A 56465-nucleotide genomic window follows, 5' to 3' on the forward strand; every position below is an offset into this window, starting at 1 on the left:
CCGGGGACGGCCCCAACTTCTATTAAGTTAAGGAGCCTGAAATGTCCTGGATCATTCTTTTTATTGCCGGTCTGCTCGAAGTGGTGTGGGCGATTGGTCTCAAGTACACCCATGGATTTACCCGTCTGACGCCCAGCGTTATTACCGTAACCGCGATGATCGTGAGTATTGTCCTGTTATCCTGGGCGATGCGCTCGCTGCCTGTGGGAACGGCTTATGCCGTCTGGACGGGCATTGGGGCGGTGGGGGCCGCCATCACCGGCATTCTGCTACTGGGAGAGTCAGCGAGTCTGGCGCGTATCGCCAGCCTCGCCTTGATTGTAGCGGGGATCATTGGGCTTAAGCTCAGCACCCATTAATGGGGTTGTTTTACCCAGATCAGTTTTGACACATCAAACCCTTGCCGGGTCGCGACGTCCAGCATCTGCTGTTTCATTTCTGACGAAATAGTTGGCGTGCGGGAAAGTATCCACAGATAGTCGCGATCCGGCCCGCAGACCAGCGCGTGACGGTACTCTCTGTCGAGCGCGATCACGTTATAGCCACCATAAAACGGGCCAAAGAAAGAGACTTTTAGCGCGGCCCGTCGCGGGTCGCCCGTGAAGTACGCTTTCCCAATCGACTGCTGCCACATCTCCCGATCGGGATTATAGCCCCGGTTGATCACCTGAATACCGCCATCATCCATCGGGCTGTAATTTGCAGTGACCTTCTCTAAGCCCTGCTCAAACCGATGGTCGAGGCGCGCGATTTCATACCATGTTCCAAGGAAGCGTTGTGCATCAAAAGGCGTGACGACGGTAACGCCAGGCGGTGGGGTAGGGGAACTGCAGGCAACCACTAAAAACGCGGCTGTCACCGCGGCGATAACAGGCAGAATGCGCATAGGAGTTTCCTTACTGTTTTTTGTTAAGTGTAGATGACGGCAAGGAAAATGTGGTTTTTGTGCGGTGTGTTTCGCCGGGTAAGCGCAGCGCCACCCGGCAATGTTTTACTGCAGCGCGTCGAGGATACGGTATGCCGCCTCAACGCGGGCAGGGTTCGGATAGCTTTTATTCGCCAGCATCACAATGCCGAGCTGTTTTTCAGGAATAAATGCCACGTAGCTGCCAAACCCGCCGGTTGAGCCTGTTTTATGGACCCAGGACGCGTTGACCAGCGGTGCCGGTGGATTCACTTCTCTCGCAGGCAGCGGTGCCAGCGCCACCTTATTGTCGCTGCCTTCAACCACGGTTTTGGCATCGACCGGCCAGTTAAGCATTTCCCAACCTAACCCTTGATACATGGCCCCCACGCGCCAGTAGCGAGACTGCGCCAGGGCAATGCCTTTCCTGAGTGAACTATCCTGAAGCGAGTCCGGCTTCATGTTGACCATCACCCAGCTTGCCATATCCTGCACGTTGGTTTTTACGCCATAGGCTTCTGCATCCAGCATTCCTGGCGAAACGTGGACCGCTTTACTGTCGCGGTATCCCCAGGCGTAATGCGCCTCTTCCGTTTTCGGAACGTTAATCCAGGTATGGTTCAGATTGAGCGGCTTAAAGATTCGCGTCGTCATGGCCTGCTCATAGCTCATGCCGGAAGGTTTAACCGCCAGCGCGCCAAAAAGACCGATGCTGGCATTGGCGTAAAGACGCGTGGTGCCCGGCTTCCACTGCGGCTGCCAGTTTTGATAAAAGCGCAGCAGAGAGGCGTTATCCGTGACCTCATCCGGTACCTGTAACGGCAGACCGCCTGCGGTATAGGTTGCCAGCTCCAGCATGTGAATGCCCTGCCACTGCTTGCCCGTCAGTTCAGGCCAGTATTTTGTCACCGGATCGCCGAGCGATATTTCACCGCGAGCAATGGCATCGCCACCCAGTACGCCGGTGAAGGTTTTACTTATAGAACCCAGTTCGAACAAGGTTTGTGGGGTGACGGGTTTGTTTGCCGCAACATCGGCTTTACCGAAGGTAAAGTAGTGCGGCTGACCCTGATAAATCACCGCCACCGCCATGCCCGGAATGGCCTGCGCTTTCATCAGCGGCGTAACGGTACGTTCCACCACCTCAGCCAGCTGTTTTTCGGACATCGGTGCGGCGAATGCAGAGCTGGCAACGCTGAGCAGCAGGGCACAGCTTAGGGATTTTGTCATCATCAGTTATCTTCCGTAATAGCAGTTCAAGGGAGTGTCCGGGCCCGTCAGACCGCTGTAGTCTGTTGGATTTGACTATGGCTGACAAACGGTTAAATTTAGCATTAGCTGTTAATTTTTCTAACGGACGAGACCATGACGCGCAGCTATCTTCCTCTGAACTCCCTGCGGGCGTTTGAAGCAGCCGCCAGGCACCTCAGTTTTACGCATGCCGCTATTGAGCTGAATGTCACCCATTCCGCGATTAGCCAGCACGTAAAGGCGCTGGAGCAGCACCTTAACTGCCAGCTTTTTGTTCGCGTTTCGCGAGGGCTGATGTTGACTACCGAAGGCGAGAATTTGCTGCCGGTGCTGAATGACTCGTTCGATCGTATCGCCGGAATGCTGGATCGCTTTGCCAGCCAGCGCGCGCAGGAGAAGCTCAAAATTGGCGTGGTCGGGACATTTGCGACGGGGGTGTTATTCTCGCAGCTCGCGGACTTCCGCCGCTGCTATCCGCATATTGATCTTCAGCTTTCCACCCATAACAACCGTGTCGATCCGGCGGCTGAAGGACTTGATTACGCCATTCGTTATGGCGGCGGGGCGTGGCACGGCACGGAAGCGACGTTTCTTTGCCCTGCACCGCTTGCGCCGCTTTGCACACCTGACATTGCTGCCGCGTTGCACACCCCTTCCGATATCCTGAAGTTTACCCTCCTGCGCTCTTACCGGCGCGACGAGTGGACCGCCTGGATGCAGGCCGCGGGAGAAAACCCGCCTTCACCGACGCACCGGGTAATGGTATTTGATTCGTCCATCACCATGCTGGAAGCCGCGCAGGCAGGTACGGGCATCGCGATTGCCCCTGTCGATATGTTCACCCATCTGCTGAACAGCGAGCGTATCGTGCAGCCATTTGCAACGCAGATTGACCTCGGCAGCTACTGGCTCACGAGGCTGCAGTCACGGGCGGAAACGCCCGCAATGCGCGAGTTTGCCCAGTGGCTAGTGGGGAAGATGCAAAAATAGAAGGCCCGCCTGATGGCGGGCCTGAAGCGTCAGATGGTGACCACGGCAATCAGCGTTACTACGGTCAGGATGGTTGCCAGACCGTAGAAAACCCATTTCCCGCTCGGGACATGGATTTTCAGGTCATGCATCGCATGGTGAATACGGTGCAGGCCACACCACAGCGGCAGGACGATCATCAGGAAGATGAACACGCGGCCGATAAAGCTGCTCGCGAACGCCAGTACGCGTTCGTAGCTCAGCGCATCGCCCGGGAAGAGCCCCAGCGGTAGCATAATGCCGACCAGCAGGATGATGACGGGGGCGATGATGGCACTCCACATGCCGCCTGCGCCAAACAGACCCCAGAAGACCGGCTCGTCAGAACGTTTTGGATTTGGATTGATCACAGTAGTCTCCTTACCAGAACAGTGCGACAAACAGAATGACCACAGTGACCAGAATCGTCACTGCCCAGAGCCCTTTAATCACCGGCTCTGGCCCCATTTTCTCGCCTTTTACGATAATGTTCGCCGCTTTTGGCGCCAGTTCAAACCAGGTTTTGGTATGAAGCAGCGCGGCCGCGAGCACGATCAGGTTCAGAACAACAATGATCGGGTTTTGCAGGAAACCGACGAAGCTGGCCCAGGCTTCCGGGCCATGCTTGAGGGCAAAAACGCCGTACATCAGCTCAAGGCTGAACCAGACCGCCGGTACCGCCGTGCCTTCACGCAGCATGTAGAAGCGATAAAACGGCAGATTTTTCCACCAGGTTGACGGCACAGGCCGCACGTAGGCTTTGCGTTTAGTCGTCATCATGCACTCCTTAGCGTGGTTTCAGGGTAGCGATAAGAAAGTCTTTCGAGCTTTCCACTTTACCCTGCTGAATTGCGGCGGCCGGGTCGACGTGCTTCGGACAAACTTCGGAGCAATAACCCACAAAGGTACAGCTCCAGACGCCGTTCTGGCTGTTAAGCTGCGCCATGCGTTCTTTTTTGCCGTGATCGCGGCTGTCCTCGTTATAGCGGTGCGCCAGGGTAATGGCGGCCGGGCCGATGAACTCCTTGTTCAGGCCAAACTGTGGACAGGCGGCGTAGCACAGGCCGCAGTTGATGCATCCGGAGAACTGATGGTATTTCGCCATCTGAGCTGGCGTCTGGGTGTTTGGCCCCTGATCCGGCGTGCGCGGGTTGCCAATGATGTATGGCTTAATGGCTTCCAGGCTTTCGATAAAGTGGGTCATATCGACCACCAGATCGCGTTCAATCGGGAAGTTGCCCAGCGCTTCGACCTTAATGCCTTTGGTGTACTCGCGCAGGAAGGTCTTACAGGCCAGCTTCGGCACCTTGTTGACCATCATGCCGCAGGATCCGCAGATTGCCATGCGGCAGGACCAGCGGTAGCTCAGATCCGGCGCCAGGTTGTCTTTGATATAGCCGAGCGCATCCAGCAGGGAGGTTTGCTCGTCATAAGGGACTTCATAGAAAGCGCTGTGCGGTGCGGCGTCCACTTCCGGATTGTAGCGCACCACTTCAACCTTCATTTTTTGCATCTCAGCCATTCGCCTTCTCCTTCTTCTCGGCGGCTTCTGCTTCTGCACCGTACACGCGCTTAGCCGGCGGCAGCGTGGTGATTTTCACGTCGCTGTAGTCCAGACGTGTGGTGCCATCCGCATCGCGCCAGGCGAGAGTGTGTTTCAGGAAATTGACGTCGTCACGTTCGGTGCAGCCTTCGTCCAGACGCTGGTGGGCTCCACGTGACTCTTTACGCGCCAACGCAGAGTGCGCCATACATTCCGCTACGTTCAGACCGTGGCCCAGCTCGATAGTGTAGAGCAGGTCAGTGTTGAATACGCTGGAGGTATCGGTGATGCGCACGCGCTTGAAGCGCTCCTGCAGTTCCGCCAGCTTGTCGACGGTTTTTTGCATCAGCTCTGGCGTACGGTAGATACCGCAGCCTTCTTCCATCGACAGGCCCATCTCGTCGCGGATCTTAGACCAGTTCTCGTTACCCTCCTGGTTCACCAGATCTTTCAGGCGTTTTTCAACGTCTGCAACCTGCGCATCCAGTGCGGCACCGTTGGCTTCGCCTGCGGTAGCCGCCCGCTCCATCGCGCGCTCGCCCGCCATGCGGCCAAAGACGACCAGCTCTGCCAGCGAGTTAGACCCAAGACGGTTGGCGCCGTGCAGGCCCACAGAGGAACACTCGCCGACGGCGAACAGGCCTTTAATTCGGGTTTCGCACTGCTGGTCGGTTTCGATCCCGCCCATGGTGTAGTGCGCCGTTGGACGTACCGGAATCGGCTCTTTCACCGGGTCGACGCCAACGTAGGCTTTTGCCAGCTCGCAGATGAACGGAAGACGTTCCAGCAGCTTCTTCTCGCCCAGATGACGCAGGTCGAGGTGAACGACGTCGCCTCGCGGCGTGGAGATAGTGTTGCCTTTGCGCCACTCGTGCCAGAAGGCCTGAGAGACTTTGTCGCGCGGGCCAAGTTCCATGTATTTGTTCTTCGGCTCGCCGAGCGGGGTTTCCGGGCCCATGCCGTAATCCTGCAGATAGCGGTAGCCGTTTTTGTTGACCAGAATACCGCCCTCACCGCGGCAGCCTTCCGTCATCAGAATGCCGGAGCCTGGCAGGCCGGTTGGGTGATACTGGACGAACTCCATATCGCGCAGGGGTACGCCATGGCTGAGCGCCATGCCCATGCCGTCACCGGTGACGATGCCGCCGTTGGTGTTATAACGATAAACGCGGCCCGCACCGCCCGTCGCCATCACTACCGCGTTGGCACGGATCTGGACAAGCGTGCCTTCCATCATATTCATCGCCACCAGGCCGCGCGCGTGTCCGTCATCAACCAGAATGTCGAGGACGAAATGTTCATCGAAGCGCTGAATTTGTGGGAACTGAAGGGAGGTCTGGAACAGGGTGTGCAGCATGTGGAAGCCGGTTTTATCAGCGGCGAACCAGGTGCGTTCAATCTTCATTCCGCCAAAGCGGCGAACGTTGACGCTGCCGTCCGGACGGCGGCTCCACGGACATCCCCACTGTTCAAGCTGGGTCATTTCCGTTGGACAATGATGCACAAAGTAGTCAACGACATCCTGTTCGCAAAGCCAGTCGCCCCCTGCAACCGTGTCGTGGAAATGGTATTCAAAGCTGTCATGATCCTGCGCAACGGCGGCGGATCCTCCTTCTGCTGCCACAGTGTGGCTACGCATTGGATAGACTTTTGAAATCAATGCGATTTTAGCGTTGGGATTAGCTTGTGCTGCAGCAATCGCAGCACGTAATCCAGCCCCGCCAGCGCCTATTACGGCAAGATCGGCTTGAAAAGTTTGCACGACATTCCTCCAGATTTTTGTTATTTCGCAACGCGACAAACTAAAGGTAGTTCACCCGTCCAAAAGGACGATTGCGAAAGCGTTTCCACTGCTCCTTTATGGGTAAAACAGTATAACCGTGTAGATGTCAGGGAAATTTGACGTGTTCGATTTTTTTGCTGTTCTGTACGGCGATTTATCATGAAGATTGATGAAATACGTCACGAAAAAGTTCACCTAAATGAAATGCGCTTTTTTACTGCGCAAAATTTGTCTCTGCCCCTGCTAACGAGTAGACTTCGTGCCCTTGTCTGAAATCGGAGAACAACTCATGAGCGAAACGGCCACCTGGCAGCCGAGCGCATCCATCCCTAATCTGTTAAAACGCGCTGCAATTATGGCGGAGATCCGCCGTTTCTTTGCCGACCGCGGAGTCCTTGAGGTGGAAACGCCGTGCATGAGTCAGGCAACGGTAACGGATATTCATCTGGTCCCGTTTGAAACCCGTTTTGTTGGCCCCGGCCACTCTCAGGGGATGAATTTGTACCTGATGACCAGCCCGGAATATCACATGAAACGCCTGCTGGCGGCGGGGTGTGGTCCGGTCTATCAGCTGTGCCGCAGTTTCCGTAATGAAGAGATGGGTCGTCACCACAACCCGGAATTCACCATGCTGGAGTGGTACCGCCCGCATTATGATATGTACCGCCTGATGAATGAGGTGGACGATCTGCTCCAGCAGGTGCTGGACTGTTCAGAAGCCGAAACGCTCTCCTATCAGCAGGCTTTCCAACGCCATCTGGAAATCGATCCGCTGTCGGCGGATAAAACCCAGCTGCGTGAAGTAGCGGCAAAGCTGGATCTGAGCAACGTGGCGGATAACGAAGATGATCGCGACACGCTGCTGCAGCTGCTGTTCACCTTCGGCGTAGAACCGCAGATTGGCAAAGACCGTCCGACGTTTGTCTATCACTTCCCGGCAAGCCAGGCTTCACTGGCGCAGATCAGTACCGAAGATCATCGTGTCGCAGAGCGTTTTGAGGTCTATTACAAAGGCATCGAACTGGCGAACGGCTTCCACGAACTGACTGATGCCCGCGAGCAGCAGCAGCGCTTCGAGCAGGATAACCGCAAGCGCGCCGCGCGCGGTCTGCCGCAGCAGCCTATTGATGTTAATTTGCTTGAAGCCTTAAAAGCGGGTCTGCCGGATTGCTCCGGCGTGGCGCTGGGTGTGGATCGTCTGGTGATGCTGGCCCTGGGCGCAGAGCAGCTTGGCGATGTGATTGCGTTTACCGTAGATCGCGCCTGACGGCAGTTAACCCTCTCCCGTGGGAGAGGGTCGCCCTGCTTATCTTACAAACTCCCCGCCGGGCGCGTACGCGCCGCTGACGTCAACGTTCTTCCCGTTTTACGCCCGTCCAGGCTTTCCAGACGCATCTGGAACGGTGGGAACGGCATATCAATACCGTGCTCGCGGAAGCCTGCCAGAATCAGCTGGTGGATCTCATGGCGCAGCGGCATACGGTGGCCCATTTCGGCGGCGTAGATACGCAGCTCGAAAATCTGGATCCCCTGCTGTAAATCCACCAGGAACACTTCCGGTGCCGGGTTATCGATCACCAGCGAGCAGCGCTCTGCGGCTGTGTAGAGGATCTGGGTGACCTCTTCGCTGTTGGCGTCCGACGGCGCCGGTACCGTCAGCACCACACGGGTAACGGAGTCTGACAGCGACCAGTTGATGAACTGCTCGGTAATAAACGCCTTATTCGGTACGATGATCTCTTTGCGATCCCAGTCGCTGATCGTTGTCGCACGTGTGTTGATCTTCGTGATGCTGCCGGTCAGATCGCGGATCGTGACGGTATCGCCAATACGGATCGGTTTTTCGAACAGAATGATCAGGCCAGAGATGAAGTTGGCGAAAATCTCCTGTAAACCAAAACCTAACCCTACACCAAGGGCCGCCACCAGCCACTGCAGCTTCGACCACTCAATACCGATCATCGAGAAGCCAACCAGTCCGCCAAACAGCATGATCAGATATTTGGTTATGGTCGTAATCGCATAACCCGTCCCCGGCGTTAAATCCAGATGCTGCAGCAGCGCCAGCTCCAGCAGCGCCGGGAAGTTGCGCACCAGCTGCGTGGTAATGATCAGCACCAGAATGGCAATCAGCACCGCCCCTAAGGTGATCGGCTCCAGGCTTTCAACACCCTGCACCGTGGACGTCACGTCCCAGAGAGAGATGTTCTCCAGGAAGCCGAATGCGGAGTGGATCTCTGACCACAGGAAGATCACCGACAGGAGGGCAATCAGCATCAGTATGGAACGAACCAGACGCAGGGACTGGGTGCTGATGGCATCCAGATCCAGTTCGACCTCGTCCGCTTCCGTCGTGCCTTCCGTACTGTTGACGTGGTTTGGCTCTTCCTCACCTCGCGCGCGCTGGGCGAGGATCTCTGCCCGGCGATGCTTGGCTCGGTCAAAGGCCAGACGGCGGCGCTGGATCAGCATCCAGCGGCGGATCACGTGGTACACCACCAGCAGCAGGAACCAGATGGCCACCGAGGTTTCCAGCCTTGCCAGCAGCGCCTGCGAGGTTGCCAGATAGCCCACCGCGGCCGCCAGCATCGCAAACAGCGGCGCGCTAAGCAGCAGGTTCCAGAGCAGCCGGTTGAACATGTTTTCGCCGCTGCCGGATTTATCGAGATAGAGCGGAATACCCGCGCGTTTCAGGCTGAGCGTGACGATGGCCAGCGCCCCGCATATCAGCATAAAGCAGAGACGGCCCAGCGAGCCTGAGAATTCCCGGTCGTTGAGATTGTCGAACATGATCAGCGCCATAATCAGCGGCACAATCAGCCCGATGCTCATCAGGTAGTAACGCATGGCGCGCGCAACGCGATTACGCGGCCAGCCAAAGTGGGTGATAAACAGGCCATTGGGGCGCGCGAAGGTGGCGCAAATCATGACTACCCACAGCAGCGGCACCGTGGCGGTGACGCCATCGCCAATCGCAACCGCGAGCGGATAGGGCCAGGCTTCACGCAGGCCATACCCCAGCGTCATCCACAGCACCGGCAGCGGGGAGGCGACAAGAATCGACCAGAATACGGTGCGCAACGTCAGCCAGAAGTGATCCTGGGTAACCTTCCCCACCCGGGAGCTGGAACGCTCCAGGAAGCGAGTGAAATGTCTGCGCGAGTAAATGCTGAAGCCCACCAGAATCAACGCCCCCAGCAGCGGGAAAATGGTCTCTTTGCTGGTGAACATCATCACGCTGGCCTGTCCCAGCTGGCTGAAGGTGTCCAGCGAAATCAGGCGGCGCAGGTCCTGGACAATTTCAATCGGCCACGAGAAGGTCATCGGACGCACGTCGGACGTCCAGAAGAGATAACGGTGCGTCGCCTCGTTCACCTCTTTCAGCGCATCTTCCAGCTGGCTGTTGGAGACTTTTAGCTTGGTCAGCTCCAGAATCAGCGTATCCCCGCCCTGGAGCAAAGAGTTCAGCAGTTCACGCTGGGTACGCAGCTGGGCTTCCAGAATACGGTTTTGCTCGCTGGTCAGGGGCTGTCCGTCAGCCTGACGGATCTGGCGGATTTGCGGCTGTTTATTAAGGAGATCTTCAAAGTGCAGTCGCTGAACGCGCAGCTGGGCCATCTCGGTATCCAGCTGTTGCGGCTTCGGCATTTCCGGCAGGCGCGCGACCTGGGCACGTAGCGCTTCGCCCAGCAGGTTTGATGACCCGAGCCACTGGGACTGCTCGCGCAGGGTGTTGAGCGCCTGGCGAACCTGAAGGGTTTGATTGGTGGCCTGACGCTGCTGCGAGGCAACCAGATCCATACGCTGCGCCTGCTGATTCAGCGCGGCAGAAAGCTCGCGGTTGACCTTAAACTGTTCGACGATTCCGGCAGGCAAGTTATCGCTGTTTTCTGCCAGCAGTTCGGTACTTTCCAGCGCGCGCTCCGCCTCGCGTTGACGCTGACTGTTGAGCTGATTGCGCAGGGCCTGGAGATACGCATCCAGTTGCTCGCTCTGCTTCTGAGCGAGTTCAGAGCGCATCCGCGACAGCTCCTGGCGGTTATTGGCGGAAAGCTGCGCCAGCTCAAGCTCATCGACAAGGGCCTTCAGGCGAGCCGATTCTGCCTGAAAGCCCAGATTTTGGGCCTGAGCCTGTGGCGTATTGCCGCTTTGCGTACCCACGCGGCGCTCAACTTCATTTAGCTGGCGACGGGCGTCGGTTTGCTGCTGCGGAAGCTGGCTGAGGGAGTCGGCAATTTCGCGCGCGCGCTCCTGCTCCTGCTGAGCAAGGCGGCTCTTTTCCAGAAGCTGGCTGCTGACCTGCAGGATCTCCTGGTTCAGCGCGTCGGAGGTCATCCCTGCGGGCACATCGCGCGGTTCGTCACGCAAATTATTGAGCTGCGAGCGTAGCGTCTGCGAGAGTTTGGGGAAGTTGTCGATAACCTGCTGATACTGCTGAGCGCGCTCAAGAGAGCCTTTCCGCTCCTCAAGCGCGTTCAGGGCAGCCTGGAGCGACTCGACGGTCTCTGGCTGAGCGGGTTTGGCCGCTTTTGCCTGCTCCAGTTCCTGGGTTATCTGTTTGGCGTCGGGGGCTGTCGCTGCGTACGCCCCCATGCTGAGGCACCAGGCCATCAGTAGAACGATAATCGGGCGCACGTCAGCGATCCTTCTGTTGTTAGCCTTCGTCTTTTTTGTCGTCAACCAGCGGGCTGGCGTCGTGCTCGGCGTTGATCTCTTCCTGTGACAGCGGAGCAGGTTCTGCTTCCGGCGTCACGAAGGTTTCGGTAGAGACCGCCAGCGGCTGGCCCAGCTTGGTGACCGACAGGCTTTCGAGCTGTTCAGCCAGCTTCACTTTGCCCGGCGCAAACAGGTTGATCACGGTGGAGCCAAGCTTGAAGCGACCCATCTCCTGACCTTTTAGCAGGGCCACAGAGCCTTCCGCTTCACCGGCAGGCCAGGTCCAGCGTTTGATCACGCCTTCGCGCGGTGGGGTGATGGTGCCGGCCCAGACGGTTTCAATGCTGCCTACGATGGTTGCACCCACCAGAATCTGTGCCATAGGACCAAATTCAGTATCGAACAGACAGATGACGCGCTCGTTACGGGCAAACAGGTTCGGCACGTTCTGCGCGGTCAGGTGGTTGACGGAGAACAGATCGCCCGGGACATAAATCATTTCACGCAGGATACCGTTACACGGCATGTGCACGCGGTGATAGTCGCGCGGTGACAGATAGGTAGTGGCAAACGTACCGTTGCGGAACAGATCCGCCATCAGGTAGTTACCTGCCAGCAGCGCTTCCAGACTGTAGTTATGGCCCTTCGCCTGCAGGATTTTGTCGTCTTCGATGTTACCCAACTGGCTGATCACGCCGTCTGCTGGCATCACCAGGACGTTAGGATCGGTGTTCAGCGGGCGCACTTCGTCACGCAGCGGGCGCACGAAGAACTCGTTGAAGGTGCGGTAGCTGGCGGTGTCCGGCTTTTGCGCCTCTTTCATATCGACCTTGTAATATTTTACGAAAAGATCGATGACCAGTTTGGTCAGCCAGCCTGCGCGTTTGCTCGCGCCCCAGCCCGCCAGGCGAGTGAGCCACAGTTTTGGCAGAATGTATTGAAGCGAAAGTTTAAATGCGTTTAACAAGGTAGCCTCCAGGCCATTGTTTTGTCGTTCCTGATCCGGCGTTAAGCCGCCGGAACCTGAAAAAAGGGGACGATTTTAGCGATGCTTAGCTTAGTTGTCAGTTATCAGAATCAGAAAAGTTTTTACGCGTTTTTACGTCTTCCATGCTCTCAAGAATACGGTGGTAATTCTCGAAGCGGGTTTCCGCGATCTCGCCTTTCTCAACCGCTTCACGGATAGCGCAGCCTGGATCGTTATCGTGTTTACAGTCGCGGTATTTACAAGCGCCTAAATAATCATGGAATTCGACAAATCCGTTAAAGATTTGTTCCGGCTCAAGGTGCCACAAACCGAACTCACGCACCCCTGGGGAGTCGATCACGTCGCCGCCGTGCGGGAAATGATACAGACGCGAGGCGGTGGTGGTGTGCTGGCCCAGACCCGAGACGTTGGACACATCGTTAGTCAGGATCTCTTGCTGGAGGCCAAGCAGGTTGTTCAGCAGGCTCGATTTACCCACGCCGGACTGGCCCGCAAAGATGCTGATACGGTCGGTCAGCGCCTCTTCTAACGGCTTAAGGCCATCTTTGGTATGGCTGGAGACCATCAGCACGCGATACCCGATCTCACGGTAGATATCCATCTGCTCATTCACGAAGGCCATGCCGTCGTCATCCAGCAGATCGATTTTATTCAACACGATAATCGGTTCAACCTGCAGCGTTTCGCAGGCGACAAGGTATCGGTCGATAATGTTGAGCGAAAGTTCGGGTAAAATCGCCGAAACAATGACGATCTGGTTAATGTTGGCGGCAATTGGTTTTACGCCATCGTAGAAATCCGGGCGGGTGAGCACCGACGTGCGTTCATGCACGGCTTCAACGATGCCCTTAACCGTGACACCTTCAGCTGCCTCTTTACCCGGACGCCAGACCACGCGATCGCCGGTCACCAGGGAACGAATGGTCCGGCGGATATTGCAACGGTGAATATCCCCGTCGGCGGATTCGACATCGGCATGCATACCGAAACGGCTGATGACTACGCCTTCTGTCGCTTCACCAAACAGGTTGTCGTCATAATCCGGCTTCTCCGAAGTGGTTTTAAGACGGCGCTGGTGGTTGGCGTTTACGCGGCGCTGCTGCCCTTTGGAGAGTTTATTTTTACTCAATCGCGCTGGCTCCTGGTCGCCCGTAAGGGGCAAAACCTCTATGATACACTCTAATTAATACTAGTTAACCTGCTACTGCCGGTTATGCGAGAAGGGTGGAAAATAACATGAGCGCGGATGAAAACAACCTGATTTGGATCGATCTCGAAATGACCGGGCTGGATCCCGAGCGCGATCGCATCATTGAAATTGCAACTCTGGTGACGGACGCCAACCTGAATATCCTGGCTGAAGGGCCAACGATTGCGGTGCATCAGTCCGACGACCAGCTGGCTTTGATGGATGAATGGAACGTGCGTACCCACACCGGCAGTGGCCTGGTGGAGCGCGTGAAGGCGAGCACGTTCGGCGACCGTGAGGCGGAGCTGGCGACGCTTGAGTTCCTGAAAGAGTGGGTTCCGGCAGGCAAATCCCCTATCTGCGGCAATAGCATCGGCCAGGATCGCCGTTTCCTGTTTAAGTACATGCCGGAGCTGGAATCTTACTTCCACTACCGTTATCTGGATGTCAGCACTTTGAAAGAGCTGGCGCGTCGCTGGAAGCCTGAAATCCTCGACGGCTTTAAAAAGCAGGGGACGCACCAGGCAATGGACGATATCCGAGAGTCCGTGGCGGAGCTTTCCTACTACCGCGAAAACTTTATTAAGCTGTGATTTTGCGATCCGGCGCCTTGCGTGGCCGGGTTTTTGTCGTTAAATTGTTCAGCTTGCCGATTTAATAAGCATTTGAACTTAATTTCGAAAAAATCACTTTAAGGGGGGTTGCAGCTAAAAGGATTTCTCGTATAATGCGCCTCCCGTAACGACAGAGAATTACACGTTACGACAGCAACAAAAGCAGTGCAGATTTGCGGGAATAGCTCAGTTGGTAGAGCACGACCTTGCCAAGGTCGGGGTCGCGAGTTCGAGTCTCGTTTCCCGCTCCAAAATTTGAAAGTGCTTTCACAGCACAGACTGCCCAAGCGGGAATAGCTCAGTTGGTAGAGCACGACCTTGCCAAGGTCGGGGTCGCGAGTTCGAGTCTCGTTTCCCGCTCCAAAATTTGAAAGTGCTTCTACAGCACGGACCACCCAAGCGGGAATAGCTCAGTTGGTAGAGCACGACCTTGCCAAGGTCGGGGTCGCGAGTTCGAGTCTCGTTTCCCGCTCCAAATTCTTCTTCATCTCTAAAATATCCACAGCGAAAAGCGTCGCTGGGGACGTTTTCTATTGTCTCTGAAATACTCTTGTGAACAGAGTTATCCACAGAAACTGCGCTTAACCGAAACAGGGTTAAAACTTAGCAGGGTGAATAATATCTCCATAACGCGCTGTATTTAAAACATAAAATTTGATTTCAAAATGTTATTGAGATCACTTGACCTCTTCTCCAGCCCAGATGGCGCTTGAGTTTGTAATTTTATTCACAGGCTGTGAATAGTTCAGGCATCCCGCGGAAGCCCTTTTTCAATCACCCTCACCAGACGCTGTTTCTTCGGCAGCTGCACCTCGACAACGCAGGCATTACGTTTCTCAATTTGCTGCGCAATCGCCCACTCGATGTGCTCATCAAGAAGTGGGTGCTCACCTCGACGGCTTTCAAGCGCCCGTATATTCGCTTCCTCCCACGGGGCATTCCCCAGCGCGACGGCAACATTACGCAGCCAGCGCAAATGACCAATACGGCGAATGGCCGAACCCTCCGTCACTTTCAGGAACCATGCTTCGCTCCAGGCGAACAGCTCAATGAGCTGCGGCGCATGCAGCGCCTTACGCGGGCTGAAATCCTCTTCGTCCGTGAGCTGTGAATAGCGGTTCCACGGGCAGATCAGCTGGCAGTCGTCGCAACCGTAGATGCGGTTGCCAATAAGTGGCCGGAATTCCTCTGGAATGGCCCCTTCCAGCTCGATAGTGAGGTAGGAGATGCAGCGGCGTGCATCAACAGTGTAAGGCTCGACGATAGCACCCGTCGGGCAGATGGTCATGCAGGCCACGCAGCGCCCGCAGCCTTCTTCGACCGGGCCGTCTACCGGCAGCGGTAAATCAATCAGCAGTTCGCCCAGGAAGAAGAACGATCCGGCGTCACGGCTGAGGATAAGTGAGTGCTTACCTGTCCATCCAAGCCCGGCTTTTTCGGCGATCGGGCGCTCAAGAATAGGCGCAGAATCGACAAAGGGTCTAAAATTCAGCGAAACACAGTGCTGCTGAATGGTTTCCCCGAGTTTTTTTAAGCGGTTACGCAAGAGCTTATGGTAATCACGACCCAAAGCGTACCGGCTGACGTAACCCAAAGAGGGATTTTTTAGCGTGCGCGCAAAGGCCGCGTTGGCGGGTAGATAGTTCATGCGCACGCTGATGACGCGTAATGTGCCCGGCAAAAGCTCGTGAGGACGGGCGCGCATCATGCCATGACGCGCCATCCATTCCATTTCGCCGTGGTATTGTTTGTCCAGCCAGGCCTGCAGTTTCGGCTCGCTGGCGGAAAGGTCGGTATCGGTAATGCCCACCTTCTGGAAGCCAAGCTCAGCACCCCACTGTTTTATTTTTTGCGCTAATTCATTGAAATCGAGGGGCTGTGACATGACGGACCATACGGTGAAGAAAAACCCCGCAAGTATACCACATTCCATCTGGCATGCGGATGACCTCCGGCGTGCCGAAAAAGAGGCCGCAGACAGCCTCGGGATTACCCTCTATGAACTGATGCTACGTGCGGGTGAGGCGGCGTTTAACGTTGCCCGCAGCGCGTACCCGCAGGCTGCTCACTGGCTGATTCTGTGCGGGCACGGCAATAACGGCGGTGACGGCTACGTCGTCGCCCGTTTGGCGGTTGTGGCCGGTATCCGCGTGACCTTGCTGGCTCTCGAAAGTGATAAACCGCTGCCGGAAGAGGCTGGCGCGGCGCGGGAGGCATGGCTTAACGCAGGCGGTGTAATTCATGCGCCTGATATCGTCTGGCCGGAAGAGGTGGATCTGATTGTTGATGGTCTTCTGGGCACCGGGCTGCACAGCGCGCCGCGCGAAAATATTGCCGCGCTTATTGAACACGCTAACAGACATTCCGCGCCGGTAGTCGCCCTGGATATTCCCTCTGGCCTGATTGCACAAACCGGCGCGACGCCGGGAGCGGTCATTGAGGCTGCACATACGGTGACCTTCATCGCCCTCAAGCCGGGGCTACTGACCGGTAAAGCACGAGACGTCGTTGGCGTTTTGCACCACCATGCGCTGGGGCTGGAGAGCTGGCTGTCCGGGCAGGAAACGCACCTGGCGCGTTTTGATGCGTCGCAGCTTGCAGCGTGGCTCCCGCCGCGCCGACCAACGTCCCATAAGGGCGATCACGGCAGGCTGGTGATTGTGGGAGGAGACCACGGTACGGCTGGTGCGATTCGTATGACGGGTGAAGCGGCTCTGCGCAGCGGTGCCGGATTAGTGCGAGTGCTCACTCGCATTGAGAATATTGCGCCCATAATCACCGCTCGGCCGGAACTGATGGTCCATGAGCTTACGCCCCAGGCGCTTGAAGAATGCCTGGAATGGGCGGATGTGGTGGTGATTGGCCCCGGGCTTGGGCAGCAGTCATGGGGTAAACAGGCCCTGCAAAAGGTCGAGAATTTTCGTAAACCGATGCTGTGGGATGCCGACGCGCTTAACCTTCTGGCAATAAACCCGGATAAGCGTCACAATCGCATTCTGACACCACACCCCGGCGAAGCCGCGCGCCTGCTTAACTGCAGCGTGGCAGAAATTGAAAACGATCGCTTACTTTCTGCTCAGCGTCTGGTAAAACGTTACGGAGGTGTTGCTGTTTTAAAAGGGGCAGGAACCATTGTTGCCAGTGATGAGATGCTGGGCATTATTGATGCCGGAAATGCGGGCATGGCGAGCGGCGGAATGGGCGATGTGCTTTCCGGCATCATTGGCGCATTGCTTGGACAGAAACTTCCCCTTTATGATGCAGCCTGTGCGGGCTGCGTGGCCCACGGTGTCGCGGCGGATAAACTGGCTGCGCGTTACGGTACACGCGGTATGCTGGCCACGGATCTTTTTTGCACGCTGCGGCGTGTTGTTAACCCGGATGTGATTGACGTAGAAAATGACTAATCGAGCGATTCCTTTACCTGATGAACAAGCCACTTTAGAACTCGGCAAGCGCGTGGCGCAGGCCTGTCAGGGGGCAACCGTCATTTATCTGTATGGTGATTTAGGTGCGGGTAAAACCACCTTCAGCCGGGGTTTTTTGCAGGCGTTAGGGCATAACGGGAATGTGAAAAGCCCAACCTACACGCTGGTAGAACCGTACACCCTTGAAAATCTCATGGTGTACCACTTCGATTTATACCGCCTTGCGGATCCTGAGGAGCTGGAATTTATGGGGATCCGTGATTATTTTGCCAACGACGCCATTTGCCTGGTGGAGTGGCCGCAACAAGGTGCGGGTGTGCTGCCTGACCCGGATGTCGAAATTCACTTAAATTACCAGGCTCAAGGGCGTGAGGCACGCATCAGTGCTGTTTCCTCATCAGGCAGTTCCTTACTGGCGCGTCTGGCCGGTTAAGCGTAGGGATGACGGGATGATAAATCGCGTTAAAGGTTGGGTGTTGGCTGCCACCGTGCTGCTGTGCGCGCAGGCCGGGGCGGCAAACCTCTCAGATATTCAGGTATCTAACGGCGAAAGCCAGGCTCGAATCACGTTCAGCTTTATGGGCGATCCTGAGTATGCGTTTTCACAGCCAGACAGCCACAGCGTGGCGCTGGATATCAAGCAGACAGGCGTGATCCAGGGATTACCGCTGCGGTTTAGCGGCAACAACCTGGTGAAAAGTATCCGTTCGGGTACGCCGCAGGATAGCCAGTCGTTACGCCTGGTGGTCGATCTGACCGAAAAGGGCAAAACGAAGGCGGTGAAGCAGCAAAACGGGGCGAACTATACGGTGGTCTTTACCATCAATGCCGACGCACCGCCGCCGCCGCCGCCGGTCGTAGCGAAGCGGGTGGAAGAACCGGTGTATACGCCGCGTCCTGCTGAACCTGCGCGTAATCCGTTTAAATCGCAGAACGATCGCATCACTGCGGCAACCAGCAGCGATACGGTGACGCGTCCGGCGGCCAGCGCGCGACGCGCGACGGTCAGCGGTGACAAAGTGATTATCGCCATTGATGCGGGTCACGGCGGGGAAGATCCCGGGGCGATTGGTCCTGGCGGCACGCGAGAGAAAAACGTAACTATCGCTATCGCGCGTAAACTGCGTTCGCTACTCAATGACGACCCTATGTTTAAAGGCGTGTTGACCCGCGATGGGGATTACTTTATCTCCGTAATGGGGCGCTCGGATGTGGCGCGTAAGCAAAACGCAAACTTCCTGGTCTCCATTCATGCGGACGCCGCACCGAATCGTAGCGCCACCGGTGCCTCGGTTTGGGTGCTGTCGAACCGTCGCGCTAACAGCGAAATGGCCAACTGGCTGGAAGAGCATGAGAAGCAGTCTGAACTGCTAGGCGGTGCGGGCGACGTGCTGGCGAACAGCCAGTCCGATCCGTACCTCAGCCAGGCGGTGCTGGATTTACAGTTCGGTCATTCTCAGCGCGTCGGGTATGATGTCGCCACTAACGTATTGAACCAGCTGCAAAGCGTTGGCGTGCTGCATAAGCGTCGTCCGGAACATGCCAGCCTCGGCGTTCTGCGCTCGCCAGATATTCCGTCCATCCTTGTAGAGACGGGCTTTATCAGTAACAACGGTGAAGAGCGTCTGTTGGGAAGCGACAGTTACCAGCAGCAAATTGCCGAAGCGATTTATAACGGTTTACGCAAATATTTTGAGGCGCATCCTCTGCAGTCTGCGCCGCAGAGCGGCGCTGCCCAGACGGCCAGCGCAGCGCTGCCGGGTGAGATGACCGCGACCAACTAAGGAGAATTCATGCCGATTCAGGTTCTACCGCCGCAGCTCGCGAACCAAATCGCCGCCGGTGAGGTGGTGGAACGCCCTGCGTCGGTGGTGAAGGAGCTGGTGGAAAACAGCCTCGATGCGGGCGCAACCCGCATCGATATTGATATCGAACGCGGTGGCGCGAAGCTTATCCGCATTCGGGACAACGGCTGTGGCATTAAAAAAGAGGAGCTGTCGCTGGCGCTGGCTCGTCACGCCACCAGTAAAATCGCCTCTCTGGACGATCTGGAAGCGATTATTAGCCTCGGTTTTCGCGGAGAAGCGCTGGCCAGTATCAGCTCGGTTTCGCGTTTAACGCTGACCTCCCGTACCGCTGAACAGCAGGAAGCCTGGCAGGCTTACGCCGAAGGGCGCGACATGGATGTGACGGTCAAACCGGCGGCGCATCCTGTCGGGACGACGCTTGAAGTATTAGATCTCTTCTACAACACTCCCGCCCGACGCAAGTTTATGCGTACCGAGAAGACCGAGTTCGGCCATATTGACGAGATCATTCGCCGTATCGCGCTGGCCCGCTTCGATGTCACCATCAACCTCAGCCACAACGGCAAGGTGATGCGCCAGTACCGCGCGGTGGCAGAAGGTGGACAGAAAGAGCGCCGCCTGGGCGCTATCTGCGGGACGCCGTTTCTGGAACAGGCGCTGGCTATAGAATGGCAGCACGGCGATCTGGCTTTACGCGGCTGGGTTGCCGATCCAAACGCGAGCAGTGCTGCGTTCTCGGAAATTCAGTATTGCTACGTGAACGGCCGCATGATGCGCGATCGTCTTATCAATCACGCGATTCGCCAGGCATGCGAAGACAAGCTCGGGGCCGATCAGCAGCCTGCTTTCGTCCTTTATCTGGACATCGACCCGCATCAGGTGGATGTGAACGTTCATCCTGCCAAGCATGAGGTGCGGTTCCACCAGTCGCGTCTGGTTCACGACTTCATTTATCAGGGCGTGGCCGCTGTGTTGCAGCAGCAGGCAGCACCAACGCTGCCGCTGGAAAACGACGCTCCAGCGCCGCGTCCGCTGCCGGAAAACCGAGTGGCGGCAGGGCGCAACCATTTTGCGGAGCCTGCCGCCGCGCGTGAACCGGAGACCCCGCGTTTCTCCCCAGCAGGGAGCGTACCGCGTCCAACGGGCGCGAACTATCCCAATGCCCAGCCTGGTTATCAGAAGCAGCAGGGAGCGTTGTACCGCAAATTGCTGGAAACACCAGCCGTGGAGCGTAAAGAGCACATTCCTGCCGCTCAGCCTTCTCTGGACGGGCATAGCCAAAGTTTTGGCCGGGTGCTGACGATTATCGCGTCCGACATGGCATTGCTTGAGCGTGACGGCAAACTGATGCTTATGGCACTGCCGGTTGCCGAACGCTGGCTTAAACAGGTTCAGCTCACGCCCGGCGAAAATGCAGCCTGTGCGCAGCCGCTCTTGATTCCGGTTCGCCTGAAGATATCCCCTGAAGAAACAAGGGTATTGCAGCGTGCAGAGCCGCAGCTGGCGAAAATGGGTATTGAAACTGTGCTCGAACCACAACATGTGACAATTCGTGCAGTGCCTTTACCCTTACGCCAACAAAATTTACAAAACTTGATTCCTGAACTGATAGGCTACCTGGCGCAGCAAACATCGTTTGATGCCGCCAACACCGCGCAGTGGATCGCCCGCCATCTGGCAAGCGAACACGCGCCGTGGAGCATGGCACAGGCCATCAGCGTGCTGGCTGAGGTTGAACGCCTCTGTCCGCATCTGGTGAAAGCGCCGCCGGGTGGGTTATTACAACCTGTTGATTTACAAACGGCGATGAACGCCCTGAAACATGATTGACGCAAGTAAGGCGAGCCTGCCTAAGGCAATTTTTTTAATGGGCCCAACGGCCTCCGGCAAAACGGCGCTAGCCATTGAGTTGCGTAAAGTTTTGCCTGTAGAGTTGATTAGCGTCGACTCTGCCCTCATCTACCGAGGGATGGATATCGGCACGGCGAAGCCTGACGCAGAAGAACTGCGCGCGGCACCGCACCGTTTGCTGGATATACTCGACCCGGCTCAGGCTTACTCCGCAGCGGATTTTCGCCGGGATGCCTTAGCCGAGATGGCAGAGATAACGGCGGCGGGGCGTATACCGCTGTTGGTTGGCGGAACCATGCTCTACTTCAAGGCGCTGCTGGAGGGGTTGTCACCTCTGCCATCCGCGGATCCGGAAATAAGAGCAAAAATTGAGCAGCAGGCGGCAGAGCAGGGTTGGGACGTTTTGCATCAGCAACTGGCGGAGATTGACCCGGTTGCTGCAGCGCGGATCCATCCAAATGATCCGCAAAGGCTTTCCCGGGCACTGGAAGTTTTTTTCATTTCGGGTAAAACTTTAACGGAACTGACGCAAACGTCAGGAGACGCTCTGCCGTATCAGGTGCATCAGTTCGCCATCGCCCCGGCGAGCCGTGAACTGCTCCATCAGCGGATTGAGCAGCGTTTTCATCAGATGTTAGCTTCAGATTTTGAAGCAGAAGTGCGGGCGCTTTTTGCCCGTGGAGATTTGCATACGGACATGCCTTCCATTCGTTGTGTGGGATACCGCCAGATGTGGTCGTATCTGGAAGGTGAGATTTCATACGATGAAATGGTTTATAGAGGTGTTTGCGCCACGAGACAGTTAGCGAAGCGCCAGATCACCTGGTTGCGCGGTTGGGAGGGTGTTCACTGGTTAGACAGTGAAAAACCGCAACAGGCGTTAAACGAAGTGATTGAGGTTGTTGGTGATATCGCTCACTGAATGTGTACAATTGAGGCGTATCGTGCGCAATTTTTCAGAATCGCAAGGTTCTAAGTACAAAACAAGCATATAAGGAAAAGATAGAATGGCTAAGGGGCAATCTTTACAAGATCCGTTCCTGAACGCATTGCGTCGGGAACGTGTTCCAGTTTCTATTTATTTGGTGAATGGTATTAAGCTGCAAGGTCAGATTGAGTCTTTCGATCAGTTTGTGATTCTGTTGAAAAACACGGTCAGTCAGATGGTCTACAAGCACGCTATTTCTACTGTTGTTCCGTCCCGTCCGGTATCTCATCACAGCAATAACGCTGGCGGCGGCACTGGTAGTAACTACCATCATGGCAGCAGCGCGCAGGGTTCTTCAACGCCGGCGCAGGACAGCGACGAGACCGAATAAGGTTTCGCACTGTTATCCACACGGGGAGCCAGGGATCCTGCGTTCCCCGCTGATCTTTTTAGAGAGGTTTACGCTTGTTTGACCGTTATGATGCCGGTGAGCAGGCGGTGCTGGTACACATCTATTTTTCGCAAGACAAAGATATGGAAGACCTCCAGGAGTTTGAATCTCTGGTCTCTTCCGCCGGTGTCGAAGCAATGCAGGTGATTACCGGTAGCCGTAAAGCGCCGCACCCAAAGTATTTTGTTGGTGAAGGTAAAGCAGTCGAAATTGCGGATGCCGTAAAAGCAACCGGCGCGTCAGTCGTGTTGTTTGATCATGCGCTGTCTCCAGCCCAGGAGCGCAACCTGGAAGCCCTTTGCGAATGCCGTGTTATCGATCGCACGGGTTTGATTTTAGATATTTTTGCTCAGCGTGCACGTACCCATGAAGGGAAACTGCAGGTTGAGCTGGCGCAGCTGCGCCATCTGGCAACGCGTCTGGTGCGTGGCTGGACACACCTTGAAAGACAAAAAGGCGGGATTGGTTTGCGCGGTCCGGGTGAAACCCAGCTCGAAACCGACCGTCGTTTACTGCGTGGCCGAATTACCCAGATCCTCTCACGTCTGGAACGTGTAGAGAAACAGCGTGAACAGGGGCGTCGGGCGCGCACCAAAGCCGACATCCCGACGGTGTCGCTGGTGGGCTATACCAACGCCGGTAAATCCACCCTGTTTAACCAGATAACTGAGGCCCAGGTGTATGCCGCAGACCAGCTGTTTGCGACCCTGGACCCTACGCTGCGCCGTATTGACGTTGCAGACGTCGGTGAAACGGTGCTGGCGGATACCGTAGGTTTTATTCGCCACCTGCCGCATGACCTGGTGGCGGCGTTTAAAGCCACCCTGCAGGAGACGCGACAGGCGACTCTGCTGCTGCACGTGATTGATGCAGCAGACGTGCGCGTGCAGGAGAACATTGACGCGGTGAATGTGGTGCTCGAAGAGATCGATGCTCACGAGATCCCAACGCTGTTGGTCATGAACAAGATCGATGTGCTGGACGATTTCGAACCGCGTATCGACAGAGATGAAGAAAACAAACCAATTCGGGTCTGGCTTTCTGCCCAGACCGGTATTGGTGTGCCACTGCTTTTCCAGGCTTTGACAGAACGTCTTTCCGGTGAGGTAGCTCAGCACACGCTGCGACTGCCGCCACAGGAAGGCAGGCTGCGCAGCCGGTTTTATCAGCTTCAGGCGATAGAAAAAGAGTGGATGGAGGATGACGGCAGCGTGGGGATGCAGGTGCGTATGCCGATCGTTGACTGGCGTCGCCTCTGTAAACAAGAACCTGCGCTGGTCGACTATATCGTCTGATCAGAAAGGGGATGCCTGAATAATTCGCCCTTGCATAACAAATATGGAGCATATACATGGCGTGGAATCAGCCCGGTAATAACGGACAAGACCGCGACCCGTGGGGAAGCAGCAAACCTGGCGGCAACTCTGAGGGAAATGGCAACAAAGGTGGTCGCGAGCAGGGGCCGCCGGATCTGGATGATATCTTCCGCAAACTGAGCAAGAAGCTTGGCGGCCTTGGCGGAGGAAAAGGTTCTGGCTCGGGTGGCAATTCCACTCAGAGTACGCGCCCGCCAATGGGTGGCCGCGTAGTGGGCATCGTGGCCGCTGCGGTAGTCATCATCTGGGCAGCCAGCGGGTTCTACACCATTAAAGAAGCAGAACGCGGCGTAGTCACCCGTTTCGGTAAGTTCAGCCATCTGGTTGAGCCGGGTCTGAACTGGAAGCCAACCTTCATTGACGACGTGACCGCGGTAAACGTGGAATCCGTCCGTGAACTGGCCGCCTCCGGCGTGATGCTGACCTCTGACGAAAACGTGGTGCGCGTTGAGATGAACGTGCAGTACCGCGTGACCGATCCTGAGCGTTATCTATTTAGCGTGACCAGCGCCGATGACAGCCTGCGTCAGGCGACTGACAGCGCCCTGCGTGGTGTCATCGGAAAATACACCATGGACCGTATCCTGACCGAAGGTCGTACCGTTATTCGTAGCGATACCCAGCGCGAGCTGGAAGAGACCATTCGTCCGTACAACATGGGTATCACCCTGCTGGACGTCAACTTCCAGGCTGCGCGTCCGCCGGAAGAGGTGAAAGCCGCATTTGACGATGCGATTGCTGCCCGTGAAAACGAACAGCAATACATCCGTGAAGCAGAAGCGTACACCAACGAAGTTCAGCCACGCGCTAACGGTCAGGCGCAGCGTATTCTGGAAGAAGCGCGCGCGTATAAGACCCAGACCATCCTGGAAGCTCAGGGTGAAGTGGCTCGCTTTGCGAAGATCCTGCCTGAATACAAAGCGGCGCCGGAAATTACCCGTGAGCGTCTCTATATCGAGACCATGGAAAAAGTGCTGAGCCACACCCGCAAAGTGTTGGTTAACGATAGTAAAGGCGGAAACCTGATGGTGCTGCCGCTGGATCAGATGCTGAAGGGCAGTTCTGCACCGGCAGCAAAAGATACCAGCGGAGCGAACAACCTGCTGCGTCTGCCGCCAGCCTCAACAGGCAGCGCCAGTACGAACACAACGCCTTCTTCGAACGATGGTGACATTATGGACCAACGCCGTGCTAACGCGCAGCGTAACGACTACCAGCGTCAGGGGGAATAAGGATGCGTAAGTCAGTTATTGCGATCATCGTCATCGTACTGGTCGTGCTTTATACCTCGATCTTTGTGGTGAAAGAGGGCGAGCGTGGGATCAAGTTCCAGTTCAGCAGCGTCGTGCGTGATGGCGACAAACGCCCGGTGATTTACGAGCCGGGTCTGCACTTCAAGGTGCCGTTCATTCAGTCCGTAAAAACGCTTGATGCGCGTATCCAGACCATGGATAACCAGGCAGATCGTTTTGTGACCAAAGAGAAGAAAGACCTGATCGTTGATTCCTATATCAAATGGCGCATCAGCGATTTCAGCCGTTACTTCCTGGCAACGGGCGGCGGTGACGTTTCTCAGGCAGAAGTGCTGCTGAAACGTAAGTTCTCTGACCGTCTGCGTTCTGAGATTGGTCGTCTGGATGTGAAAGACATCGTGACCGACTCCCGTGGTCGTCTGACCCTGGAAGTTCGCGATGCGCTAAACTCCGGCACAGCGGGCACTGAAGATGAAGTTTCAACGCCGGCAGCAGACGATGCGATTGCCAAAGCGGCTGAACGTGTTCAGGCGGAAACCAACGGTAAAGTGCCGGTGATCAATCCGAACAGTATGGCTGCACTGGGTATCGAAGTCGTTGACGTGCGTATCAAGCAGATCAACCTGCCGGTGGAAGTGTCCGAGGCGATTTACAACCGTATGCGCGCCGAGCGTGAAGCGGTAGCCCGTCGTCACCGTTCACAGGGCCAGGAAGAGGCTGAGAAGCTGCGTGCTGCAGCAGACTACGAAGTCACCAAGACGCTGGCGGAATCTGAGCGCCAGGGCCGTATCCTGCGCGGTGAAGGTGATGCGGAAGCCGCGAAGCTGTTTGCTGATGCCTTCAGCCAGGATCCTGACTTCTATGCCTTTATCCGTAGCCTGCGTGCCTACGAGAATAGCTTCCAGAGCAGCCAGGATGTGATGGTGCTTAGCCCGGACAGCGATTTCTTCCGTTATATGAAGACGCCGACTAACGCAACGCGATAAACTCAGGCTCGTTTGAGTATTCAAACCACCGCTCTCAACGGAGCGGTGGTTTTCTTTTATAAGGAACAAAAATGAATTCAACGATCTGGCTCGCGCTGGCCCTGGTCCTGGTGCTTGAAGGCCTGGGACCGATGCTCTATCCACGCGCCTGGCGTCGAATGATCGCCACCATGAGCCAACTGCCGGATAATATTTTACGTCGTTTTGGCGGCGGTCTTGTGGTTGCGGGCATCGTGATCTACTACATGTTGAGGAAAACGATTGGCTGATCAAAAAGTAGGCGCAATCGGCGTATTTTGAGGTCAAAAAGTGCTGTATATCTGAAAAAGCGATGGTAGAATCCATTTTTAAGCAAACGGTGATTTTGAAAAAAATGGGTAACAACGTCGTCGTACTGGGCACCCAATGGGGTGACGAAGGTAAAGGGAAGATTGTTGATCTTCTGACTGAACGGGCTAAATATGTTGTGCGCTACCAGGGCGGTCACAACGCAGGCCATACTCTCGTAATCAACGGTGAAAAAACCGTCCTCCATCTTATTCCATCAGGCATTCTTCGCGAAAACGTCACCAGCATCATCGGTAACGGCGTTGTGCTGTCTCCAGCGGCGCTGATGAAAGAGATGAAAGGTCTGGAAGACCGTGGTATCCCTGTTCGTGAGCGTCTGCTGCTCTCCGAAGCCTGCCCGCTGATCCTGGATTATCACGTGGCGCTGGACGTAGCGCGTGAGAAAGCGCGTGGCGCGAAAGCGATCGGCACCACCGGTCGTGGTATCGGCCCGGCTTACGAAGATAAAGTTGCACGCCGCGGTCTGCGCGTGGGCGATCTCTTCGACAAAGCGACCTTCGCTGAAAAACTGAAAGAAGTGATGGAATATCACAACTTCCAGCTGGTGAACTTCTACAAAGCTGACGCTGTTGACTACCAGAAAGTGCTGGATGACGTCATGGCGATTGCAGACATTCTGACCGGTATGGTTGTTGATGTGTCCGATCTGCTGGACCAGGCGCGCAAGCGTGGCGATTTCGTCATGTTCGAAGGTGCGCAGGGTACGCTGCTGGACATCGACCACGGTACCTATCCGTACGTCACCTCCTCTAACACCACCGCGGGTGGCGTGGCGACCGGCTCTGGCCTGGGTCCACGTTATGTGGATTACGTCCTGGGCATCATCAAAGCGTACTCCACTCGCGTGGGTGCGGGTCCATTCCCGACCGAACTGTTTGATGAAACCGGCGAGTTCCTGTGCAAGCAGGGTAACGAGTTTGGCGCGACCACCGGTCGCCGCCGTCGTACCGGCTGGCTGGATGCGGTTGCCGTGCGTCGTGCAGTGCAGATCAACTCCCTGTCTGGCTTCTGCCTGACCAAGCTGGACGTACTGGACGGCCTGAAAGAAGTGAAAATCTGCGTCGGCTACCGTATGCCAGATGGCCGCGAAGTGACCACCACTCCGCTGGCTGCTGACGACTGGGAAGGCATTGAGCCAATCTACGAAACCATGCCGGGCTGGTCTGAGACCACCTTCGGTGTGAAAGAGCGTAGCGGCCTGCCGCAGGCGGCGCTGGATTACATCAAGCGTATTGAAGAACTGACCGAAGTGCCGATCGATATTATTTCTACCGGCCCGGATCGTACTGAAACGATGATCCTGCGCGACCCGTTCGACGCATAATCTTCGTGACTGCTGGCCTGCGGGGAGACCCGTAGGCCGGATAAGCGTAGCGCCATCCGGCGACCGCTCCTGGATCTCCGCTTTTTCGCCCCGTCTGTCAAATAAATTAGCCGCTAACTATCTGGCTGGTTTATCATCATTAATGAATATCTCTGCGGTTTGTCCGCGATTTCCCTTTTCCTGAGGTTGATGTGCAGTTAACAAGTTTCACCGATTACGGCTTACGTGCGCTGATTTACATGGCGTCGTTACCCGAGGGGAAGATGACCAGTATCTCTGAAGTGACAGAGGTCTACGGCGTATCCCGTAATCATATGGTCAAAATAATCAATCAACTTAGTCGTGCCGGATACGTTGCTGCCGTCCGCGGGAAGAATGGTGGGATCCGTCTCGGTAAACCGGCACAGAGTATTCGTGTTGGCGATGTGGTACGTGAACTGGAGCCGCTGTCTCTGGTGAACTGCAGCAGCGAGTTCTGCCACATCACGCCCGCTTGCCGCCTCAAACAGGCGCTTTCTAAGGCCGTGCAAAGTTTTCTCATGGAACTGGATAACTACACGCTGGCCGATTTGGTTGAAGAGAATCAACCGCTTTATAAATTATTGCTGGTGGAATGAAGAAAATTTCCACCGGAGCTGACAACGGAGGAACCGACATGTCACACGATCCTTTCCAGGAACGCGAAGCCGAAAAATACGCGAATCCTATCCCCAGCCGCGAGTTCATCATTGAACACTTAACAAAACGCGAAAAACCCGCCAATCGTGAAGAACTTGCCGTTGAATTAAATATTGAAGGTGAAGAGCAGATTGAAGCCCTTCGCCGCCGCCTGCGCGCGATGGAGCGCGACGGGCAACTGGTCTTTACCCGCCGCCAGTGCTACGCGCTGCCGGAACGCCTCGATCTGCTGAAAGGGACCGTCATTGGTCACCGCGATGGCTTCGGCTTCCTGCGCGTGGAAGGCCGTAAAGACGATCTGTATCTCTCATCTGAACAGATGAAAATGTGCATCCACGGCGACCAGATCCTGGCACAGCCGCTGGGCGCCGACCGTAAAGGTCGCCGCGAAGCGCGCGTCGTGCGCGTGCTGGTGCCAAAAACCAGCCAGATTGTCGGCCGCTACTTTACCGACGCGGGCGTTGGGTTCGTGGTGCCGGACGACAGCCGTCTGAGCTTCGACATCCTGATCCCACCTGAAGAGGTGATGGGTGCCCGCATGGGCTTTGTGGTGGTGGTGGAACTCACCCAGCGCCCAACCCGTCGCACCAAAGCGGTAGGTAAAATCGTCGAAGTGCTGGGCGATAATATGGGCACCGGCATGGCCGTTGATATGGCGCTGCGCACCCACGAAATTCCGTACATCTGGCCGAAAGCGGTTGAAGAGCAGATCGAAAGCCTGCGTGAAGAAGTGCCGGAAGAATCCAAAGTGGGCCGCGTGGATCTCCGCTCCCTGCCGCTGGTTACGATCGACGGTGAAGACGCCCGTGACTTCGATGACGCCGTCTACTGCGAGAAAAAACGCGGCGGCGGCTGGCGTCTGTGGGTCGCTATTGCAGACGTAAGCTACTATGTTCGTCCGCACACTCCGCTGGATAACGAAGCGCGCAGCCGCGGTACCTCGGTCTACTTCCCGTCCCAGGTCGTGCCGATGCTGCCGGAAGTGCTCTCTAACGGCCTGTGTTCCCTGAACCCGCAGGTTGATCGCCTCTGTATGGTTTGCGAGATGACCATCTCCACCAAAGGGCGCTTAACCGGCTACAAGTTCTACGAAGCGGTGATGAGCTCGCACGCGCGTCTGACCTATACCAAGGTCTGGCATATGCTGCAGGGCGACCAGGATCTGCGCGAACAGTACGCGCCGCTGGTCAAACACATCGAAGAGCTGCATAACCTCTACAAAACGCTGGATCAGGCGCGCGAAGAGCGCGGCGGGATCTCGTTTGAGAGTGAAGAAGCGAAATTTATCTTCAACGCCGAGCGCCGCATTGAGCGTATCGAACAGACCCAGCGTAATGATGCCCACAAGCTGATCGAAGAATGTATGATTCTGGCGAATATCTCGGCGGCACGCTTCGTTGAGAAAGCCAAAGAGCCTGCGCTGTTCCGTATCCACGATAAACCGTCGACGGAAGCCATCACCGCGTTCCGCTCCGTGCTGGCTGAACTGGGCCTGGAGCTGCCGGGCGGCAACAAGCCAGAGCCGCGCGATTACGCCGAGCTGCTGGAATCCATTAGCGATCGTCCTGATGCAGAAATGCTGCAGACGATGCTGCTGCGCTCAATGAAGCAGGCGATTTACGATCCGGAAAACCGCGGACACTTCGGCCTGGCGCTGCAGTCTTACGCCCACTTTACGTCGCCGATCCGTCGTTATCCTGACCTCTCCCTGCACCGTGCGATCAAGTATCTGCTGGCGCAGGAGCAGGGACATAAAGGGAACACCACCGAAACCGGTGGCTACCACTATTCGATGGAAGAGATGCTGCAGCTGGGTCAGCACTGCTCCATGACCGAACGCCGTGCCGATGAAGCCACCCGCGACGTGGCGGACTGGCTGAAGTGTGACTTTATGCTGGACCAGGTCGGTAACGTCTTCAAAGGTGTGATTGCCAGCGTGACCGGCTTTGGCTTCTTCGTTCGTCTGGACGAGCTGTTCATCGACGGTCTGGTGCACGTCTCCAGCCTGGATAATGACTACTACCGCTTCGACCAGGTCGGCCAGCGTCTGATTGGCGAATCTGGCGGCCAGACCTATCGTCTGGGCGACCGTGTGGAAGTGAAGGTTGAGGCCGTGAATATGGACGACCGTAAAATCGACTTCAGCCTGATCTCCAGCGAGCGCGCCCCGCGTAACGTCGGTAAAACCGAACGCGAAAGAGCGAAAAAAGGCGGAAACGGCAAAACGAGCGGCAAGCGCCGTCAGGCCGGTAAGAAGGTGAACTTCGAGCCGGACAGCGCGTTCCGCGGTGAGAAGAAGCAGAAGCCGAAGGCGGCGAAGAAAGAAGCCCGTTCAGCGAAGAAACCTTCCGCGAAGACACAGAAAATAGCGGCCGCCACCAAAGCGAAGCGCGCGGCCAAGAAAAAGCAGGCGGAGTAAAATCTCCCCTCATCCTGACCCTCTCCCCAACGGGGGGAGGGGAAATACTTATTACGAGAACCATCAATGAGTGAAATGATTTACGGCATCCACGCGGTGCAGGCCCTTCTCGAGCGCGCACCGGAGCGTTTTCAGGAAGTGTTTATTCTGAAAGGGCGTGAAGATAAACGTCTGATGCCGCTGATCCACGCCCTGGAAGCGCAGGGCGTGGTGATCCAGCTGGCGAACCGCCAGTTCCTGGATGAAAAAAGTGAAGGCGCGGTTCACCAGGGGATCATTGCCCGCGTGAAGCCGGGCCGTCAGTATCAGGAAAACGATCTGCCGGATCTGATCGCTGAGCTGGATAACCCATTCTTCCTGATCCTCGATGGCGTAACCGATCCGCACAACCTCGGCGCGTGTCTGCGCAGCGCGGATGCGGCGGGCGTGCATGTGGTGATCGTGCCGAAAGATCGCTCCGCGCAGCTGAACGCGACGGCGAAGAAAGTGGCCTGCGGCGCGGCGGAAAACGTTCCGCTGATCCGCGTGACCAACCTGGCGCGCACCATGCGTCTGCTGCAGGAAGAGAACATCTGGATCGTCGGTACCGCCGGTGAAGCGGATCATACTCTGTACCAGAGCAAAATGACCGGCCGTCTGGCGCTGGTGATGGGGGCGGAAGGTGAAGGCATGCGTCGTCTGACCCGCGAGCACTGCGATGAGCTGATCAGCATCCCGATGGCGGGCAGCGTGTCCTCCCTGAACGTGTCTGTTGCGACGGGTATTTGCCTGTTTGAAGCGGTGCGTCAGCGTAGCTGATTTTCGCCCGGTGGCGCTTCGCTTACCGGGCCTACGGTTTTGTAGGCCGGGTAAGGCGAAGCCGCCACCCGGCAAAACAACCTCACTCCTCTAACGACCGCAAATGGTCATCCTTCCTCAGAGTCATCAGCGCGAAAATACTCACCACCGCCGTTGCCATCACGTAATACGCCGGAATATCCAGGTTACCCGTCTGCTTAATCAGCCCGGTAATGATTAACCCTGCGCATCCCGAGAAAATCGCGTTCGATAACGAGTAGGCCAGCCCCAGCCCGGTATAGCGCACGCGCGTCGGGAACATCTCAGAGAGCATCGCCGGGCCCGGCCCCGCCAGCATGCCCACCAGACCGCCCGCAATCAACACCACAACAGCCTTCACCGCCAGCGTGCTGGACTCCGCCTGCAGAAGTTTCAGCAGCGGCAGGGCGAGGATCAGCAGCAGCGCGGTGGCGATAATCATCACCGTGCGACGCCCGATCCTATCGCTCAGGATCCCCGACGGAATGATGGTCAGCGCAAACCCAACGTTCGAAATCACCGCGATCAGCAGCGCCTGGTTAAACCCGGTGTGTAGCGCCGACTGGAGATAGGTCGGCATAATCACCAGGTAAGTGTAACCCGCCGCAGACCAGACCATTACGCGCCCAATCCCCATCACGATGGCCCTGAGCGTAGCGGCAATATCCGCCTGAGCGACAGCCGGTTTGTCCTGCTGCTGCACAAAGCTGGGCGTCTCCTCCATGCTGACGCGAAGCCACAGCGCAACAACACCCATGGGCAGCGCCAGGAAGAAAGGAATGCGCCAGCCCCAGTCGTGCAGGGCTTCAGGCGTGAGGAGGGCGGAGAGCAGCGCCACGATGCCTGCGCCCGCCAGCAGCCCCAGCGCCACGGTAAAGGACTGCCACGCGCCATAGAGGCCGCGCCTGCCGCGCGGGGCGAACTCCGTCATCAGCGAGACCGCACCGCCGTACTCGCCGCCGGCGAACAGTCCCTGCAGGATGCGAAGCAGCGTAACGATCAGCGGTGCGGCAATGCCGATGCTGGCATAGACCGGCACAATGCCGATGGCGGCGGTGGCCAGCGTCATGAGTACCAGCACAATAATGAGCGTCGGCTTTCGGCCAATTCGGTCGCCGATGCGGCCAAACACCACCGCACCCAGCGGACGGAAGAAGAAGGCGATGGCGAATGAGGCGTAGGTGAGGATCAGGCTGGTAAGCCCAGCTTCCCCTTCAAGCTGGAAGAAGTTCTTCGCAATGACGGTCGCCAGAAAACCGTAGACCGCAAACTCATACCACTCGATAAAGTTACCAATGGAGCCGGCAATTAATGCTCGCTTGTGCGCATCCGGTTGCATAACGATCCTCATTGAAAAGGGTAAGAATAAATTATTCAACAAAAGCGAAGTCATGAAATAGTTTATTCTTATGTTCTGTGAGCTATTTCACGAATGATATCAGCGGGATCGTGAACGTGTGACTCCCCTCCCATGCAGCGTGTGCGCGGTCTGTCCATACTTATCGTCATTGCCACTGAAGGAGGGAGACAGTATGCACTGGCAGACCCATACCGTTTTCAATCAACCCGCACCGCTTTCCAACAGCAACCTTTTCCTTTCGGACTGCGCGCTGCGTGACGCAGTTTCGCGCGAGGGGGCCGAGTGGGATGTTGAGCTGCTCGCCAGCATCGGGCAGCAGTTAGGTACCGCAGAGTCGCTGGAGCTGGGCAGGCTGGCGAACGTGAATCCGCCGGAGTTGCTTCGCTATGACGCCACCGGAGAGCGCCTGGATGACGTTCGCTTTCACCCGGCGTGGCACCTGCTGATGCAGGGGCTGTGTGCCAATCGGGTGCATAACCTGGCGTGGGAAGAGGAGGCGCGTAAAGGGACGTTTGTCGCGCGGGCCGCACGCTTTGTGCTTCATGCTCAGGTGGAAGCGGGCACGCTTTGTCCGGTCACCATGACGTTTGCCGCCACGCCGCTCCTGCAGCAGGCGCTTCCCAAAATATTTCACGACTGGCTGACGCCGCTGCTCAGCGATCGCTACGATCCGCATCTGGCCCCCGGCGCGCAAAAGCGCGGCCTGCTGATTGGTATGGGGATGACGGAAAAGCAGGGCGGCTCGGACGTGCTGAGCAACACCACCAAAGCGGAAAAATGCAGCGACGGCAGCTACAGGCTGGTGGGGCATAAATGGTTTTTCTCCGTCCCGCAAAGCGATGCGCATCTGGTGCTGGCCCAGGCGAAGGGCGGGCTGTCCTGCTTTTTTGTGCCGCGCTTTTTACCTGACGGACAGCGCAACGCCGTCCGGCTGGAGCGCCTTAAGGACAAGCTCGGGAACCGCTCCAACGCCAGCAGCGAGGTGGAGTTTCTTGATGCCTCCGGCTGGCTTCTGGGGGAAGAGGGCGAAGGGGTACGGCAGATCCTCAAAATGGGCGGTCTGACGCGCTTTGACTGCGCGCTGGGCAGCCACGGACTGATGCGTCGGGCGCTCTCGGTGGCGCTGTACCATGCGCATCAGCGCCAGACCTTCGGCAAAAATCTTATCGATCAGCCGCTCATGCGCGAAGTGCTAAGCCGGATGGCGCTGGTGCTGGAGGGGCAAACGGCGCTGCTGTTTCGCCTGGCGCGGGCGTGGGATAAACGCACGGATCCGCAGGAGGCGGCATGGGCGCGGCTGTTTACCCCGGCCGCGAAGTTTAGCGTGTGCAAAGCGGGCATCCCGTTTGTCGCTGAAGCGATGGAGGTGCTGGGCGGAGTCGGGTACTGCGAGGAGAGCGAACTTCCCCGCCTGTATCGCGAGATGCCGGTGAACAGCATCTGGGAAGGGTCCGGCAACATCATGTGCCTGGACGTGCTGCGCGTGCTGGCGAAGCAGCCGGGGATTCACGATCTGCTTGCCGATGAGTTTGCACAGGTAAAAGGGCAGGACAGACACTTCGACCGCAGCTGGCGACAGCTTCAGCAAAAACTGCGTAAACCGCAGGAGGCGCAGGGGCGGGAGATCGCGCAGCAGCTTTTCCTGCTGGGTGCCGGGAGCGAAATGCTGCGGCACGCGTCGCCTCCGGTGGCGCAGGCGTGGTGCCGCATGATGCTCGATACCCGTGGCGGCACGCTGATGAGCGAGCAGGTGCAAAGCGACCTGCTGCTGCGTGCGACGGGCAGAGTTGGCTAGCCTTTTAGCTGGAACAGACTCACCAGCTGGGCCAGATGTGATCCCTTCTCGCGCAGCGTTTGAGCCGTTTGTTCGCTGCGTGAGATGCGATCCGCATTGATATGCGACGCTTCGCCAATGTGGGTCATGGCGAGATTAACCTGGCCAATCCCTGCGGACTGCTCGCGTGAGGCATGGTTAATCTCGGTGACCAGCTGGCTGATGTTATCGATGTGAATGATGATGTCATCCATCGCCAGGCGGGTCTTTTCAGACAGCGCATGGCCCTCACTCACTTTTCTGAGCGTATCGCCAATCAGCTGTTCAATCTCCTTCACCGCGTTAGCGCTGCGTCCCGCCAGGGCGCGAACTTCCTGCGCGACTACCGCAAACCCTTTTCCGTGCTCGCCCGCGCGGGCCGCTTCCACTGCCGCATTCAGCGCCAGAATATTGGTCTGGAAAGCGATGGATTCGATCACGCGCGTGATGTCTTCGATGCGTTTTGACGCTTCGCGAATATCGTCCATGGTCGACACCGCGTGGGTGACCGTCTCACCGCCCTGATGGACCGCGAGCGAGGTTTCACCGACCAGCTGTTGCGTTTGCTCCATGTTGGCGGCATTTTGCTGCACAGTGGCGGCCAGCTGCTCCATGCTGGCGGAGGTCTCTTCCACGCTGCTCGCCTGCTTGTTGATCTGCTCTGAAATCTCGCCGGTGTCGGCGGCCAGCGCGTTGGTGCCCAAATGGATCTCGCCAGCGGCCTCGCGGACCTGCAGGACAATTTTTTGCAGGCCGCCGCCGATGCCGTTGATGGCGTCGATCAGCTGGCCGACTTCGTCCTGGCACGTCACGGGCAGGCTGGAACGGAGATCCCCTGCGGCATATTGCCGGGCAAGATGGATCACATTGCGCAGCGGTCGGGTCAGCACGCGGCGAATAAGAATCACGAACAGGCCAGCAAACAGAATGGATAAGACCACGCCGGCCAGCAGGAAGCGATCGCGCATGGCGGTAACGCTTGAGAGCAGCACCGATTTATCCACTTCGCCGACGATAGTCCAGTTCCAGCCTGGCAGCGGGGTATAGGCCATTTTCAGCGTGCGGCCGTCGTCGCTTACGCGTTCCAGCGTGCCGGGCTTGTCACTCAAAAGCTGTTGCTGCGTCGCGCCGTCCCACTTTGGCAGCTGTCCCTCTTCACCGGCATGGAACAGGTATTGCCCGCGCGTTTTGCCGTTGCTGCGATCCAGCACGAAGAAGTGGCCGCTTTCGCCCAGGCGACGGGTGAGGATTTTCTCGCGCATGACGTTCCAGGAATGCGTAATGTCCACGCCAACAAAGACGATCGCAATGACCTGGCCTTCGGCGTTTTTAACCGGCTGATACTGGGTGATATAGCGTTTGCCAAACAGCAGCGCCAGGCCACGGTAGACTTCCCCTCTGTTGACTGCGGCAAAGGCCGGGCTGGCGGTATCCAGCAAGGTGCCCATCGCCCGCTCGCCGTTCTCTTTGCGCAGGGAGGTGGCGACGCGAACAAAGTCGTTACCGCTGCGTACAAACAGCGTGGAGATTGCTCCCGTACGGCTCAGAAAATCATCGGAAAAAGAGGTATTTTCATGGAGTTCAGCTTCTCCCCCTTTCAGTAGGGGAACGGTGAGCCCGTTAATGGTCCGGGGCTGCTGAGTATCGACGCTAAAAGGCTGGGGCAGAAATGTCGTAAACAGTTTGGTGTAGCTTTCGACTTCTTCGCTCAGGCTGGTATTAAACATCTGCACCATGTCGACCATGCCGGTGGACTGATTATGCAGATCTTCGACGGCGAGGGCTTCAAGCTGCTGGCTGGCTTTTTGACTGAGCAGAAAAGTGAAAAGCAGAAACAGCGTGGCGACACTGATGCCCGTAAGCAGCGACAGCTTTGCCCCCAAGCCTGCACGGCGAAAAACGTTGATCATAAATTGCTCATCATTGAAAAGGTATGGTTCTTCAACGGCAGAGCGGGGATTACGTTTACTGAATTAATGTAACAAAATGTTATTTTCTTGTTATTGATTGGTTTTTCATAAGATAAAAGATTTGCAAAAACGAAAAGCCACTAAAAATAAGTGGCTTTTATCAGGGGGGATATTACACGTAAAGAATGGCCTGTACTCGCCAGCGATCGATGTGGTGATCTTCCTGCATCTGGATGATGCGATACCATGAAGCACCCTGCTCATCGGCCTTTAATGCCACAACGCGTTCAACGTCCTGCGGGCTCCCCGAGATATTATTCACGGAGATCTGGCCAATTTCATTCAGGCCAGTCACACAGTCAGCACTGGCGAATTCTGCTGACTGCGCGGTGGTGCTCACCAGGCCTGCTGAGAGCAACAGAGAGGTCAAAGCAAGAGTTCGTTTCATCGTCAGCTCCATTTCACATATCTCCGGTATCCGCCGGGCAATCCTTCGCGAATAAACTCCCTTCCATTGACGCGGGCATGGAGTTTATTGTGGACAGGAAAATGTCTATGGACGCAAAGCAGTGTAAATCTCGTTCAAAGGAAAACCATTATTTACGGTACAAAATGGCCTGTGAATACCACTGTCCCGTTATGATGGTTTCGTCGATCATAATGATGACGTAATAATCTGCTTTGGCGGCGACGGCCTGTGCTTTTATTGCCGCTTCTGCGTCATCCGGGGAGCCGCGAACCAGCGCGGAAATCGTGCCCATTCGTTGTAATCCTTCCGTCTGATTACGACGAATCTCCTGTGGATGATCGGCGACCGGTGGAGCGGGTTGCGGCGTTCCCTGCAGCGCGCTACAGCCACTGAGCAGAAACACCAGCACTAAAGCAGCAAACCTGCGCATAACCATATCTCGTTTCCTGATAGCCATAGTGTAGTTGTCTGTGAATTTAGTTTTGGGGGAATGTTCCCGAAGTGTTATCTGGGACGTATATTTCGAATGAAAATGACGTGAAAGCGTAACCCAGTTCTCAACATTATGAATCATACATTCGCACAGGGTCGACAATGATTGAAATTGAAATACGCCACCTCGGCGACCATGAAATTTTACACGCGATGCCTGCGGGTAAACGTGATAAGCCGCTGCCTGTTGTGGTTTTTTATCACGGGTTTACCTCATCGAAGCTGGTTTACAGTTATTTTGCGGTTGCGCTGGCGCAGGCGGGTTTTCGCGTGGTGATGCCGGATGCGCCTGACCACGGCGCTCGCTTTACGGGCAATGAACAGGCGCGGCTTGGGCAGTTCTGGCACATTCTGCACGGGAGTCTGACCGAGTTTGCCGGGGTGCGCGAGGCGCTTTATGAGGCCGGCCTGGTTGCCGACAATCGTCTGGCTGTCGCCGGGGCGTCGATGGGCGGTATGACGGCGCTGGGGATTATGACGCATCATCCGGAAGTGAAGTCGGTCGCCTGCCTGATGGGCTCGGGTTATTTTACGTCGCTGGCGAAGACGCTCTTTCCCCCTCAGGATTCAGCGGAAATCACCGCGACGCTCGAAGAGTGGGATGTGTCCCGGTCATTGCCGCGCGTGGCCGATCGCCCATTGCTGCTATGGCACGGTGATGCAGATGATGTGGTCCCGCCCGAGGGAACCTTCCGTCTGCAGCAGGCGTTAATAAATGCAGGCCTGGACGGTAATCTCACCTGTCTGTGGGAAGCGGGCGTCCGCCACCGCATCACGCCAGCGGCGCTGGACGCCACGGTGGCATTTTTCCGCCAGTACCTTTAAATGCGCAGCACCTTAACTCCCTGATCTTCCAGCTTCTGGAGGAGCTCAGGGGGGCTTATGCCGATGGTATTCCGGAGCCTTTCTCAAAAAAAAGCCCCCGGGCAGGGGGCAACGTCAACTATGGCTATGTTCTCGTTGTTGGCTTTCCTGGTGCTAGCGTTAAAGCGTTATCGGTAAATATCTGCACTGGCGTGCATGTTGCCGTTGCTGCCGGGCTCACGGGTTAACATCACGTGGTAATAGGTTGCGCCCTGCGCATCGGTTTCTTCGTTTAGGGCCTGATCTGCTTCACTTTCCGTGGCGAAATTATGATTGATGTAAATGACGCCCAAGCTTTGCACATCATCCATGTTTCTGGCCTGTCGGCTGTCTATCTTGATGGCTGCCATCGCGTTTGCACTGAGCAAAAGCGCCGCCATTATGGCTAATGCGATTTTTTTCATGATATGCGCTCCACGACTACGTGCTGCGAGAGGGGGGGGCTCCTTCTTTAATTCAGGCGATCTCTGATTAAAGTGTAATCACTCATCCGGCGGGGATGCGTGACCATTTCTGATGCAGTTGTTCAAAAAAACAACGCTTCCGGGTGTGACCAATTTTAAATCACCTACTTAGACCCGCTTCGCGCTTTGTGCGAATTATTTGTGCAATCAGCTTGAGTTTCCAGGGGCGCGCAAGTATTATGACGCGTCAATTTTTCAGCCGACCTTTAACACGTTCCTTGCCTCCCCGGGCCTCGGCTGACCCAGACAGGAGGCTGAATAATCCGTAAGGAGCAATTCGATGCGTCATTACGAAATCGTTTTTATGGTCCATCCTGACCAGAGCGAACAGGTTCCGGGTATGATCGAGCGTTACTCTGCTGCCATCACTGGTGCAGAAGGTACGATCCACCGTCTGGAAGACTGGGGCCGCCGTCAGCTGGCTTACCCGATCAACAAACTGCACAAAGCACACTACGTTCTGATGAACGTTGAAGCGCCGCAGGAAGTTATCGATGAGCTGGAAACTACCTTCCGCTTCAACGATGCCGTTATCCGCAGCATGGTTATGCGTACCAAAAACGCAGTTACCGAAGCATCTCCGATGGTTAAAGCGAAAGACGAGCGCCGTGAGCGTCGCGATGATTTCGCAAACGAAACCGCAGATGATTCTGATGCTGGGGATTCTGAAGAGTAATTTCTGATGACCAACCGTCTGGCGTTGTCCGGCATCGTATGCAGGGCTCCCCTTCGAAAGGTCAGTCCATCAGGAATTCCGCATTGCCAGTTCGTGCTTGAGCATCGTTCTGTGCAAGAGGAAGCCGGGTTTCACCGGCAGGCGTGGTGCCAAATGCCCGTTATTATTAGCGGACACGAAAACCAGGCCATTACTCACAGTTTAACGGTCGGTAGCGCAGTAATCGTTCAGGGGTTCATCTCTTGCCACAAGGCAAAGAACGGCCTGAGCAAAATGGTTCTGCATGCCGAGCAGATTGATTTGATAGATTCTGGAGACTAGCCATATGGCACGTTATTTCCGTCGTCGCAAGTTCTGCCGTTTCACCGCGGAAGGCGTTCAAGAGATCGACTATAAAGATATCGCAACGCTGAAAAACTACATCACCGAAAGCGGTAAGATTGTCCCAAGCCGTATCACCGGTACTCGTGCAAAATACCAGCGTCAGCTGGCTCGCGCTATCAAACGCGCTCGCTACCTGTCCCTGCTGCCGTACACTGATCGTCATCAGTAATCGGGCACGGTCCATTAATACGACTTTAAGAGGATAAGGTAATGCAAGTTATTCTGCTTGATAAAGTAGCAAACCTGGGCAGCCTGGGTGATCAGGTTAACGTTAAAGCGGGTTACGCACGTAACTTCCTGGTTCCACAGGGTAAAGCTGTTCCAGCTACCAAGAAAAACGTAGAGTTTTTCGAAGCACGTCGCGCTGAACTGGAAGCCAAACTGGCTGACGTTCTGGCGGCTGCTAACGCTCGCGCTGAAGCAATCAACGCACTGGGCACCGTTACCATCGCGTCTAAATCAGGCGACGAAGGTAAACTGTTCGGTTCCATCGGTACCCGCGATATCGCTGATGCAGTAACTGCTGCAGGCGTTAAAGTGGCTAAGAGCGAAGTTCGTCTGCCGAACGGCGTTCTGCGTACCACTGGTGAGCACGAAGTTGACTTCCAGGTTCACAGCGAAGTGTTCGCTAAACTGGTTGTTAACGTTGTAGCTGAGTAATTTTTACTCTGCTCACGTTGAAACGCCGGCCTTGTGCCGGCGTTTTGCTTTTTACAGCTCCGGGCCCTTAACGCGCCCTGATAAAACTGCCGTCTGGCTGGCGGGTAAACAGCACCTGTTGTCCGTTTCCTGTATCAATCGTTAATCCTGTCACCACACCGCTGGCATTCTGACGAACCTGCACCATCTGTCCATTCTGCAGGTTACTGAGCGGCTTACCTGCACCTTCTACCTTCGCCATGGCATATACGTCGGTTGGCGGCAGGTTATGGTCGCGGAACAGCTGTGCCAGGGTTTTGCCCGGCTCCACGCGATAGGAACGCCACTGTTGCTCAATGCCGGTAGGCTGTTGCGTCTGAGGCTGAGACGGGGCGGCGGCTTGATCCTGCGGCTGTTCATCCTGAATGGGCTCTGGCTCAACCGGTGCAACCTGACCCGGATCGTTAGACGGGGTGACAAGCTGCGTTTGCATCGGCTGTGCGTCAGGCTGCGGTCGCGTCTGCGACTGAATGTCCAGTTGGGCATTGCGGGTAACGGGTACGGTATCGACATCATCGCTCCCGGAAGGAAGCAGGAAGCCCACGATCACCATCAGCGCGCCAATGATGATCCCTCTGCGATGCAGAGGAGGCAGCGGGTCCATGATGCGAAAATTGTCCGGCGCCTGCCAGATTTTCGCCAGGGTAGGTTTCAGTTCAAATCGCCCGGGCATGGCACTCCTCCTGCTCCGCGTCTTTTTTATCCTGTGTTCCGAAGTATAGTTTGCTAACTGCCTGAACGGCGTAGCAAACCCGACATCCGTGACATCAGTTCGGGATTAATCCTGGTTATCTCTATTGTTTCTGTTTCGTCGCGGTTTGTCACCTTAACTTCAGACAAAGTTTTACCCATAAGGGCATGGCTGATATGCTGCCCGCTACTTTAAATGTGATGGAAGGAAAACCCATGACCACCCCGACTTTTGACACTATCGAAGCGCAGGCAAGTTACGGTATCGGCTTGCAGGTAGGACAGCAGCTGAGCGAATCCGGCCTGGAGGGTCTGTTACCAGAAGCGCTGGTGGCGGGTATCGCTGACGCACTGGAAGGCAAACAGCCTGCCGTTCCGGTTGACGTTGTGCACCGTGCGCTGCGTGAAATCCACGAGCGTGCTGACGCCGTGCGTCGCGCACGCTTTGAAGAGATGGCCGCCGAAGGTGTGAAATATCTGGAAGAGAACCGTGAGCGTGAAGGCGTGAACAGCACCGAGTCTGGTCTGCAGTTCCGCGTGATCAATCAGGGTGACGGCGCAATCCCGGCGCGTACCGACCACGTTCGCGTACACTACACCGGTAAGCTGATCGACGGTACCGTGTTCGACAGCTCTGTGGCGCGCGGCGAACCGGCTGAGTTCCCGGTGAACGGTGTTATCGCAGGCTGGATTGAAGCGCTGACCCTGATGCCAGTCGGTTCCAAATGGGAACTGACTATTCCGCATAACCTGGCCTACGGCGAGCGCGGCGCTGGCGCGTCCATCCCGCCATTCAGCACCCTGGTATTTGAAGTCGAGCTGCTGGAAATTCTGTAATCGACTTTTCTTATTTCCTCTCTCCGGTTGGGGAGAGGAAAATAGTGTAAAAACCTATAGTTATGATGCAATCAACATTTTATCTTGCAAACGAAACTGTTGCGTGTATTTTTGTGAGCTGTTTCGCGCTGTATGAGTGATATGACACTCACTTTCAACATATTATTAACATAATATCTAAATCATAGTATTCATCCCGCCGATTCTTACCTAATATCGATTAGCCCTTACAAGGGAACGTCATCTTTTGACGTATTTAAAGGCCAGAAGAGCCTTAACAACACAGACAGGCATAAACAGGAAAATATCACATGGTAGATCAGGTTAAAGTCGTCGCCGACGAAGGGGCGTCGTCTGAACAGTCGCTACGGCGCAATCTCACAAACCGTCATATTCAGCTCATTGCCATCGGGGGTGCCATCGGTACCGGGCTGTTTATGGGTTCAGGCAAAACTATTAGTCTCGCCGGGCCGTCAATCATATTCGTTTATATGATTATCGGTTTTATGCTGTTCTTCGTGATGCGTGCAATGGGTGAACTGCTGCTCTCGAACCTCGAATACAAATCCTTTAGCGACTTCGCTTCTGACCTGCTCGGGCCGTGGGCGGGCTATTTCACCGGCTGGACCTACTGGTTCTGCTGGGTTGTCACCGGTATGGCGGACGTCGTGGCGATTACCGCCTACGCGCAGTTCTGGTTCCCGGGTCTGTCGGACTGGGTCGCCTCGCTGGCGGTTATTGTTCTGCTGCTGAGCCTGAACCTCGCCACCGTTAAAATGTTCGGTGAGATGGAGTTCTGGTTCGCGATGATCAAAATCGTGGCCATTGTCGGGCTTATCGTTGTGGGTCTGGTGATGGTGCTCACCCACTTCCAGTCACCAACGGGCGTTCAGGCGTCGTTTACCCATCTGTGGAATGACGGCGGCTGGTTCCCGAAAGGTATTAGCGGCTTCTTTGCCGGCTTCCAGATCGCGGTATTTGCGTTCGTGGGCATTGAGCTGGTGGGCACGACGGCAGCGGAGACCAAAGATCCCGAGAAGTCTCTCCCGCGCGCGATAAACTCTATTCCGGTGCGTATCATCATGTTCTACGTCTTCGCGCTGATCGTCATTATGTCCGTGACGCCGTGGAGCTCGGTGGTGCCAAGCAAGAGCCCGTTCGTTGAGCTGTTCGTGCTGGTAGGCCTGCCTGCGGCAGCGAGCCTGATTAACTTCGTGGTGCTGACCTCTGCGGCCTCTTCCGCGAACAGCGGCGTGTTCTCAACCAGCCGTATGCTGTTTGGTCTGGCGCAGGAAGGCGTGGCGCCGAGCGCGTTCGCCAAGCTCTCTAAGCGTGCCGTACCGGCAAAAGGGCTGACCTTCTCCTGCATGTGCCTGCTGGGCGGCGTGGTGATGCTCTACGTGAATCCAAGCGTGATTGGCGCGTTCACCATGATCACCACGGTCTCAGCGATCCTGTTTATGTTCGTCTGGACCATCATCCTGTGTTCATATCTGGTGTACCGCAAGCAGCGCCCACATCTGCATGAGAAATCGATCTACAAGATGCCGCTGGGCAAGCTGATGTGCTGGGTGTGCATGGCGTTCTTCGTCTTCGTGCTGGTTCTGCTGACGCTGGAAGATGATACCCGTCAGGCACTCATCGTCACGCCGCTGTGGTTTATCGCGCTGGGGCTGGGCTGGGTGTTTATCGGTAAGAAACGTATGGCAGGCATGCGTTAAGCATGTTGCCGGGTGGCGCTGACGCTTACCCGGCCTACGTTCGAGGACGTTGCAGGCCCGGTAAGCGCTAGCGCCACCGGGCTTTTTTTATTCCCCCGCTAATGCCCGCGGGAACAGAACGTTGTTCTCGAGACTGATGTGTTCCATCAGGCCGTCAATCATCTCGTTAATGCCGTTGTACATCGCTTTCCACGTTGTGCACGCTTCTGGCGGTGGCGTAACGTTGTGGGTGGTGTGTTTGATCACTTCCAGCAGTTCGCCCGCGTCATCATGCTCGCTTTCCATCACGCTGATGGGCCCCATCGCCTGGCTTCCCATACCCTGTTTAATCATCGGGAAGAGGATCTGCTCTTCCTTCATCATGTGGCTTGAAAGCTCTTCGTGCAGCAGGGTCAGGTACTTTGCCAGACCGCGCGGTACGGAAGGTTTGTCGGCATGGACGCGCTCGACTTTGGTCGCCTGAAGAATCAGTTCCGGCAGCTGTTCACGGTGACGATCATGATAACGCACGATGATATGGTCGATGATTTCCGCGAGCGGGGCGGTTCGCCAGTCTTTATCGACGGGCTGCTCGGCCAGCTGCGCCAGCTCTGCTTCAATAACCTCAACGTCCAGCTCTTTGCGTGAGGCCGCACGCTCCAGTGTTTGCTTACCGCCGCAGCAGTAGTCCATATCGTATTTACGGAACAGCGCAGAAGCGCGAGGAATGGAGAGCGCCAGCTCGCCAAGGGGTTGGTCGCGAAAGGCCATAGCAGTTACCTCGTCATCAATAATATAAAGTGCATATTAAATGCATCTTTAGGCCAGCGCTATAACCCTTTAGAGGGAAGGGGAAAAGTGAGATGTGGATCACAAAAAAATCCCACTTTTAACTCTCTGAATGGGCTCAGGAAAGTGGTTTCGAAACTTTTTAAAGGTGGAGGAACAGTAAACAACCCGCCGCGCCTGCCGATATATCCACGTCAGACAAACCTGCATAAAACAAAGGCAACGCATGTTTAAACGTATAAAAGTCATTACCCTTCTGATTTCGGTGCTGCTTGTGCTCGGCATCATGCAAGTGATTTCCGCCGGTATCTTTATCAACGCCCTGAATAACGATAAAGACAACTTCACCGTGTCGCAGCTCTCCAGCAAGAACGTGGCGGAGTTTACCGATGCGTGGATCAGTCTGAACCAGGCTCGCGTCACCCTGAACCGCGGGATGCTGCGCCTGCAAAGCAGCATGGCCTCACAAATTAACGGCGGTCAGCTGAATGAGCTGGTGACCACGGCGAAAAATCTGCTGACTGAAGCGCAGGTTCATTACGATAAATACTATGCCCTGCCGAACACGCCTGGCCTGGATGAGAACCTGACCAACCAACTCGAAGAGCAGTACCGCATTTACTCTGCAACGCTGACGCAAATGAACGTTCTGCTGAGCCAGGGCAATCTGGAAGATATGTTCAAGCAGAATGCCGAACAGAAACAAAACGCGATGCAGACGGTATATCGTGAATGGCGCGAAGCGCAGGCAATGCTTACCGATAAAGGCATCCAGGACAATGAAAGCGACTACAAGCGCATCCTGTGGATCCTTTCTGCGGTTATGCTGCTGGTGATTGTGGTGATTATCTCCAGCTGGATCGCCATGCGCCGCGTGCTGCTGCTGCCTCTTGAAGAGGTGATTAACCATATTCGCGCTATTGCGGCAGGCGATCTCACCCAGCCGATTCAGGCAGACGGTAATAATGAAATGGCCATCCTGGCGCGCAACGTGCAGGAGATGCAAACTTCGCTGGCTAACACCGTGGGCGTGGTGCGTGAAGGCGCAGATACCATTTACACCGGTGCAGGCGAAATCTCCGCTGGCAGTAACGACCTCTCTTCCCGCACCGAGCAGCAGGCCGCGTCTCTGGAAGAGACGGCAGCCAGCATGGAGCAGCTGACGGCGACCGTGAAGCAGAACGCTGATAACGCGCGTCAGGCTTCCCGTCTGGCACTGGATGCCTCCTCAACGGCGAAGAAGGGTGGTAACGTGGTTGAAGGCGTCGTGCGGACAATGGACGAAATCGCCACCAGTTCCAGCAAAATTGCGCAAATTACTAACGTGATCGACGGCATTGCCTTCCAGACGAATATCCTGGCGTTGAACGCGGCGGTGGAAGCCGCGCGTGCGGGCGAGCAGGGCCGTGGTTTTGCGGTTGTGGCAGGCGAAGTGCGTACTCTTGCCCAGCGTAGCGCCCAGGCGGCGAAAGAGATTAAAGCGCTGATCGACGATTCCGGTGAACGCGTGAACGCGGGCTCTCAGCTGGTTAACGAAGCCGGGGAGACGATGGCAGAGATCGTCAATGCGGTCACCCGCGTCACCGACATCATGGGCGAAATTGCTTCGGCCTCTGACGAGCAGAGCCGTGGTATCGACCAGGTGGGCCAGGCGGTAGCCGAGATGGACCGCGTGACCCAGCAGAACGCCTCGCTGGTGGAGGAATCTGCGGCCGCGGCGGCGGCGCTGGAAGATCAGGCTGCACGTCTGAACGAAGCGGTAGCGGTGTTCAAAATCACCCGCAACCAGGCGGTTAAAGCGGCGCCGGTGAAAACCTATGTGCCAAAAGCGCAGCCTGTCGCGGCGGCGTCTGAAGGGAACTGGGAAACGTTTTAAGGGCTTGCCCGGTGGCGGCTACGCCTTACCGGGCCTACGGTTTTGTAGGCCCTGCAAGCGCAGCGCCGCCGGGCAATACTCACATCTCCGATGCCGGAACAACCCTCGGTTTTTCCGGCTTCGCTCTCACCGCCATCACTACCCCCACCACCAACAGCACGATCCCACAGGTCGTGAACAGCGGCGGTACGCTCTGGCGCATCAGAAAGGTATAAAGCAGTCCGGCCAGGGTTTCGAAGACAATCAGCGGCCCTAATATCACCGTCGGCAGCTTCTGGCTGGCAATATTCCAGCACAGCGCGCCCACCCATGAACACAGCACCGCAATCGCCACCATCAGGCCGATAAACACCCACGGTCTTGGCCCGAAAGGCTGGGCGAAGTCCGGCTGCTGATGGCCCAGCCAGAGGCATGCGCCGAGATACCCTACGACTGATACGGGCAGCGTGACCAGCGCCTGCGCTGTCGCCCACATCATCGGGTGCTTGTCCGGGTTCTCCCGCAGCCAGCGCGCGTTGCGCAGGGCATACCATGCCCAGCACGCCACGGAAATGAACGCCAGCACAATGCCAGAACCGTAACGCCACAGGTCAACATTCGCCTGGCCATGACGCAGCTCGGCAATATTGACGCATATCAGCCCCAGGGCAGTGCAGACCAGCGCCGGCGCCATTTTAGACCACGCCAGTTTGCCATCGCGCTGGCTGTAGAGCAGGTTAGCAAAGACGGGGATGACGACCGGCAGCGTGCCGATAATCATGGTCGATACCGGCGCACCGGTACGCTGAATGGCGCTCGCCAGGCAAACGTAATAGATAAGATTGCCCATCATGGTCAGCGCCAGCGCGGTGACCCAGTCCTGACGGCTGAGCTGACGCAAGCGCGCGCGTCCCAGCCACGCCAGAGGCAGGGCAATCAGCCCCAGCGCCAGATAACGTCCGGTCGACTGCAATATTGCCGGATACTCGGGCACGATCAGCGGGCCGACGAAAATCAGACCCCACATCATCCCGGCCAGCAGGGCATACAACACTCCACTAATCATTTTTCCATCCACAGGTATTTACGCTGTATGCAGTGTAGGAGGGGAAAATACGCGCGTATTGTATGAGATTGCGCATTAGCGCCGGATGACTTGCTTCTGGTAGCGCACGGGCGTAATGCCGTAGCGGCGGGTAAACGTGCGGGTGAGATGCGACTGATCGGTCAGCCCGGTTGCGGCGGCGACCTCTGCGGCGGGCATGCCGTGCGTGAGGAATGCTTTGGCGCGCCAGAGGCGAATGGCCATCAGCATCTGATGCGGCGTCACGTGAAAATGGGCTTTGAACTGGCGCTGAAAATGATACGGGCTGAGTGAAACGACGCTGGCCAGCTCGTCCAGCGTCAGGGGGTGCATGTAGTTGTCGTGCAGGTACTCGCGTACCCGTTCGAAGCGGTGCGCACCCTCCTGAATCACCGGCGCGTGATGGGCCAGGGGCTGGAAGGTCTCAATCAGATCCAGCAGTAATCCTTTTTGCGCAAGCGGATCGTCCGTGTGCCACAGGCCGTAAATCAGCCTGCCGATTTGCTGCGAGCGCAACGGGTCATGGCGGGTCACGTCGCTAAACCACCAGTGCCTGAGGCCGGTCACCTCTTCAAGCAGATCGGGTTCGATATAGACCATCCGGTAGCGCCAGCCGCCCTCGGTGGCGGATTCACCGGTGTGGATCTCGTCCGGGTTCATGGTGACGACGGATTTTTCCGCCGCGAGATGCTGGGTACCGCGATAGCGAAAGCGTTCGGCACCGGTTTCAATCGTGCCGATCCCGAAGGCTTCATGGGTGTGAGGCTCAAAGGCGTAGTCAGAAATGTGCGCGTGATACAGCTCCAGACCCGGCAGCTGCGCCAGATGGCGAAAGCGCGCGCTGTCTCTTTCATCATTAAACTGTTCCGGTACGCCTTGCACGTTGAACCTCCTCGTGGTCATCTTTTCATTATCAGAGATGACCGGAGTTTATGCACTAAACATCTTTGCCCGGACGGTCTTACGGTAATCCCCCGGTGAAACCGTTGTTTTATGCTTAAACTGGCGATTAAAGTGCGCAATATCCTGATATCCCACCGCATTCGCGATCTCCTGAATGCACAGATTGGTGGATTGCAGCATTGTCATGGCGGATTCAATTCTGGCGGTTAATAAATACTGCAGGGGGGATATGTCGGTGGCATTTTTAAAGCGACGGTTGAAGTTGCGCAAACTCATGCCAGCCATATCGGCAAGATTCTGCATGGATATATCCGAGGCGCAGTTGGCTTTTATCCAGGTTTGAATTTGAACAATATCTTCATCCGGGTGGGGTTTGTTTTCTTCACTGTAACACTGGCGATCGAACTGACTACGAATTTCATGAAAAAATGTCCGTTGAGTATGTGTGGCTACACGTTTCCCGTATATCGTTTCGATAAAATGAATCGTCAGATCTGACAGGGCCTTAACGCTGGCGGCACAGTAAATATTATCGGCCTGCGTGAGAAAATGTTTGGTTTGTAATTTTACGCTGGGGTAGTCGCGCGAGAATTGTTTGAAGTAGTGCCAGTGGGTGGTGGCGGGCTTTCCGTTGAGCAATCCCGACTCCGCCAGAAAACAGCAGCCCGTTCCGACGGCGGCGATACGGGTTCCTCGCTCAGCCTGCTCGGTCAACCATTTCAGAAGTTCAGGCTTTTGTCTGACCACTGCTCGAGGGTTGCGCCACAGGGCAGGAAGATAGATAACGTCATAGTGCCTGTCTGCGGCAAGCGTGGTATCGGCGGTAATGCTAAAGCCACTTTGCGTCAGGATGGGCTCGTTATTTATGCCAATAGTATGAACTTTCAGTATATTCTCCGGACGACAGAGCCTGAACGCAGATGTCTCCGTTTTGTGCGTGTCTGCGTGGGATGTTGTTTTTTGCTCGGCTAAATAGCTGCTGGCTGCGGCTTTCCACATTTCAATCGGCAGACTGAGACCGGAACTTAGCATGCGTTCACATAACACAAATCCAATTTGTGTATTTGTCATTTTCGATTAATACCTGTTTTGACTATTATTTTTGGTGACTCATCGTTGCCCTGGCCAAAAAAGTCAGCATTTTGGCTGGATTTTCATATTAGCTTTTGTCGGTAATTTGTAAACTAATATCTGAAATTATCGCACTTGCACAAAATAAATCTACGACCACTACAGGATGAATTATGGTGAAATTACCCGTAATAACGGCTTTTGGCGGCTATAGTCCAGCTGGTCGTAGTTCTTTTCATCATGCATTTCGCCGAATGATTATTGATTCATTATCGGAAGAGGAAAGGCAGGAGACGTTATTATCGTTAGCTATTCTGATGGGCGTGCTTAAATATGATGAAGGTGGGTATTGCGACATTTCAGGTAAAAGATTTACGCCCGCTCAGGCTGCCGCGCAGATAAAAGACGAGACGCTGGAAGGAACCCTTATCAGAATAATTACGCGCGACTATTTTGATGTCGATGCTATCACCAGCCATGCAAAATTGAATATGGTTTCTGGCGAAGAAGGATTCAGCTTTAATATCTCAGCCAGACAATTACCGCATCCCTTACCGGCGGGATGGCAGGTTGAGGAATTACCGGATCGGCGCGTGCGTATTACCGTTCAGGGAGAGATGGACTGTAAAATTGAGGCGTTGTTGCGCACGGAGATTCAGGCTGCAGGTTTGCTGCCGCAGGGATTCCGGCCGGGTGACCATTACAATTCGCAGTTCCATCCGCGGGCGTTACAAATGGCGATTGTCGGGGCATCGGACGCCATCAACGCTCTGGGGATCCCGTGGCGCGAGATACAGGCAGCGATCGCGCCGGATCAGCTCGGGGTCTATTCGGGCAATATCATGGGACAGCTCGACGATTATGGCTTTGGCGGTATGCTCCAGTCGCGCCTGAAAGGCCAGCGCGTCAGCGCCAAACAGTGTCCGCTGGGCCTGAACAGCATGTGCGCTGATTTCCTCAATGCGTATGTGCTGGGTAGCGTTGGCCATACCAGCGCCACGCTGGGGGCGTGCGCCACGTTTCTGTATAACCTCAATGCGGCAGTCGAAGATATAAAAGCGGGACGCATTCGCGTGGCCGTTGTGGGCAGCGCCGAAGCGCCGGTCACCTCCGAAGTGATTGAAGGATTCGACGCCATGGGCGCCCTGGCAACGGAGAGCAAGCTTAAGCATATTGATGAAACGGAAACGCCCGACTGGCGCAGCAGCAGCCGTCCTTTTGGCGACAGCTGTGGTTTTGTGATCGCAGAATCCAGCCAGTATGTCGTGTTAATGGACGACGAGCTGGCGCTGCAGCTTGGGGCAGAGATCCATGGTTCGGTGGGGAATGTCTTTATCAACGCTGACGGCTTTAAGCGTTCTATTGCGTCACCAGGGCCGGGGAACTACATCACCATGGCGAAAGCCGTGGCTTCGGCAGTGTCGATGGTCGGAATGGAAGCGGTGCAAAAGGGATCGTTTATTCAGGCGCACGGTTCAAGCACGCCGAAGAATTGCGTCTCCGAAGCGGATATTTTTGACCGCGTTGCGCAAGCCTTTGCGATCCGCGACTGGCCGGTGACGGCGGTGAAATCGTATTTCGGTCACTCCCTGGGACCCGCCAGCGGCGACCAGCTTATCAGCTGCCTCGGCGTCTTCCGCTATGGCATTTTACCGGGAATTAAAAGCGTAACCCAGATCGCGCCGCAGGTGAATAACGCACGCTTATCCATTCCTCTTCAGGACTACAAATTAGAGCAAGGCCAGGGGCAAATTGCCTTTATTAATTCAAAAGGCTTTGGCGGTAATAATGCCACGGGGGTGGTTTACTCGCCAAAGCTTACCCATCAATGGTTGCGCAAACGCTACGGGGACGCGGTATTTGCGGATTATCAGCAGCGTAACCGCGAGGTGCAACATCAGGCGAACGCGTACGACGAGTCGGCTTCGCAGGGTGAACTCAACGTCATTTATCTGTTTGGCCAGCAGGGGATAAATGAGGAAGATATTGAGATTGCCAGGGATGGCATCACCATTCCCGGATTTGAAAAACCGATAACGTACGCGACGGAAAAAGAATACCCGGATTTTTAATTGTTATATCTGATTTTATTATTAATATATTTGAGCGGGCCGGGTAAGGGGAATCACCCGGCCGCGGGAGAAAACGGTCAGACCGTTACAGGATGGCTTTAATGCTCTGCGCCAGCGGTGTCGTTGCGCGCCCGATCAGTTTGCTCAGCGTATGGCTGTCGTCAAAGAGTCCGCCTTTGGAGGCCCCGACATCGGAATCCGCCAGCATATCGGCCAGACCGGCAGGCAGGCCGACGCTCTTCAGCGCGGCGGCAAAATCCGCTTCACTGAGATTCTGGTAGCTGACCGGCTTCCCGCTCTGTTTGCTGAGTTCAGCTGCCAGTTCGCTCAGCGTCCAGCCGTGGTCGCCCGCCAGTTCATACACCTTGCCCGCATGGCCCTCTTCAGCAATCACTTTGGCTGCCGCCGCGGCATAGTCTGCGCGGGTGGCAGAGGCAATTTTGCCTTCGCCTGCCGCACCAATAAACACGCCGTGTTCCAGCGCAGGCGGCGCGCTCGCCAGGTAGTTTTCGGTATACCAGCCGTTGCGCAGCAGGGCATAAGGAATCCCGGACGCCGCCAGCGCTTTTTCAGTGGCAACGTGTTCAACGTGCAGGCCGAGCGGTGATGTATCCGCATGCAGCAGGCTGGTGTAGGCGATAAATTTCACCCGAGCCGTTTTGGCGGCGTTAATCACGTTCTGGTGCTGGGTCGCGCGCTGGCCGACTTCGCTGGAAGAGATCAGCAGAAGCTTATCCACGCCGCTCAGCGCGGCGGCGAAGGCGGCTTCATCCGTGTAGTCAGCCTGACGAACCACAATCCCCTGCTGGCTTAAGGCTTGCGCTTTCGCCGGGTTACGTACGATGGCCACAATCTGGCTGGCCGGTACGGTTTTCAGCAGCTGTTCAATAACGAGATGGCCAAGCTGGCCGGTAGCGCCGGTAATCGCGATCATGATGAATCTCCTTCGTGTTTGTCTGATGTTGTGGCACACTAGCACCATAGCTAACTTTTAGTAAGTACGTACAAAAAGGTAAGTATGAAAACAATGATACCGACGCTCAGCGAACAAATGCGCGATGGCAATCTTTTCGCGGAACAGTGCCCTTCACGAGAGGTGCTCAAACACGTTACCAGCCGCTGGGGGGTACTGATTCTGCTGGCGCTGCGCCAGGGAACGCATCGCTTTAGCGATCTGCGCCGCAAAATGGGCGGGGTTAGCGAAAAGATGCTCTCCCAGTCGCTTCAGGCGCTGGAGCAGGACGGGTTTGTCGATCGCGTATCGTATCCGGTCGTGCCGCCGCACGTAGAGTATAGCCTGACGCCGATGGGTATTGAGGTCAGCGAGAAAGTTGCCGCGCTGGCTGACTGGATTGAGGTGAATACGCCGAAGGTGATGGCGAACAGGGACGATCGCGCGGCGTAAAAGCCGGGTGGCGGCTTCGCCTTACCCGGCCTACCCGTACTCTTTCATCCCGTAGGCCGGGTAAGCGAAGCGCCACCCGGCACAATCGCCGCTACTTGCTTAAATCCACCTGATAAATCGCGAACCCAATATCATCCGTCGCGACCTGTTTCATTGGATACTGCGCCTTCTCCTTGATAAACGTGGCTGCCTTGTCGGATGGCGACGTTTCAAAGCGAATATCCAGTTTCGTATCGCTGTGGATCGGTGCCAGACGCCAGTTGTTATCCACCGCAGGATGAATTTCGCCCGCCTTCTTCGACTCCGCGCTGATCCACGCCGCAAGCACCGAGCGGTTCTCGTCCGGCGAGGCAAAGGCGATATGGCTATCTCCCGTACCGGCAAACTTACCGCCGTAGGCACGGTAGTTATTGGTCGCCACCAGGAAGGTGGCATTCGGGTCGATCGCCTTGCCGTTGAAGGTCAGGTTTTTGATGCGCTCCGCCTGCGGGTTAACCGCCTGGCACTCGCCGTCATATTTCGCCGGCTGGGTGACGTCAATCTGGTAGTTAACGCCGTCGATCACGTCGAAGTTATAGGTACGGAAGCCGTCCCAGTTAATCAGCGACTGCGGCTTACTGCTGTGCGGGTCAATCTGGTTAAACTGTCCGGCAGAACACTCCAGCCACTCTTTTACCTCTTTCCCGGTGGCTTTAACCACCACCAGCGTGTTCGGGTAGAGATAGAGGTCGGCGGCGTTACGGAAGGTCAGCTGGCCCTTTTCGACTTCAACATAGCTGGCCGGGTCATTCTTACGCCCGCCCACTTTGAATGGCGCAGCGGCTGACAGGACCGGCAGTTTTGCCAGATCCGGATCGCCCTGCACAAAGTGTTCGGCATAGGCTTTCTGCGCCATGTTGACGACCTGAACGGTCGGGTCGTCCTGCACTAGCGCGAGGAAGCTGTACATGTTATCGGCGGATTTGCCGATCGGCTTGCTGACGAATTCGCGCGTGGCGTCGTGATCGTGCTTCAGCACGTTGACCAGTTTTTTATCTTCAGCCGCCAGAGATTTTTTCGCTGCAGCGTCGTAGATTGGGCGCGCTTCGGCTTTTGACTGCGTCACCTTCCAGCTGCCACCGTCGTTATTCAGCACCAGATCCACTACGCCAAGATGGTCGCCCCACATACCTGGCATCACCGACGGCACGCCGTTGAGCGTCCCTTTCTCAATGTCAGCCCCTTTGATGCTGACGAAATCTTTACCCGGGAAGACCGCGTGGGCATGGCCGAACAGGATCGCGTCGACGCCAGGGACTTCACTCAGATAGTAAACGGAGTTTTCTGCCATGGCCTGATACGGATCGGCAGAGAGACCCGAGTGGGCGACAACGACCACCAGATCGGCGCCTTTTTTGCGCATTTCCGGCGCGTATTTACGCGCGGTTTCGGTGATGTCGTTGACGGTCACCTTACCGTCGAGGTTGGCCTTATCCCACGTCATGATCTGCGGCGGGACAAAACCGATATAGCCGATTTTGAGCGTTTGTTTTTTCCCGTCCCGATCGACAACCTCGGTATTTTTAATCAGGTATGGGGTAAAGAGCGGCTTTTGCGTTTTAACGTCGATGATATTGGCGTTAACGTACGGGAATTTCGCGCCGGCCAGGGCATCATGAAGGTATTTCAAACCGTAGTTGAATTCGTGGTTGCCGAGGTTGCCGACGGTGTAATCCAGGGTGTTCATCGCTTTATAAACAGGATGGATCTCGCCTTTTTTCAACCCCCTGGTCGCCATGTAGTCCCCAAGCGGGCTGCCCTGAATGAGATCGCCATTGTCGACCAGCACGCTGTTATTCACTTCGCCGCGTGCGGCATCGATCAAACTCGCCGTGCGTACCAGTCCGAATTTTTCCGTCGGGGTATCTTTGTAGTAATCGAAGTCCATCATGTTGCTGTGCAGATCGGTCGTTTCCAGAATACGCAGATCTACCGTCGCCGCCTGCACGCTCGCTGCAATCAGCGTCGCCAGAAGCGTTGCACTAAACTTAATCATCAGAGGAGTCCTTTTTTCGATGCAGACCACAAAAGAGTATGTATCTATAGCTTGTTGCTTACAGAAATGTGAATCCTGACAGAAAAAAGTAACCTGAAACCGGAATTGCTTCACAGATAGCGGAATTGTTCACATTACGATATAACTAAAACAAAGAGTTAACCTCACTGTGTTAACAAAGAGGTGGAAAATGCTAGAAAAAATTTGTCAGCTCGCACGGGATGCGGGAGATGCCATCATGCAGGTGTATGACGGTATTAAACCTATGGAGGTTGTCAGCAAAGCCGACGATTCTCCGGTCACGGCGGCGGATATTGCCGCGCATAAGGTGATCCTCAAAGGGTTACAGGCCTTAACGCCGGACATCCCCGTCCTGTCAGAAGAAGCGCCGCAAAGCTGGGACGAGCGCCAGCACTGGCAGCGCTACTGGCTGGTCGATCCGCTGGACGGGACAAAAGAGTTCATCAAGCGCAACGGTGAATTCACCGTCAATATCGCCCTGATTGAGAAAGGGAAAGCGGTGCTGGGTGTGGTTTACGCGCCGGTAATGAAGGTGATGTACAGCGCCGCAGAAGGGAAGGCGTGGAAGGAAGAGTGCGGCGTGCGCAAGCAGATCCAGGTGCGCGATGCGCGTCCGCCGCTGGTGGTAATTAGCCGCTCGCACAGCGACAGCGAACTGCAGGAGTACCTGCAGCAGCTGGGTGAACACCAGACCACCTCGATCGGCTCGTCGCTGAAATTCTGCCTGGTGGCGGAAGGCCATGCGCAGCTGTATCCTCGCTTTGGGCCAACCAATATCTGGGATACCGCCGCCGGGCATGCCGTTGCTGCGGCCGCCGGGGCGCATGTTCATGACTGGCAGGGCAAACCGCTGGACTACACCCCGCGCGAATCCTTCCTTAACCCCGGCTTCCGCGTCTCTATTTATTGAGCCAGCAGCTTATGCAGCAGGTCGACAACCTGCTGCACCTCTTCCTGGGTTAACGCGCCGTCTTTCGCCCACTGCACGCGACCTTCCTTATCCAACACAATAATCGCTGAGCTTTCTTCCTCCAGCTGCCAGGCCTTACGGGTTACGCCGTTGCTGTCGACGATAAACTGCGACCACGGATAGAGCTTTTTATTGCTCTCAAGGCTTGAGCGCACAAACATCCCGGAGCCCGGAATGGCGTCATCGGTATTAACAATAGTGGTCGTCTGGTAGCGGTCGTGCGGGAATTTCGCGGCCTTGATCGCTTCCACCAGGTTGGCATTTTTCTCTTTTGCGGATGTACGACCGGCAATATGTTGT

General features: G+C 56.0%; 53 protein-coding genes and 3 tRNA genes (1 of these 56 only partly in view). 33 read left to right on the plus strand and 23 right to left on the minus strand.

Annotated elements, in window-relative coordinates:
• Nucleotides 1-41: 41 nt before the first annotated feature.
• Nucleotides 42-359: a quaternary ammonium compound efflux SMR transporter SugE gene (gene sugE / locus ACW9E7_RS00815; RefSeq protein ID WP_006178944.1), complete on the plus strand. Its 318-nt coding sequence runs from the start codon at nucleotides 42-44 to the stop codon at nucleotides 357-359.
• On the opposite strand, the gene ACW9E7_RS00820 is transcribed toward sugE, so the two are convergent.
• Both ACW9E7_RS00820 and blaACT read right to left on the minus strand, forming a co-directional pair.
• The gene (locus tag ACW9E7_RS00820; RefSeq protein ID WP_045888999.1) at nucleotides 356-886 is read right to left on the minus strand and encodes a lipocalin family protein; all 531 of its coding nucleotides are present in this window, start codon (nucleotides 884-886) and stop codon (nucleotides 356-358) included. The genes sugE and ACW9E7_RS00820 overlap by 4 nt on opposite strands.
• A 105-nt stretch (nucleotides 887-991) precedes the next feature.
• A complete protein-coding gene (blaACT, locus tag ACW9E7_RS00825; protein ID WP_458727093.1) occupies nucleotides 992-2137 on the minus strand; it encodes an ACT family cephalosporin-hydrolyzing class C beta-lactamase in 1146 nt (381 codons plus the stop codon).
• Nucleotides 2138-2269: 132 nt separating this feature from the next.
• Here blaACT and ampR point away from each other — a divergent pair, with 132 nt between their 5' ends.
• A complete protein-coding gene (gene ampR, locus ACW9E7_RS00830; protein ID WP_458727094.1) occupies nucleotides 2270-3145 on the plus strand; it encodes a LysR family transcriptional regulator AmpR in 876 nt (291 codons plus the stop codon).
• Between the two features lie 29 nt (nucleotides 3146-3174).
• Here the strand turns inward: ampR and frdD are convergent, their stop codons facing one another.
• The 4 genes from frdD to frdA are packed head-to-tail and all read right to left on the minus strand — an operon-like array spanning nucleotide 3175 to nucleotide 6468.
• Nucleotides 3175-3534 (minus strand): fumarate reductase subunit FrdD, encoded by a 360-nt coding sequence (gene frdD, locus ACW9E7_RS00835; RefSeq protein WP_000609653.1) that lies wholly within the window; start codon nucleotides 3532-3534, stop codon nucleotides 3175-3177.
• A gap of 10 nt (nucleotides 3535-3544) precedes the next feature.
• Nucleotides 3545-3940: a fumarate reductase subunit FrdC gene (gene frdC / locus ACW9E7_RS00840; RefSeq protein ID WP_029739890.1), complete on the minus strand. Its 396-nt coding sequence runs from the start codon at nucleotides 3938-3940 to the stop codon at nucleotides 3545-3547.
• A 10-nt stretch (nucleotides 3941-3950) separates the two neighbouring features.
• The gene (locus ACW9E7_RS00845) at nucleotides 3951-4685 is read right to left on the minus strand and encodes a succinate dehydrogenase/fumarate reductase iron-sulfur subunit (protein ID WP_023310124.1); all 735 of its coding nucleotides are present in this window, start codon (nucleotides 4683-4685) and stop codon (nucleotides 3951-3953) included.
• Complete coding sequence (frdA, locus tag ACW9E7_RS00850; RefSeq protein WP_008502932.1) at nucleotides 4678-6468, minus strand: fumarate reductase (quinol) flavoprotein subunit; 1791 nt, start codon at nucleotides 6466-6468, stop codon at nucleotides 4678-4680. The genes ACW9E7_RS00845 and frdA overlap by 8 nt, the downstream gene beginning before the upstream one ends.
• A gap of 310 nt (nucleotides 6469-6778) precedes the next feature.
• Here frdA and epmA point away from each other — a divergent pair, with 310 nt between their 5' ends.
• Entirely contained in the window at nucleotides 6779-7756 is a 978-nt protein-coding gene (gene epmA / locus ACW9E7_RS00855; protein ID WP_133293621.1) for an elongation factor P--(R)-beta-lysine ligase, read from the plus strand.
• 44 nt (nucleotides 7757-7800) lie between these two features.
• Here epmA and mscM read toward each other — a convergent pair whose 3' ends face one another.
• The 3 genes from mscM to rsgA all read right to left on the minus strand — a co-directional run bounded on the left by mscM (nucleotide 7801) and on the right by rsgA (nucleotide 13262).
• On the minus strand, nucleotides 7801-11124 hold the full coding sequence (gene mscM / locus ACW9E7_RS00860) for a miniconductance mechanosensitive channel MscM (protein WP_458727095.1): 3324 nt from the start codon (nucleotides 11122-11124) through the stop codon (nucleotides 7801-7803).
• A 19-nt stretch (nucleotides 11125-11143) separates the two neighbouring features.
• Nucleotides 11144-12112 carry an archaetidylserine decarboxylase gene (asd, locus tag ACW9E7_RS00865; protein ID WP_115876634.1) on the minus strand — a complete coding sequence of 323 codons (969 nt, stop codon included), beginning with the start codon at nucleotides 12110-12112 and terminating at the stop codon, nucleotides 11144-11146.
• Nucleotides 12113-12209: 97 nt separating this feature from the next.
• Complete coding sequence (gene rsgA, locus ACW9E7_RS00870; RefSeq protein ID WP_458727096.1) at nucleotides 12210-13262, minus strand: small ribosomal subunit biogenesis GTPase RsgA; 1053 nt, start codon at nucleotides 13260-13262, stop codon at nucleotides 12210-12212.
• A 107-nt stretch (nucleotides 13263-13369) separates the two neighbouring features.
• Here rsgA and orn point away from each other — a divergent pair, with 107 nt between their 5' ends.
• From orn to ACW9E7_RS00890, 4 genes are all read left to right on the plus strand, one after another.
• Nucleotides 13370-13915 carry an oligoribonuclease gene (orn, locus tag ACW9E7_RS00875; protein ID WP_367897018.1) on the plus strand — a complete coding sequence of 182 codons (546 nt, stop codon included), beginning with the start codon at nucleotides 13370-13372 and terminating at the stop codon, nucleotides 13913-13915.
• Nucleotides 13916-14111: 196 nt separating this feature from the next.
• A tRNA-Gly gene (locus tag ACW9E7_RS00880) sits at nucleotides 14112-14187 on the plus strand.
• Nucleotides 14188-14223: 36 nt separating this feature from the next.
• Nucleotides 14224-14299: transfer RNA gene (locus ACW9E7_RS00885), tRNA-Gly, on the plus strand.
• 36 nt (nucleotides 14300-14335) lie between these two features.
• Nucleotides 14336-14411 (plus strand) — tRNA-Gly (locus tag ACW9E7_RS00890).
• Nucleotides 14412-14681: 270 nt separating this feature from the next.
• On the opposite strand, the gene queG is transcribed toward ACW9E7_RS00890, so the two are convergent.
• Nucleotides 14682-15821 carry a tRNA epoxyqueuosine(34) reductase QueG gene (gene queG, locus ACW9E7_RS00895; protein ID WP_136195722.1) on the minus strand — a complete coding sequence of 380 codons (1140 nt, stop codon included), beginning with the start codon at nucleotides 15819-15821 and terminating at the stop codon, nucleotides 14682-14684.
• On the opposite strand from queG, the gene nnr reads away from it, so the two are divergent.
• The 14 genes from nnr to rlmB all read left to right on the plus strand — a co-directional run bounded on the left by nnr (nucleotide 15820) and on the right by rlmB (nucleotide 31584).
• Nucleotides 15820-17343, plus strand: coding sequence for a bifunctional ADP-dependent NAD(P)H-hydrate dehydratase/NAD(P)H-hydrate epimerase (nnr, locus tag ACW9E7_RS00900; RefSeq protein ID WP_143344558.1), 1524 nt, complete (start codon nucleotides 15820-15822; stop codon nucleotides 17341-17343). The two genes, queG and nnr, sit on opposite strands and share 2 nt — an antisense overlap.
• Nucleotides 17336-17797 carry a tRNA (adenosine(37)-N6)-threonylcarbamoyltransferase complex ATPase subunit type 1 TsaE gene (tsaE, locus tag ACW9E7_RS00905; protein WP_143344559.1) on the plus strand — a complete coding sequence of 154 codons (462 nt, stop codon included), beginning with the start codon at nucleotides 17336-17338 and terminating at the stop codon, nucleotides 17795-17797. Before nnr ends, tsaE begins: the two co-directional genes overlap by 8 nt.
• A 16-nt stretch (nucleotides 17798-17813) precedes the next feature.
• Entirely contained in the window at nucleotides 17814-19148 is a 1335-nt protein-coding gene (gene amiB, locus ACW9E7_RS00910) for an N-acetylmuramoyl-L-alanine amidase AmiB (protein WP_136195719.1), read from the plus strand.
• A 9-nt stretch (nucleotides 19149-19157) separates the two neighbouring features.
• Nucleotides 19158-21002 carry a DNA mismatch repair endonuclease MutL gene (gene mutL, locus ACW9E7_RS00915; RefSeq protein ID WP_458727097.1) on the plus strand — a complete coding sequence of 615 codons (1845 nt, stop codon included), beginning with the start codon at nucleotides 19158-19160 and terminating at the stop codon, nucleotides 21000-21002.
• Nucleotides 20995-21945: a tRNA (adenosine(37)-N6)-dimethylallyltransferase MiaA gene (gene miaA, locus ACW9E7_RS00920; RefSeq protein ID WP_023310135.1), complete on the plus strand. Its 951-nt coding sequence runs from the start codon at nucleotides 20995-20997 to the stop codon at nucleotides 21943-21945. The genes mutL and miaA overlap by 8 nt, the downstream gene beginning before the upstream one ends.
• Nucleotides 21946-22030: 85 nt before the next feature.
• Nucleotides 22031-22342: an RNA chaperone Hfq gene (gene hfq, locus ACW9E7_RS00925; RefSeq protein ID WP_023334248.1), complete on the plus strand. Its 312-nt coding sequence runs from the start codon at nucleotides 22031-22033 to the stop codon at nucleotides 22340-22342.
• A 74-nt stretch (nucleotides 22343-22416) separates the two neighbouring features.
• The gene (hflX, locus tag ACW9E7_RS00930) at nucleotides 22417-23697 is read left to right on the plus strand and encodes a ribosome rescue GTPase HflX (protein WP_133293627.1); all 1281 of its coding nucleotides are present in this window, start codon (nucleotides 22417-22419) and stop codon (nucleotides 23695-23697) included.
• Nucleotides 23698-23753: 56 nt separating this feature from the next.
• The gene (gene hflK / locus ACW9E7_RS00935; protein ID WP_133293628.1) at nucleotides 23754-25010 is read left to right on the plus strand and encodes an FtsH protease activity modulator HflK; all 1257 of its coding nucleotides are present in this window, start codon (nucleotides 23754-23756) and stop codon (nucleotides 25008-25010) included.
• Between the two features lie 2 nt (nucleotides 25011-25012).
• Complete coding sequence (gene hflC / locus ACW9E7_RS00940; protein WP_111965392.1) at nucleotides 25013-26017, plus strand: protease modulator HflC; 1005 nt, start codon at nucleotides 25013-25015, stop codon at nucleotides 26015-26017.
• Between the two features lie 71 nt (nucleotides 26018-26088).
• Complete coding sequence (locus ACW9E7_RS00945) at nucleotides 26089-26286, plus strand: DUF2065 domain-containing protein (RefSeq protein WP_003855996.1); 198 nt, start codon at nucleotides 26089-26091, stop codon at nucleotides 26284-26286.
• A 104-nt stretch (nucleotides 26287-26390) separates the two neighbouring features.
• Entirely contained in the window at nucleotides 26391-27689 is a 1299-nt protein-coding gene (locus ACW9E7_RS00950) for an adenylosuccinate synthase (RefSeq protein ID WP_006178975.1), read from the plus strand.
• A gap of 191 nt (nucleotides 27690-27880) precedes the next feature.
• Nucleotides 27881-28306 carry a nitric oxide-sensing transcriptional repressor NsrR gene (gene nsrR / locus ACW9E7_RS00955; protein ID WP_111965420.1) on the plus strand — a complete coding sequence of 142 codons (426 nt, stop codon included), beginning with the start codon at nucleotides 27881-27883 and terminating at the stop codon, nucleotides 28304-28306.
• Nucleotides 28307-28344: 38 nt separating this feature from the next.
• Complete coding sequence (gene rnr, locus ACW9E7_RS00960) at nucleotides 28345-30786, plus strand: ribonuclease R (protein ID WP_115876625.1); 2442 nt, start codon at nucleotides 28345-28347, stop codon at nucleotides 30784-30786.
• A gap of 66 nt (nucleotides 30787-30852) precedes the next feature.
• Nucleotides 30853-31584, plus strand: coding sequence for a 23S rRNA (guanosine(2251)-2'-O)-methyltransferase RlmB (gene rlmB, locus ACW9E7_RS00965; protein WP_274241833.1), 732 nt, complete (start codon nucleotides 30853-30855; stop codon nucleotides 31582-31584).
• Between the two features lie 82 nt (nucleotides 31585-31666).
• Here rlmB and ACW9E7_RS00970 read toward each other — a convergent pair whose 3' ends face one another.
• Entirely contained in the window at nucleotides 31667-32941 is a 1275-nt protein-coding gene (locus ACW9E7_RS00970; protein WP_133293629.1) for an MFS transporter, read from the minus strand.
• Between the two features lie 193 nt (nucleotides 32942-33134).
• Between ACW9E7_RS00970 and ACW9E7_RS00975 the strand changes: the two genes are divergently transcribed.
• On the plus strand, nucleotides 33135-34757 hold the full coding sequence (locus ACW9E7_RS00975; RefSeq protein WP_458727098.1) for an isovaleryl-CoA dehydrogenase: 1623 nt from the start codon (nucleotides 33135-33137) through the stop codon (nucleotides 34755-34757).
• On the opposite strand, the gene ACW9E7_RS00980 is transcribed toward ACW9E7_RS00975, so the two are convergent.
• From ACW9E7_RS00980 to bsmA, 3 genes are all read right to left on the minus strand, one after another.
• Complete coding sequence (locus tag ACW9E7_RS00980; RefSeq protein WP_458727099.1) at nucleotides 34754-36685, minus strand: methyl-accepting chemotaxis protein; 1932 nt, start codon at nucleotides 36683-36685, stop codon at nucleotides 34754-34756. The two genes, ACW9E7_RS00975 and ACW9E7_RS00980, sit on opposite strands and share 4 nt — an antisense overlap.
• Before the next feature lie 172 nt (nucleotides 36686-36857).
• Nucleotides 36858-37145 carry a DUF1471 family protease activator YjfN gene (yjfN, locus tag ACW9E7_RS00985; protein ID WP_115876621.1) on the minus strand — a complete coding sequence of 96 codons (288 nt, stop codon included), beginning with the start codon at nucleotides 37143-37145 and terminating at the stop codon, nucleotides 36858-36860.
• Nucleotides 37146-37281: 136 nt separating this feature from the next.
• A complete protein-coding gene (bsmA, locus tag ACW9E7_RS00990; protein ID WP_111965385.1) occupies nucleotides 37282-37611 on the minus strand; it encodes a biofilm peroxide resistance protein BsmA in 330 nt (109 codons plus the stop codon).
• 137 nt (nucleotides 37612-37748) lie between these two features.
• On the opposite strand from bsmA, the gene yjfP reads away from it, so the two are divergent.
• Nucleotides 37749-38471 (plus strand): esterase, encoded by a 723-nt coding sequence (yjfP, locus tag ACW9E7_RS00995; protein ID WP_127729357.1) that lies wholly within the window; start codon nucleotides 37749-37751, stop codon nucleotides 38469-38471.
• A 167-nt stretch (nucleotides 38472-38638) separates the two neighbouring features.
• Here yjfP and yjfY read toward each other — a convergent pair whose 3' ends face one another.
• Entirely contained in the window at nucleotides 38639-38914 is a 276-nt protein-coding gene (gene yjfY, locus ACW9E7_RS01000) for a DUF1471 family protein YjfY (RefSeq protein WP_010427445.1), read from the minus strand.
• A 340-nt stretch (nucleotides 38915-39254) separates the two neighbouring features.
• On the opposite strand from yjfY, the gene rpsF reads away from it, so the two are divergent.
• The 4 genes from rpsF to rplI are packed head-to-tail and all read left to right on the plus strand — an operon-like array spanning nucleotide 39255 to nucleotide 40694.
• Nucleotides 39255-39650 (plus strand): 30S ribosomal protein S6, encoded by a 396-nt coding sequence (gene rpsF, locus ACW9E7_RS01005; RefSeq protein WP_014068637.1) that lies wholly within the window; start codon nucleotides 39255-39257, stop codon nucleotides 39648-39650.
• 6 nt (nucleotides 39651-39656) lie between these two features.
• Complete coding sequence (gene priB, locus ACW9E7_RS01010; RefSeq protein ID WP_008502895.1) at nucleotides 39657-39971, plus strand: primosomal replication protein N; 315 nt, start codon at nucleotides 39657-39659, stop codon at nucleotides 39969-39971.
• 4 nt (nucleotides 39972-39975) lie between these two features.
• The gene (gene rpsR / locus ACW9E7_RS01015) at nucleotides 39976-40203 is read left to right on the plus strand and encodes a 30S ribosomal protein S18 (RefSeq protein WP_000135199.1); all 228 of its coding nucleotides are present in this window, start codon (nucleotides 39976-39978) and stop codon (nucleotides 40201-40203) included.
• Nucleotides 40204-40244: 41 nt separating this feature from the next.
• Nucleotides 40245-40694, plus strand: a complete 450-nt coding sequence (gene rplI / locus ACW9E7_RS01020) for a 50S ribosomal protein L9 (protein WP_024907318.1) — start codon at nucleotides 40245-40247, stop codon at nucleotides 40692-40694.
• A gap of 67 nt (nucleotides 40695-40761) precedes the next feature.
• Here rplI and ACW9E7_RS01025 read toward each other — a convergent pair whose 3' ends face one another.
• Nucleotides 40762-41406: an OapA family protein gene (locus ACW9E7_RS01025; protein ID WP_111965383.1), complete on the minus strand. Its 645-nt coding sequence runs from the start codon at nucleotides 41404-41406 to the stop codon at nucleotides 40762-40764.
• A gap of 233 nt (nucleotides 41407-41639) precedes the next feature.
• Between ACW9E7_RS01025 and fklB the strand changes: the two genes are divergently transcribed.
• Nucleotides 41640-42260 carry an FKBP-type peptidyl-prolyl cis-trans isomerase gene (gene fklB, locus ACW9E7_RS01030; RefSeq protein WP_008502892.1) on the plus strand — a complete coding sequence of 207 codons (621 nt, stop codon included), beginning with the start codon at nucleotides 41640-41642 and terminating at the stop codon, nucleotides 42258-42260.
• Nucleotides 42261-42571: 311 nt separating this feature from the next.
• On the plus strand, nucleotides 42572-43981 hold the full coding sequence (gene cycA, locus ACW9E7_RS01035; protein WP_458727100.1) for a D-serine/D-alanine/glycine transporter: 1410 nt from the start codon (nucleotides 42572-42574) through the stop codon (nucleotides 43979-43981).
• 87 nt (nucleotides 43982-44068) lie between these two features.
• Here the strand turns inward: cycA and ytfE are convergent, their stop codons facing one another.
• A complete protein-coding gene (ytfE, locus tag ACW9E7_RS01040; RefSeq protein ID WP_458727101.1) occupies nucleotides 44069-44731 on the minus strand; it encodes an iron-sulfur cluster repair protein YtfE in 663 nt (220 codons plus the stop codon).
• A gap of 244 nt (nucleotides 44732-44975) precedes the next feature.
• On the opposite strand from ytfE, the gene ACW9E7_RS01045 reads away from it, so the two are divergent.
• Nucleotides 44976-46625: a methyl-accepting chemotaxis protein gene (locus ACW9E7_RS01045; protein WP_111965380.1), complete on the plus strand. Its 1650-nt coding sequence runs from the start codon at nucleotides 44976-44978 to the stop codon at nucleotides 46623-46625.
• 79 nt (nucleotides 46626-46704) lie between these two features.
• On the opposite strand, the gene ACW9E7_RS01050 is transcribed toward ACW9E7_RS01045, so the two are convergent.
• From ACW9E7_RS01050 to ACW9E7_RS01060, 3 genes are all read right to left on the minus strand, one after another.
• Complete coding sequence (locus ACW9E7_RS01050; RefSeq protein ID WP_458727102.1) at nucleotides 46705-47670, minus strand: DMT family transporter; 966 nt, start codon at nucleotides 47668-47670, stop codon at nucleotides 46705-46707.
• 75 nt (nucleotides 47671-47745) lie between these two features.
• A complete protein-coding gene (locus ACW9E7_RS01055) occupies nucleotides 47746-48570 on the minus strand; it encodes an AraC family transcriptional regulator (RefSeq protein WP_458727103.1) in 825 nt (274 codons plus the stop codon).
• Between the two features lie 48 nt (nucleotides 48571-48618).
• The gene (locus ACW9E7_RS01060) at nucleotides 48619-49662 is read right to left on the minus strand and encodes a GlxA family transcriptional regulator (RefSeq protein ID WP_240741461.1); all 1044 of its coding nucleotides are present in this window, start codon (nucleotides 49660-49662) and stop codon (nucleotides 48619-48621) included.
• A 254-nt stretch (nucleotides 49663-49916) separates the two neighbouring features.
• Here ACW9E7_RS01060 and ACW9E7_RS01065 point away from each other — a divergent pair, with 254 nt between their 5' ends.
• Nucleotides 49917-51734 carry a beta-ketoacyl synthase gene (locus ACW9E7_RS01065; RefSeq protein WP_458727104.1) on the plus strand — a complete coding sequence of 606 codons (1818 nt, stop codon included), beginning with the start codon at nucleotides 49917-49919 and terminating at the stop codon, nucleotides 51732-51734.
• Nucleotides 51735-51819: 85 nt separating this feature from the next.
• On the opposite strand, the gene ACW9E7_RS01070 is transcribed toward ACW9E7_RS01065, so the two are convergent.
• Complete coding sequence (locus tag ACW9E7_RS01070; RefSeq protein ID WP_458727105.1) at nucleotides 51820-52668, minus strand: SDR family oxidoreductase; 849 nt, start codon at nucleotides 52666-52668, stop codon at nucleotides 51820-51822.
• Nucleotides 52669-52752: 84 nt separating this feature from the next.
• Between ACW9E7_RS01070 and ACW9E7_RS01075 the strand changes: the two genes are divergently transcribed.
• Entirely contained in the window at nucleotides 52753-53139 is a 387-nt protein-coding gene (locus tag ACW9E7_RS01075) for a winged helix-turn-helix transcriptional regulator (protein ID WP_111965375.1), read from the plus strand.
• A 91-nt stretch (nucleotides 53140-53230) separates the two neighbouring features.
• Here the strand turns inward: ACW9E7_RS01075 and ACW9E7_RS01080 are convergent, their stop codons facing one another.
• Nucleotides 53231-55174, minus strand: a complete 1944-nt coding sequence (locus ACW9E7_RS01080) for a bifunctional 2',3'-cyclic-nucleotide 2'-phosphodiesterase/3'-nucleotidase (protein WP_458727106.1) — start codon at nucleotides 55172-55174, stop codon at nucleotides 53231-53233.
• Nucleotides 55175-55364: 190 nt separating this feature from the next.
• Between ACW9E7_RS01080 and cysQ the strand changes: the two genes are divergently transcribed.
• A complete protein-coding gene (gene cysQ, locus ACW9E7_RS01085) occupies nucleotides 55365-56105 on the plus strand; it encodes a 3'(2'),5'-bisphosphate nucleotidase CysQ (protein WP_111965373.1) in 741 nt (246 codons plus the stop codon).
• Here cysQ and ACW9E7_RS01090 read toward each other — a convergent pair.
• Nucleotides 56099-56465, minus strand: partial view of a YtfJ family protein gene (locus tag ACW9E7_RS01090; protein ID WP_023310161.1) — the 3' portion only. The gene runs 191 nt beyond the window's last position; only the last 367 of its 558 coding nucleotides appear in the window; its start codon lies off the right edge, out of view — the gene reads right to left on this strand; its stop codon occupies nucleotides 56099-56101. The genes cysQ and ACW9E7_RS01090 overlap by 7 nt on opposite strands.

This window comes from Enterobacter sp. H2G27 (assembly GCF_054403075.1).

Bases quoted from the DNA above. Each gene is read 5' to 3' on its own strand.
- ACW9E7_RS01050 (WP_458727102.1), bottom strand. From the start codon at position 47,670: ATGATTAGTGGAGTGTTGTATGCCCTGCTGGCCGGGATGATGTGGGGT.
- ACW9E7_RS01080 (WP_458727106.1), bottom strand. From the start codon at position 55,174: ATGATTAAGTTTAGTGCAACGCTTCTGGCGACGCTGATTGCAGCGAGC.
- ACW9E7_RS01045 (WP_111965380.1), top strand. From the start codon at position 44,976: ATGTTTAAACGTATAAAAGTCATTACCCTTCTGATTTCGGTGCTGCTT.
- ACW9E7_RS00970 (WP_133293629.1), bottom strand. From the start codon at position 32,941: ATGCAACCGGATGCGCACAAGCGAGCATTAATTGCCGGCTCCATTGGT.
- bsmA (WP_111965385.1), bottom strand. From the start codon at position 37,611: ATGGCTATCAGGAAACGAGATATGGTTATGCGCAGGTTTGCTGCTTTA.
- frdC (WP_029739890.1), bottom strand. From the start codon at position 3,940: ATGACGACTAAACGCAAAGCCTACGTGCGGCCTGTGCCGTCAACCTGG.
- ampR (WP_458727094.1), top strand. From the start codon at position 2,270: ATGACGCGCAGCTATCTTCCTCTGAACTCCCTGCGGGCGTTTGAAGCA.
- ACW9E7_RS00980 (WP_458727099.1), bottom strand. From the start codon at position 36,685: ATGATCAACGTTTTTCGCCGTGCAGGCTTGGGGGCAAAGCTGTCGCTG.
- rpsF (WP_014068637.1), top strand. From the start codon at position 39,255: ATGCGTCATTACGAAATCGTTTTTATGGTCCATCCTGACCAGAGCGAA.
- cycA (WP_458727100.1), top strand. From the start codon at position 42,572: ATGGTAGATCAGGTTAAAGTCGTCGCCGACGAAGGGGCGTCGTCTGAA.
- ACW9E7_RS01070 (WP_458727105.1), bottom strand. From the start codon at position 52,668: ATGATCGCGATTACCGGCGCTACCGGCCAGCTTGGCCATCTCGTTATT.
- ACW9E7_RS00975 (WP_458727098.1), top strand. From the start codon at position 33,135: ATGCACTGGCAGACCCATACCGTTTTCAATCAACCCGCACCGCTTTCC.
- hfq (WP_023334248.1), top strand. From the start codon at position 22,031: ATGGCTAAGGGGCAATCTTTACAAGATCCGTTCCTGAACGCATTGCGT.
- cysQ (WP_111965373.1), top strand. From the start codon at position 55,365: ATGCTAGAAAAAATTTGTCAGCTCGCACGGGATGCGGGAGATGCCATC.
- yjfP (WP_127729357.1), top strand. From the start codon at position 37,749: ATGATTGAAATTGAAATACGCCACCTCGGCGACCATGAAATTTTACAC.
- ACW9E7_RS00845 (WP_023310124.1), bottom strand. From the start codon at position 4,685: ATGGCTGAGATGCAAAAAATGAAGGTTGAAGTGGTGCGCTACAATCCG.
- epmA (WP_133293621.1), top strand. From the start codon at position 6,779: ATGAGCGAAACGGCCACCTGGCAGCCGAGCGCATCCATCCCTAATCTG.
- orn (WP_367897018.1), top strand. From the start codon at position 13,370: ATGAGCGCGGATGAAAACAACCTGATTTGGATCGATCTCGAAATGACC.
- ACW9E7_RS00945 (WP_003855996.1), top strand. From the start codon at position 26,089: ATGAATTCAACGATCTGGCTCGCGCTGGCCCTGGTCCTGGTGCTTGAA.
- yjfY (WP_010427445.1), bottom strand. From the start codon at position 38,914: ATGAAAAAAATCGCATTAGCCATAATGGCGGCGCTTTTGCTCAGTGCA.
- rnr (WP_115876625.1), top strand. From the start codon at position 28,345: ATGTCACACGATCCTTTCCAGGAACGCGAAGCCGAAAAATACGCGAAT.
- queG (WP_136195722.1), bottom strand. From the start codon at position 15,821: ATGTCACAGCCCCTCGATTTCAATGAATTAGCGCAAAAAATAAAACAG.
- mutL (WP_458727097.1), top strand. From the start codon at position 19,158: ATGCCGATTCAGGTTCTACCGCCGCAGCTCGCGAACCAAATCGCCGCC.
- rplI (WP_024907318.1), top strand. From the start codon at position 40,245: ATGCAAGTTATTCTGCTTGATAAAGTAGCAAACCTGGGCAGCCTGGGT.
- tsaE (WP_143344559.1), top strand. From the start codon at position 17,336: ATGACTAATCGAGCGATTCCTTTACCTGATGAACAAGCCACTTTAGAA.
- rlmB (WP_274241833.1), top strand. From the start codon at position 30,853: ATGAGTGAAATGATTTACGGCATCCACGCGGTGCAGGCCCTTCTCGAG.
- ACW9E7_RS01075 (WP_111965375.1), top strand. From the start codon at position 52,753: ATGAAAACAATGATACCGACGCTCAGCGAACAAATGCGCGATGGCAAT.
- fklB (WP_008502892.1), top strand. From the start codon at position 41,640: ATGACCACCCCGACTTTTGACACTATCGAAGCGCAGGCAAGTTACGGT.
- yjfN (WP_115876621.1), bottom strand. From the start codon at position 37,145: ATGGAGCTGACGATGAAACGAACTCTTGCTTTGACCTCTCTGTTGCTC.
- nnr (WP_143344558.1), top strand. From the start codon at position 15,820: ATGACGGACCATACGGTGAAGAAAAACCCCGCAAGTATACCACATTCC.
- priB (WP_008502895.1), top strand. From the start codon at position 39,657: ATGACCAACCGTCTGGCGTTGTCCGGCATCGTATGCAGGGCTCCCCTT.
- ACW9E7_RS01060 (WP_240741461.1), bottom strand. From the start codon at position 49,662: ATGACAAATACACAAATTGGATTTGTGTTATGTGAACGCATGCTAAGT.
- ACW9E7_RS00950 (WP_006178975.1), top strand. From the start codon at position 26,391: ATGGGTAACAACGTCGTCGTACTGGGCACCCAATGGGGTGACGAAGGT.
- amiB (WP_136195719.1), top strand. From the start codon at position 17,814: ATGATAAATCGCGTTAAAGGTTGGGTGTTGGCTGCCACCGTGCTGCTG.
- ytfE (WP_458727101.1), bottom strand. From the start codon at position 44,731: ATGGCCTTTCGCGACCAACCCCTTGGCGAGCTGGCGCTCTCCATTCCT.
- ACW9E7_RS01025 (WP_111965383.1), bottom strand. From the start codon at position 41,406: ATGCCCGGGCGATTTGAACTGAAACCTACCCTGGCGAAAATCTGGCAG.
- hflK (WP_133293628.1), top strand. From the start codon at position 23,754: ATGGCGTGGAATCAGCCCGGTAATAACGGACAAGACCGCGACCCGTGG.
- ACW9E7_RS01065 (WP_458727104.1), top strand. From the start codon at position 49,917: ATGATTATTGATTCATTATCGGAAGAGGAAAGGCAGGAGACGTTATTA.
- hflC (WP_111965392.1), top strand. From the start codon at position 25,013: ATGCGTAAGTCAGTTATTGCGATCATCGTCATCGTACTGGTCGTGCTT.
- sugE (WP_006178944.1), top strand. From the start codon at position 42: ATGTCCTGGATCATTCTTTTTATTGCCGGTCTGCTCGAAGTGGTGTGG.
- rpsR (WP_000135199.1), top strand. From the start codon at position 39,976: ATGGCACGTTATTTCCGTCGTCGCAAGTTCTGCCGTTTCACCGCGGAA.
- ACW9E7_RS00820 (WP_045888999.1), bottom strand. From the start codon at position 886: ATGCGCATTCTGCCTGTTATCGCCGCGGTGACAGCCGCGTTTTTAGTG.
- miaA (WP_023310135.1), top strand. From the start codon at position 20,995: ATGATTGACGCAAGTAAGGCGAGCCTGCCTAAGGCAATTTTTTTAATG.
- blaACT (WP_458727093.1), bottom strand. From the start codon at position 2,137: ATGATGACAAAATCCCTAAGCTGTGCCCTGCTGCTCAGCGTTGCCAGC.